We start from the raw sequence: 56533 nt of genomic DNA, 5'->3' as shown, positions 1-56533 counted from the left end.
CAGGCCTGCGACCTGGAGCATGCCGAGCCTCTGGAGGCGTTGCAGCGCCTGATCAAGGAACACCTCACCCACCGCGAGCTGCTGGTATTCCTGGTATTCCAGTACCGCCCGGACTTCCTCGACCCGCACGGCGAAGGCGCACGCTGGCAGTCCTACCTGGAAGCGCTGGACGCCTTCTTCCTGCGCGGACAGCAGAAAGGCGTGTTTCGCATCGACATCACGGCAGCCGTGTTCACCGAACTGTTCATCACCCTGGTCTACGGCATGGTCGATGCGGAACGTCGCGGACGGGCGGCCAGCTCCAATTCCGCGCATACCCTGGAGCAGATGTTCCTCCACGGCGCCTCCAATCCGGCGCGCTCCTGACCCTCACGCCCGCGGCGGCGCCCCTCTCGTCGCCGCATGGCACGGTCCGATCCGCATGCCGTCGACTTCGGCCGCCCGGAGGCCTGCTCGACACACGGGAAGATCAGTCGTCACGGGCCCTGCGACAAAGTGCCTCGACAGCCGGAAAGGACCGTGACGCTCGTCGGCGATACTGGCACTTGGCCTTGCTTCCGGGCATCCTAACTGTCTACCGAATCACACCTCCCCCAGGAATTCCGGTCAGTGTCGACCCCCTCGCTAACCCCGTCGCCGCCTCCCGCCGGCGACCCACTGACCGTACCCGACCGACCGGCAGCCAAGGCTGGCCTGCTGTTGCTGGTCCTGTTGATGCTCGGCCTGCTGCTCTGGCAGATGAGCCAGGAGCTGCGCCAGCAGGAACGCTTCGAACACGAGCGGGCCGCGGCCCAGCTCGATCGTCTCAACGACCGCCTGTCCCTGACCCTCGAACTCAAGGCGCGCACCGCCCTCGCCCTGCTCCCGGGCATGCCCCCCAGCGAGCGTGGCGAGATCCAGGGCAGGCTGTTGCCGCGCATCAGCGATGCGCTGCCGCAGGTCCGCCAGTTGCAATGGGTGGACAGCGCCCCGCAGACGGGCAGCCCGTCGCCGGAAACGACGCTGCCCGAGCAGTTGCGCCAGCACGCCGGCTCCGGCCTCTACCACTATTGCCTCGACCCGCGCGACGGCGAATCCCTCTACCTGACCCTGCGCGAACCCGGCAGCCGCCGCGACAGCGGCTTCTGGCTGTTGCACCTGGCCAGCGACAGCCTCGCCCAGTGGAGTCCCGACCTGCCCACCGGCAACCTGCTCTGGCGCCTGGAAGACCAATACGCCGGACGGGTGCTCTGGCATACCCCAGGGAGCACGGCGCTGCTCGACGACATGCAGACCCTCGGCGTGGAGCCGCTGCGCAACAGCGACTGGCAGCTTCGCGGGCTCTACGACAGCACGCGAGTGCGGCTCGGCCTGCTGCCGGGAATCGGCGGCGAGCTGGCGATCTTCCTCCTGCTGGTCGGCGTCACCGTGTACATGCTGCTGCGCCTGCACCGCGAGCAGCAAGGCCTGCGCGCCATGACCCTGGCCTCGCAGCGCAGCCTGCGCCAGGCGGCCACGGCACTGGCGGCGATCGACGAGCGGGTGCTGGTGACCCGCGCCGACGGCCGCCTCAGCTACCTCAATCCCCAGGCCGAACGCCTCTTCGGCATCAGTTCGGCCCAGGCCCGCCAGCATCACCTGCTGGGCCTGCTGCCGGACCTCGAGCCAGGCTGGCTGACGGACGCCGGTGGCGACGGCGAGACCCGTAGCGAGCTGCTGCCGCTGCGGGTGCGCGGCGAGCCGCGGACGTTCACCCTCAGCCGCCATCCGCTGGCCAGCTATCCGGCGCTCGCCGACCAGGCCTGGACCCTCCGCGAGCAGATCCTCCAGGGCGGGCAGGTCTGGGTGTTGCGCGACGTCACCGAGGAACAGCACGCCCTCGGCGTCCTGGAGGAAACCCGGCGGCGCTACCAGGACATCTTCGAAGGGGTCGGCGTGGCCCTCTGCGTGCTCGACCTCTCCGCCCTGCGCCAGGCTCTGGTGGAACAAGGCCTGGACAGCTGCGCCGCACTGCGCGCCTGGCTCGCCGGCGAACCCGGGCGGCAGCAGGCGCTGCTGGAGCGGATCCGCATCACCGAGATCAACGATGTCAGTCGCCGCCTGCTGCAGATCGAGTCCACCGAACAGGCCTGGCAGCGCTTGCTCGACCACGGCCCGCTACAACCGGACAGCCTGCGCCTGCAGGTGATCGAGGCGCTCATCGAACGCCGGCCGGTACTCGAACTGGAAGCCACGCTGCGCTGCGGCAAGAGCACGCCGCGGCACCTGTGGTTGCAACTGCGTCTGCCGGAAAACCCCGGCGAATGGCATGCGGTGACCCTCAGCCTGTCCGACGTCACCAGTCGCAAGGAAGTCGAACTGTCGCTGATCGAGCGCGAGAAGTTCTGGTCGGACGCGGTCCAGGCGGTGCCCGATACCCTCTACATCCACGACCTGCACGCGCGCCGGGTGATCTTCAGCAACCATCACCTGGGCCAGCAACTGGGCTACAACCAGGAAGAACTGGCGCGGATGGGCGAGAACTTCTGGGAAACCCTGCTGCACCCCGACGACCAGGAATACTACTGGCGCATCCGCAACTTGCAGCACGTGGTCGGCGACGGCCTGCTGCTCGACAGCCAGCTGCGCTGGCGCCACCGCGACGGCCGCTGGCACTGGTTCGACATCCGCGAGCAGGCCTTCAGCCGCGACCGCAGCGGTCGCGTGGCGCGCCTGATCGGCGTGGCCAAGGACATCACCTTCACCGTCGAGGCGAACAACGCGCTGCGCGAGAACGGCCGACGCTACCGCATGCTGGCGGAAAACATCAGCGACGTGATCTTCTCCACCGACGCCGAACTCAACGCCAGCTACGTCAGCCCCTCGGTACAGCACGTGTTCGGCTACAGCCCGGAATGGGCGCTGCTCAATGGCCTCCACCAGACCGCCACCAACCCGCGCCAGCTCGGCCGCCTGAACGGCCTGCTGCGCCGCGTGCGGCACGCCATCGGCGACCGCCAGAAGCTCGCCGAACTGCGGGAAAACCCTGGCCAGCATCTGTTCGCCCTCGACTGCCTGCGCGCCGACGGACGCAAGATTCCCATCGAACTGCGGATCGTCCTGATGTGGGACGAGCACGACCGCTTCGAAGGCCTGCTCGGCATCGCCCGCGACATCAGCCAGCAGCGCCGCGCCGAACGCGAGCTGCGGATGGCGGCGACGGTATTCGAACACTCCACGGCGGCGATCATGGTCACCGACCCGGCCGGCTACATCGTCCAGGTCAACGATTCCTTCTCGCGCCTGACCGGCTACAGCCCGGCCGACGTGCTCGACCAGCAGCCGCGCCTGCTCACCGCCGACCGCCAGGAAGCCAACCAGCTCAAGCACGTGCTCGCCAGCCTGCAGCACAGCGGCAGCTGGGAAGGCGAGATCCTGCAGAAGCGCAAGACCGGCGAACTCTATCCGTCCTGGGTCGGCATCACCGCGGTGCGCGACGAGGAAGGCGACCTGGTCAGCTTCGTCTGCTTCTTCAGCGACATCAGCGAGCGCAAGGCCAGCGAGCGGCGCATCCACCGCCTGGCCTACTACGACGCCCTCACCCACCTGCCCAACCGCACGCTGTTCCAGGACCGTCTGCATACCGCCCTGCAGCAGGCCGAACGCAACGGCCAGTGGGTGGTGCTGATGTTCCTCGACCTCGACCGCTTCAAGCCGATCAACGACTCCCTCGGCCACGCCGCCGGCGACCGCATGCTGCAGGAAGTGGCGACCCGCCTGAGCGCCTGCGTCAGCCAGGACGATACCGTGGCGCGCATGGGTGGCGACGAATTCACCCTGCTGCTGCCTTCCCAGGGCGACCGCGAGATCGCCCTGAAGCGGGCGATCCAGGTCGCCGAGCTGATCCTCGGCCGTCTGGCCCGGCCGTTCACCCTGGAAGGCCGTGAATTCTTCGTCACCGCCAGCATCGGCGTGGCCTTGTCGCCCCAGGACGGCGCCGAACTGAGCCTGCTGATGAAGAACGCCGACACGGCGATGTACCACGCCAAGGAGATGGGCAAGAACAACTTCCAGTTCTACCAGGCCGAGATGAACGCCCGCGCCCTGGAGCGCCTGGAACTGGAAAGCGACCTGCGCCGCGCCCTGGAACTGGGCGAGTTCGTCCTCCACTACCAGCCGCAGTTCACCGGCGACGGCCGCCGCCTGACCGGGGCCGAGGCCTTGTTGCGCTGGCTGCATCCCCGTCGCGGACTGGTCCCGCCGAGCGAATTCATTCCGGTGCTCGAAGAGATCGGCCTGGTCGCCCAGGTCGGCGACTGGCTGCTGGCCGAAGCCTGCAAGCAACTGCGCACCTGGCACAAGGCCAAGGTGCGGGTGCCGAAGGTCTCGGTGAACCTCTCGGCGCGGCAATTCGCCGATGGCCAGTTGGGCGAGCGGATCGCCGCGATCCTCTACGAGACAGGCATCCCGCCGGCCTGCCTGGAGCTGGAACTGACCGAAAGCATCCTGATGAGCGACGTCGCCGAGGCCATGCAGATCCTCTCCGGGCTCAAGCGCCTCGGCCTGGCCATCGCGGTGGACGACTTCGGCACCGGCTACTCGTCGCTGAACTACCTCAAGCAGTTCCCCATCGACGTGCTGAAGATCGACCGCAGCTTCGTCGACGGCCTGCCCCACGGCGAACAGGACGCGCAGATCGCCCGGGCGATCATTGCCATGGCCCACAGCCTGAACCTGATGGTGATCGCCGAGGGCGTGGAGAGCCAGGCCCAGCTGGATTTCCTCCGCGAGCACGGCTGCGACGAGGTGCAAGGCTACCTGTTTGGCCGGCCGATGCCCGCCGAGCAGTTCGGCATGCTCTACGCCAGCGACGTGCTGTTCATGTTCAACGAGGGCTGAGTCGCCGTGCGGCGCGCTTGAGCGCCGCTTGTCCGCGACATGATGGCCTTTCATGTGCCAGCACCCGCCGCATGGGTTAGAATGCGCGCCTTTTCCCAGCACCGATCCTTATGAGGACCGCCATGTTCAGCCGTGATTTGACCCTCGCCCGCTACGATGCCGAACTCTTTGCCGCGATGGAGCAGGAAGCCCAGCGCCAGGAAGAGCACATCGAGCTGATCGCCTCCGAGAACTACACCAGCCCGGCGGTGATGGAAGCCCAGGGTTCGGTGCTGACCAACAAGTACGCCGAAGGTTATCCGCACAAGCGCTACTACGGCGGCTGCGAGTACGTCGACATCGTCGAGCAACTGGCCATCGACCGCGCCAAGCAACTGTTCGGCGCCGATTACGCCAACGTCCAGCCGCACGCCGGCTCCCAGGCCAACGCCGCGGTCTACCTGGCCCTGCTGTCGGCCGGCGACACCATCCTCGGCATGAGCCTGGCCCATGGCGGCCACCTGACCCACGGCGCCAGCGTCTCCTCCTCCGGCAAGCTGTACAACGCCGTGCAGTACGGCATCGACGCCAATGGCCTGATCGACTACGACGAAGTCGAGCGCCTGGCCGTGGAGCACAAGCCGAAGATGATCGTCGCCGGCTTCTCCGCCTATTCCCAGGTCCTCGATTTCGCCCGCTTCCGCGCCATCGCCGACAAGGTCGGCGCCTACCTGTTCGTCGACATGGCCCACGTCGCCGGCCTGGTCGCCGCTGGCGTCTACCCGAACCCGGTGCCGTTCGCCGACGTGGTCACCACCACCACCCACAAGACCCTGCGCGGTCCGCGCGGTGGCCTGATCCTGGCGCGCGCCAACGAGGAGATCGAGAAGAAGCTCAACTCCGCGGTATTCCCCGGCGCCCAGGGCGGTCCGCTGGAGCACGTGATCGCGGCCAAGGCGGTGTGCTTCAAGGAAGCCCTGCAGCCGGAGTTCAAGACCTACCAGCAGCAGGTCCTGAAGAACGCCCAGAGCATGGCCCAGGTCTTCCTCGACCGCGGTTTCGACGTGGTTTCCGGCGGCACCCAGAACCACCTGTTCCTGCTCTCCCTGATCAAGCAGGACATCACCGGCAAAGACGCCGACGCCGCCCTCGGCCGCGCGTTCATCACCGTGAACAAGAACTCGGTCCCGAACGACCCGCGCTCGCCGTTCGTCACCTCCGGCCTGCGCATCGGTACCCCGGCCGTGACCACCCGCGGCTTCAAGGAAGCCGAGTGCCGCGAGCTGGCCGGCTGGATCTGCGACATCCTCGAGAACATGGGCGACGAGTCCGTGGTCGACGGCGTACGCGAGAAGGTCAAGGCGATCTGCGCCAAGTTCCCGGTCTACGGCAACTAAGCGACAAGGCAAGACGAAAGAGCCCGGCAAATGCCGGGCTTTTTCATTTCCTCCGAGAGAGGAGGCGCCGGGTAGCGTTATCGCCGGTCCTCGACATGGATCACCGCCAAGGCCTCGGCATCCTCGCCCCGCCGGGAGCGGCCGAGCATGCCGACGAGCAGTTCGCCGGCGTGCTGCCCCGTACCGCTCCCCACTCGGCCAGCAATGCCCGCGCCTGGGCCGTGAGGTCCGGCTCCGGCTGCGTGAGGATCACGCAAGTGCCCTGGGCGAACAGCACCCAGGATTTGTCCGCGCCACGGATGCACTCCCGCCAGGCGCCGATCAATGCGTTCCTGTCCATTTCCACGCTCCTTTGGCGTCGATGCGCCTCAGCGGCCTTCGACGATGCGTTCGAAGCCCTCGCGGATACTGTCCTCCGGCAGGTTGTCGCCGATGAACACGATCACGCTCTCGCGCGCCTCGTCGTCCCGCCACTCGCTATCCCAGTCGAAGCCGTAGAGTCGCAGCACGCCCTGGAACACCAGGCGACGCGGCTCGTCGGCGATGTTCAGCACGCCCTTGTAGCGCAGCAGGGAATTGCCATGCCACTGCAACAGGTCGTCCATGAACTCGCTCAGTCTTTCGAGATCGAGCGGCGTGTCGCTGCGCAGTACCAGGGTGCCGATGCGATCACGGCTGTCCTTGGCTGCCACCGCTCGCAGCGGGCGCAGGCCGATGCCCGGACCGAGGTCGGCGTTGAGGTTGAAGCCACGTACGTCGAGCAGGTGCGCCAGGTCGATGCGACCGTGCTCGACCACATGCACCAGCGCCCTCCGGTTGATCCGTTGCAGGCGCTGGCCCAGGGCCTCGAAGGTGGCGGCGTCGACCAGGTCGGTCTTGCTCACCAGGATGCGGTCGGCGAAGCCGACCTGGGCCTGGGCGATGGTTTCCTGCAGGTGACGCTCGGCGTTGGCGGCGTCCACCAGGGTGATGATGCCGTCCAGCACGTAGCGCTGGCAGAGTTCCTCGTCGGCGAAGAAGGTCTGCGCCACCGGCGCCGGATCGGCCAGGCCGGTGCACTCGATCACCAGGCGGTCGAAGTCGATCTCGCCGTTGTCGCGGCGCTCCAGCAGGAGGAACAGGGCCTTTTCCAGGTCGGTGTTGATCGAGCAGCAGACGCAGCCGTTGGACAGCGTCATCACCTGTACCGGCTCGACGCCGAGCAACTGGCCGTCGATCGGCGTCTCGCTGTACTCGTTCTCGATCACCGCGATCTTCATGCCGTGCTCGGCCTGCAGCAGGTACTTGAGCAGGGTGGTCTTGCCGGCGCCGAGGAAGCCGGTGAGCACGGTGACGGGGATCGGGGCGTGGTTGTCGTTGGCTACGTCGGACATGCGCAACTTCCAGAAAAGACGCGGGCCACGTCAGACGTGGCCCGCGGAAGGATGGGGATTCAGCAGCAGCGGATCGGCCGACCCTTGCCGCCACCGTAGCGCGCCTCCTGGCGCTCGCGGAAGAACTCCTCGTAGGTCATCACCGGCTTGTCCGGGTGCTTGTTGCGCATGTGCTCGACGTAAGTGTCGTAGTCGGGCATGCCGACCAGCATCCGGGCGGCCTGGCCCAGGTATTTGCCCATGCGGCTGAGGTCGTTGAACATGGCGAGTTCCTCGTTAAGGCTCCCCGGCGAACCGGGGAGCGCGGCCGGTCAGGCGTCGGGAATGGGCTCGAACGGGGTTTCCTTGTCGGTCCGCTCGCTCTTGCCCCAGGCCGCGATGCCGACCTTGATGGCGTAGAACAGTACGCTGAACACCACCAGCAGGAACAGCACGGTCAGACCGGCGTTGATGTAGGCGTTCAGCACCACGTGCTGCATCTGGCCGATATCCTTGGCCGGCGCCAGCACCTGGCCAGCATCCAGCGCGGTGGCGTACTTCTCGCCAAGGGCGACGAAGCCGACCGCCGGGTTGCTGTCGAAGATCTTGATCAGGCCCGCGGTGGTGGTGCAGATCAGCAGCCAGGCCGCCGGCAGGATGGTGACCCAGACATACTGCTGGCGCTTCATCTTGATCAGGACCACGGTGGCGAGCATCAGCGCGATGCCGGCGAGCATCTGGTTGGAAATGCCGAACAGCGGCCACAGGGTATTGATCCCGCCGAGCGGGTCGACCACGCCCTGGTACAGCAACCAGCCCCACAGCGCCACGCAGCCGCCGGTGCCGATGATGTTGGCGGTCCACGACTCGGTCTTCTTCAGCGCCGGCACGAAGTTGCCCAACAGGTCCTGCAGCATGAAGCGCCCGGCACGGGTGCCGGCGTCCACCGCGGTGAGGATGAACAAGGCCTCGAAGAGGATCGCGAAGTGGTACCAGAAGGCCATGGTGTTCTCGCCCGGCAGCACCTGGTGGAGGATGTGCGCGATCCCCACCGCCAGGGTCGGCGCGCCGCCGGCACGGGCCAGGATGGTGGTCTCGCCGATGTCCTGGGCGGTCTGGGTGAGTTGCTCCGGCGTGATGGCGAAGCCCCAGCTGCTGACGGTCGCGGCCACCGCGTTGACGTCGGCGCCGACCACCGCCGGCGGGCTGTTCATGGCGAAGTAGATGCCCGGCTCGATCACCGAGGCGGCGACCATCGCCATGATCGCCACGAAGGACTCCATCAGCATGCCGCCGTAGCCGATGTAGCGGGCGTCGGGCTCGCGGTTGAGCAGCTTCGGCGTGGTCCCCGAGGAGATCAGCGCGTGGAAGCCGGACACCGCGCCGCAGGCGATGGTGATGAACAGGAACGGGAACAGGCTGCCTTTCCAGACCGGGCCGGTGCCGTCGGTGAACTGGGTCAGGGCCGGCATCTTCAGTTCCGGCATGACGATCAGGATGCCGATCGCCAGGCCGATGATGGTGCCGATCTTGAGGAAGGTCGACAGGTAGTCGCGCGGCGCCAGCAGCAGCCACACCGGCAGTACCGAGGCGACGGCGCCGTAGCCGATCAGCATCCAGGTGATCTGGATTCCACTGAAGGTGAAATGCGGCGCCCATTCCGGACTGGCCGCGACCTGCCCGCCGAGCCAGATCGAACCGAGCAGGAGGAACACCCCGATGATCGAGATCTCGCCGATCCGGCCGGGGCGGATGAAGCGCATGTAGACGCCCATGAACAGCGCGATGGGAATGGTCGCGAGGACGGTGAACATGCCCCAGGGGCTGTCGGCCAGAGCCTTCACCACGATCAGCGCGAGCACCGCGAGGATGATGATCATGATCAGGAAGGCGCCGAACAGCGCGATGGTCCCGGCCACCTGGCCCATTTCCTCCCGCACCAGCTCGCCCAGCGAGCGGCCGTTGCGGCGGCTGGAGATGAACAGAACCATGAAGTCCTGCACCGCGCCGGCGAGGACTACGCCGGCGATCAGCCAGAGGGTGCCGGGCAGGTAGCCCATCTGCGCGGCAAGGACCGGACCGACCAGCGGACCGGCGCCGGCGATGGCGGCGAAGTGGTGGCCGAAGAGGATGTGCTTGTTGGTCGGGACGTAGTCCAGGCCATCGTTGTTGAGTACCGCGGGAGTGGCGCGGTTGGGGTCCAGTTGCATCACCTTGCTGGCGATGAACAGGCTGTAGTAACGGTAGGCAACCAGGTAGATGGCCACCGCCGCCACCACGATCCACAAGGCGTTGATCGCTTCGCCACGACGCAGGGCGACGACGCCCAGGGCCGCGGCGCCCACGATCGCCACCACCAGCCAGGCGAGGTGACGTAGCAGGCTATTGTTATTGTTCATAGTGTTTGGCTTCCGACAGATGGAGGGCGCAGTTCTGCAGCGAAAATTCTAGCCGCGAACCGACCAGGGGTCATACGACCTTAGTCTAGAGCGGTTACCGCACGATGGCGGTAGGCGCAATGTCGCAGGAATCCGCCGGAAAAGTCCATGGCCGACAACGGCCGGCCAGGCGAAAACACTTCGGCGCGGCCTTGCCCTCTCCGTAGGAAGCGCCCTGGGAAAACGCCGTATGCCCAAGCCGCTCGTCTGCCGTGGCAACGGAGGCGGCAACCTCCGGCGGGCAGGCCGCGCACACGAAAAAGCCCGCCGTAGCGGGCTCTTTCCTGGGCCTGAAATCTCAGGCCGGTTGCTTGGCGTAGCGCGCCAGGGTGCCGTCGCGACTCATCACCGCCAGGGTGTTGCTCAGGACCTGCTCGCCCGTCGCATCCTTGCTCGCGAATATCTCGCCGAAATGCTGCTGGGTGACCTGGGCGAAGTGCGCCCGGTCCTTGGCTTCCACGCCGAGCAGCACGGCATAGGCGTCGAGCGCTTCGCCCTGGCCCTTGGCCATGTCCTCGGCGATGTTGTCGAGCATCCCGTTCATGGCGAAGATCGAGCGGCCGCCGTAGCCCAGGCGAGCATTGGTGTTGCAACCGTTGGTCCCGGAGGTCATGCCGAAGGTGGCGTTGCCCGAGGTACCGTTGGTGGTGGTGGCCAGCAGGTGCGGGAACAGGCCGCGCTGGCCCTCGAACACCATGTTGCCCCAACCACAGCCATTACCGCCTGCCGCGTCGGCGTGTGCCGTCATGCTGCCCAGGCTCAGCAGCCCCAGAACCAACCCCTTGCTCAAAAGTCGCTTGTCCATGTCTGCGCTCCGCAGTTGTATTTTGGAGAAAAACGCTTTAGCAGCTTTGGCGAGACTTGACGAACTGTCAAACTCGGACACATGCCGCCGATCCAGCCGCACAGGCGAGGACGGACGGCACCGCCGATCGAATTCCGCCACTTCCCCGCCGGCATGGCTTGGCTATAGTGGTATCCAGCAGCGCGCACCGAGGGATCGCGACATGAGTGACCAGCACGACGAACGTCGACGTTTCCACCGGATCGCCTTCGACGCCGACAGCGAGATCCTCCAGGGCGAACGGCGCTGGGAGGTCTTGCTCCACGACGTCTCCCTGCACGGCATCCTGGTCGGCCAGCCGCAGGACTGGAACGGCGACCCGCAACGGCCCTTCGAGGCCCGCCTGTACCTGGGCCTGGATGTACTGATCCGCATGGAGATCAGCCTGGCCTGGGCTCGCGACGGCCTGCTCGGCTTCGAATGCCAGCACATCGACCTCGACTCCATCAGCCACCTGCGCCGCCTGGTGGAACTGAACCTGGGCGACGAGGAACTCCTCGAGCGCGAGCTGGCCCTGCTGGTCAGCGCCCACGACGACTGAGGCGGGTCACTCGAAGAGGGCGTCCAGGGCCTGCTCGAGGCGCGTCACGGCGATCACCTGCAATCCCGCCGGCGCCTCCTTCGGCGCGTTGCCGAGGGGTACGATGGCACGCTTGAAACCATGCTTGCCGGCTTCCTTCAGGCGCTCCTGGCCGCTCGGCACCGGACGCACCTCGCCGGACAGCCCGACCTCGCCGAACACCAGCAGGTCGTGCGGCAGCGGGCGGTTGCGCAGGCTGGACATCACCGCCGCCATCAACGCCAGGTCGGAGGCGGTTTCCAGCACCTTGACCCCACCCACCACGTTGAGGAACACGTCCTGGTCGTAGGTCGGGATCCCGCCGTGCCGGTGCAGCACCGCCAGCAGCATCGCCAGGCGGTTCTGGTCGAGGCCCAGGGTCACCCGCCGCGGATTCGCCAGGTGACTGGTGTCGACCAGCGCCTGGACCTCCACCAGCATCGGCCGCGAGCCTTCCCAGGTGGCCATCACCACGCTGCCGGGCACCGCTTCCTGGGCCCGCGTGAGGAAGATCGCCGAAGGGTTGCTCACTTCCTTCAGGCCTTTGTCGGTCATGCCGAACACTCCCAGTTCGTTGACCGCGCCGAAGCGGTTCTTCACTGCCCGCAGCAGGCGCAGGCGGCCGTCTGACTCGCCTTCGAAATACAGTACGGTGTCGACCATGTGTTCGAGCACCCGCGGGCCGGCCAGGGCGCCTTCCTTGGTCACGTGGCCGACCAGGAAGATCGCCGTGCCGCTCTGCTTGGCATAGCGCACCAGCATCGCGGCGCTCTCGCGGACCTGGGCGACGCCGCCCGGCGCCGATTGCAACTGCTCGGTGAAGATGGTCTGGATCGAGTCGATCACCATCACCCGCGGCTGCTCCTGGCGCGCGGTGGCGATGATGGTCTCGATGCTGGTCTCGGTCATCACCTTGAGCTTGTCTTCCGGCAACGACAGGCGCCGCGCGCGCATCGCCACCTGCTGCTGGGATTCCTCGCCGGTGACGTACAGCGCCGGGACGCGGCTGGCCAGGTTGCAAAGGGTCTGCAGGAGAATGGTCGACTTGCCGATGCCGGGATCGCCGCCGATCAGCACCACCGAACCGTCCACCAGGCCGCCGCCGAGAACCCGGTCCAGTTCGGTGGAACCGGTCGTGAAGCGCGGCATCTCCTCGACGCTGACCTCCGCCAGGGTCTTCAGGTTGGCCTGCTGGCCGGCCCAGCCGCCGCGCCCGGAGCCGCTCGGCGCGGCCTCGACGACGGTCTCCACCAGGGTGTTCCAGGCCCCGCAATCCGCACACTGGCCGGCCCATTTCGGGAAGGTCGCGCCACACTCGGTGCAGCCGTACATGCGCTTGGCCTTGGCCATGGGAACTCCTCTCGCGGGCAAAGCGCAGATGATAGCCGCTGGCTTGATTCCGATCAGCCTCGATCGACCGCGCTTCGCGCGACACTGATGGCCGGACAAGGAGACTTCCATGCGCACACTGCTGTTCCTGCACCTGCTGGGTGCCGCGATCTGGGTCGGCGGCCACCTGGTCCTGGCCCTCGGCATCCTCCCCCGCGCCCTGCGCCGCCGCGATCCCCAGGCGATCCGCGCCTTCGAGCAGGTCTACGAGCGGATCGGCATCCCCGCCCTGCTGCTGCAGGTGGTCAGCGGCCTGTGGCTGGCCAGCCTGTGGCTGCCGTTCGACCACTGGTTCGGCGCCACGCCGGTGGCCCGTGCCCTGCAGCTCAAGCTGCTGCTCCTGGCGGCGACCGCCGCCCTGGGCGTGCATGCGCGCCTGCGCCTGATCCCGAACCTGGACGCCGAGAGCCTGCCGAAGCTGGGCTGGCACATCGCCGCGATCACCCTGGTGGGCCTGTGTTTCGTCGCGGTCGGACAGAGTTTCCGTTTCGGCGGCGCCTTCTGAGCATGCCCACATGAAAGAGGGCGCCGGAGGCGCCCTCTTTCATACCGTTGTCGTGAATGAATCAATGGCCTTTTCCGTTGGCCTTCCTCAGCCTCTCGGCGATTTCGTCCTTGAGTTGCACCCGTTGCTGCTTCAACCCCTGCAGCGCCAGGTCGTCGAGGGGTTCGCGACCGCCCTCGACCTCGTAGATGCGCTTGTCGAGGCTCTCATAGTCCGTCGCCAGGCGAGTGAAGTGGGCGTCGTTGCCATGAAGTTGCTTCAGTTCGGCATGAAAATCCGGAAACTCCCGGGAAAGCGGATGTTGCTCGAGCGGCATGACGGACCTCCTCTGACGTTGTATACGACACCTCCAGACTAGCCCAGCAGGCCTCCTCCGAACATTGCCCCCGATCACTTCGCCGCCGCAGTGCCGTTCAGTTCGCCGCGTCGCAGGCTTTCCACGCTGTTGCCCAGCGCATCGCGGGCGCCAAGGTCGGCACCGCGCGCCGACAGCGCCTGGAGCAGCTCCTCGCGCTTGAACAGCGCCGCGTACATGGCCGCGGTCTGCCCTGCGCCGTTGCGCTGGTCGGGGCTGCATTGCGCGCCGATCAGGCGCCGGGCGATGCGGACCTCGCCCTTGAAGATGGCGCCCATCAGGGCGGTGTTGCCGCGCGCATCCTGGACGCAGGGGTCGGCACCGGCCTCCAGCAATTGTTCCACCGCTCCGCCATGGCCGTGGTAGGCGGCCAGGATCAGCGCGGTATAGCCCTTGGCATCCTGCACATCGAGGTCGAAGCCGGCCTCGACGAATTCCTTCAGCATGGCCTGGTCACCGCGTCGGGCGGCATCGAAGAAGTAGTCGCGCAACCGCGCTTCGACCTCGACCCCATGCACCTCGCCACCCTGCGCGGCCAGCGCCGCGAGCAGCAAGCCTGCCAGAATCCAACCTCGCATCGTCGTCATCTCCCGCCAAACCGATAGAGGAAGGGCGGCCTGGATGGCCGCCCCGGTTGCGATCAATCCTGGAGCTTCGCCGCCAGTTGCCGGACGCGCTGCAGATCGGCCCCAGCCACCTTGGCCAGGCCCGTACCGTAGTCGCTGTCAGCCTTGTAGAAGTAGGAAAGCATGATGTACTTGCTCTCGTCGTCGGTGATCGCCAACGCCCCGCCGAGACTGGCGATCAGGTCGGCCTGGTCCTTCTTGCCGTAGGAGCGGAACAGCTCGCCGGTCTGCTTGAAGTTCTGCTCGCGCTGGATCTTCGCCTGCTGGGTGGTGCCGCTCAGCGGGGTCCGCACGTAGCGGGCGCTGGCCTGCTCCTCGCGCGGATCGAGCCGGCTCGGCTGGTAGTTCACCCCGCTGGTACTGTGTCCGGCGTTCAGCGCGCCGTCCTGGTTGACGGTATTGACCTCGCTGCGCGGGCGGTTGACCGGCAGGCCCAGGCCGTTGGCGCCGACCCGGTACATCTGGGTGTCGGCGTAGGCGAACAGCCGTCCCTGGAGCAGGCGATCCTCGGAGGGCTCGATGCCCGGCACCAGGTTCGACGGCGCCATGGCGACCTGTTCGGTTTCCTGGAAGAAGTTGTCGACGTTGCGGTTCAGCACCATCTGGCCGATCTTGCGCTCGGGAATGCCCGGCCAGATCTTGGTCGCGTCCAGCGGATCGAAGTCGAATTTCGCCAGGTCCTCGGGCTTGAGCACCTGGATGTACAGGTCCCATTTCGGGAAGTCGCCCTTCCGGATCGCGCTCACCAGGTCATTGGTCATGTGGCTGTAGTCGCGACCCTGGACTTCCGCCACCTGTTTCGGATCGAGGTTCTTCTGGCCCTGCAGGCTCTTCCAGTGGAACTTCACGTAGTGCACTTCGCCCCTGGCGTTGACCAGCTTGTAGGCATGCACGCTGTTGCCGTCCATTTCCCGGTAGCTGGCCGGGGTGCCCTCGTTGGAATACAGCAGGGTCAGGGTGCGGGTCGCCTCCGGCACGTGGGAGAAGAAATCGAAGCGTCGCGAGTCGTCGTCGAGGTTGCTGCGCGGGTCCGGCTTGAAGGCATGGACCATGTCCGGGAACTTGATCGCATCGCGGATGAAGAAGGTCGGGAAGTTGTTGCCCACCAGGTCCCAATTGCCGTCGGCGGTATAGAACTTGGTGGCGAAACCGCGCGGATCGCGCAGGGTTTCCGGGGAGTGGTTGCCGTGCACCACCGCGGAGAAGCGCACGAATACCGGGGTCTTCTCGCCTTTGCGGAAGACCTTGGCCATGCTCAGGTCGCTGATATCGGCACTGGCGACGAACTCGCCATGGGCGCCGGTGCCGCGGGCATGCACCACGCGTTCGGGAATACGCTCGCGGTCGAAACGTTGCAGCTTCTGCAGCAGTTGCACGTCCTGCAGCAGCACCGAACCGTTGGGCCCGGCGGTCTGCGAGTTCTGGTTGTCGCCCACTGGCGCACCGTTGTCACGGGTCAGGGTCGCGGCCTGCACGGACAGCGACAGGAGGCTGACGGTCAGGCTTGCCGCCACCAGCAGGCGGCCGGGACGGAAGGCGTTCAGGGAAGGGTTCATGGAAGAGCTCCTAATGGCTTGTCAGGCGTCTTGTTGCGCCCGACCAAGGTAAGGAGCGCCGCCGGCGACGCTAAATTGAAAAACCTCACCGCGCCGATTAGGAATATCAATGCGCCCATGAATCGCAAAAAGAAATAAAAAAGACCGCCAGCCGAAGAACGCCCGCGCTGGTGCACCAGGTACTCCCAGTCCGCTCGCCGGTAAACGAGTTCACCTTCGTTATTTGCCTGCGAAGTTAGGTCGGAGAACCTCGCCACTCCAACTTCAACTTCCGGCATCTGCATGGCGCAGTTCCAAGTTGCCGAAGTTGCTTTGTCTTCTTTCTTGGCGAATTCCTGAAAATCGACATGAGTGTAATGTTTTTCCTCTAAACTTCGTTTCTCCCCACAAGACCCGACGCAAACGTATGCCTTGCGAATTTTCGCGTTGCCGGGGGGAACCAAAACACCAATCTTCCAGCCTGAGCAACTTGCCGAAGGCTGCATTAGACTGCCTTTACCTATTAGCGAAATACAGGGAGTGAACCCATGGGTCTTCTGAGTGAATTCAAAGCCTTTGCCGTCAAGGGCAATGTCGTGGATATGGCTGTCGGTATCATCATCGGCGCGGCCTTCGGCAAGATCGTCTCGTCCTTCGTGGGCGATGTGATCATGCCGCCGATCGGACTGCTGATCGGCGGAGTCGACTTCTCCGACCTGGCGATAACGTTGAAGGCCGCCGAAGGCGACGTGCCGGCGGTGGTGCTGGCCTATGGCAAGTTCATTCAGACCATACTCGACTTCGTCATCGTGGCCTTCGCCATCTTCATGGGGGTCAAGGCGATCAACCGCCTCAAGCGCGAAGAAGCCGTCGCGCCGTCCGAACCGCCAGTGCCGAGTGCCGAGGAAACCCTGCTGACCGAGATCCGCGATCTGCTGAAAGCCCAGCAGAACAAGTCGTGATCGCGTCGGCGGAACAATGAAAAAGGGCCCGAACGGGCCCTTTTTCATTGCCGGACAACAGGCCGGGCGGCGGCGCTATCCGCCGCTACTGCGCGGGCACGCACCTACCAGTAGTTCTCCACCGCCACCTGCCCCGGGCGCCGGGTCAGACTGAGGTTCATGCCGCGAGCCTTCAGCACGGCGCGGGTGTCCTCGATCATCTGCGGGTTGCCGCAGAGCATCACCCGCGAATGCTCCGGGGTCAGTTCCAGGTCGGCGGCACGCTCCAGATCGCCGTTCTCGATCAGCGTGGTGATACGTCCGTTCAGGCAACCGGGTACCTGCTCGCGGGTCACCACCGGGATGAACTGCAGCTTGTGGGCATGCTCGGCCAGGTATTCGCGCTCGGCGAGGCCGGCGATCAGCTCGCGGTAGGCCAGCTCCTTGCTCTCGCGCACGCTGTAGACCAGCTTGATGCTTTCGAAGCGCTCCCAGACCTCGAAGTCCTGCAGGATCGAGACGAACGGCGCCACACCGGTACCGGTGGCCAGCAGCCAAAGGTCACGACCATCCACGAAGCGGTCGAGGGTGAGGAAGCCGAAGGCCTGGCGATCGACCAGCAACTGGTCGCCCTCGCGCAGGCGGCTGAGTTCGCTGGTGAACTCGCCGTCCGGGACGACGATGGAAAAGAAGTCGAGGAATTCGTCATGAGGCGCCGAAACCATCGAGTAGGCGCGCCAGACGATGCTGCCGCTGGGCTTGTACACGCCGAGCCGGGCGAATTGCCCGGCGCGGAACCGGAATCCCGCGTCGCGGCTGGTACGCAGGGTGAACAGGTTGGGAGTCAGAGGCTGCACGTCGAGCAGCGTCTGGCGGGTGAATTTCTCTTCGCTGGCGGTCATGGTCCGCTCCGGATACCGATACTCCCCTAGTGTCCCGCAAAGCACCCGGCAGAAACACCCGCAAGGCTTGTGGCTATCCCCGCTGACGGGGATAGCCAGCGGCCGATCAGCGCTTGCGGTTGACCACCTGGGCCGCACGCAGCACGTCGCTGCCGATCTGCGCCTCGTAGTTCTTCCACAGCGGCTTCATGGCGTTGCGCCAAGCCTCGTGCTCTTCCGCGCTGAGGCTGACCAGGCGGCTCTTGCCGGCGGCCAGCAGGTGCTCGCGCTCCTTCTGGTTGAGCGCTTCGGCTTCCTTGTTCACCACCAGGGTGACCTCGTCGACGATGCTCTCCAGTTCGGTGCGGGTCTGGTAGGGGATGCTGGTCCAGAATGCCGAGCTGGTGATCAGCATGTAGCTGAGCGCGCCGTGATTGGTCTCGGTGATGTACGGCTGCACGCTGTCGATCTTCTGTCCGGCGAGGTTCGACCAGGTGTTCTCGGTGCCCTGCACGCTGCCGGCCTGCATGGCCTTGAGGGTCTCGGCGTAGGACAACTGCTTGGCGGTGGCGCCGAGCATGGCGAACTGCGCTTCCAGCACCGACGACGGCTGGATACGGAAGACCAGGCCCTTGGCATCGTCCGGCCGGTGCAGCTCGCGAGTGGCGGAAAGCTGCTTCATGCCGTTGTTCCAGTAGGCCAGGCCATAGATACCGTGCTTGGCCATGGAGCGCAGCAGTTCGCGGCTCTTGTCGCGCTTCTGGAAACGCTTCAGGGCCTCCAGGTCATCGAACAGGAACGGCAGGTCGAATACCTGGAGTTGCTTGGTATAGGGCTCGAACTTGGACAGTGAGGTGGCCAGCATCTGCACCTTGTTGGCGCGCAGGGCCTCGATCTCGTCGGCGTCGCCGAACAGCGTCGAGTTGGGGTAGACCTCGACCTTGACCTTGCCCGGCAGACGCTCCTCGGCAAGCTTCTTGAACAACAGCGCCCCCTTGCCCTTGGGCGTGTCGTCGGAGACCACATGGGAGAACTTGATCACGATCGGGCCGGCGTCCTCGGCATGGGCGACGGCGGAAACGGCGAACAGTGCGGCGAGCGCCACACCGACAAACGGCTTGAACATCGATGTACCTGTGCGATGGCAACGACGAGCCCCGCGACGGCTCGCACGGGTCTCGTTCGGAAAACGGGTTGGGTGACGGTCGCCGCTCGAAGTGGCGAAGGCGCCCGTCCAGGCGCTACCGGGTCATGACAGGCGCTATCGAAGCCCTAGCCCGGTTATTATTGGCGTGCCCGGCTGGATGACTCGTCGGTAAGGAAACGACTAACCAGAGCCGGGTAAAGAATTTTTCGGCATATCCGTGTGCCGCACAAGCTGGAGAACTCCAACCAGCTCTCAGTTTCGACAGATTGTTAATTGACGAGCGGGATTCGCCCCGCCGGGAACCCGATGCCTCTATTCGCCACCCCCTTCGCCCAGCTCGATCTGGTCCGCCAGCCCGAGCAGGACGGCGAGCCCCTCCAGGCGTTCGACGCCGCCGACGAATACCTGCTCAACCAGTTGCACGAACGGGGCGTGACGGCGCAATGCCGGGTGCTGGTCCTCAACGACGCCTTCGGCGCCCTCGCCGCGAGCCTGGCGCCGCACGTCCAGGTCACCAGCAGCGGCGATTCGCACCTGGGCTTCCTTGCCCTGCGCAAGAACCTCGCGCGCAACGGCCTCGACCTGGGCTCGGTGCGCTTCGTCCCGGCCAGCGAAACCGCCGTGGGGCCCTTCGATCACGTGTTGGTCAAGGTGCCGAAGACCCTCGCGTTGCTGGAGGAGCAACTGATCCGCCTGCACGGCCAACTGGCACCGGGCGCGCAGGTCGTCGCCGCGGGGATGGTCAAGCACTTGCCACGCGCCGCCGGCGACCTGCTGGAACGCTACATCGGCCCGATGCACGCTTCGCTGGCGGTGAAGAAGGCCCGCCTGCTGATCGCCGAGGCAGCGGAGCGCCCGCAACCGCGCTCGCCCTATCCGACCCGCTATCACCTGGAGCAGCCGCCGCTGACGCTGCTCAACCACGCCAACGTATTCTGCCGAGAAGGTCTCGACATCGGCACCCGCGCCTTCCTCCCGCACCTGCCGCGCAGCCTCGGCGCGCTACGCGCCGCCGACCTGGGCTGCGGCAACGGGGTGCTCGGCATCGCCTACGCGCTGCTCAACCCGCAGGCCGAGCTGACCCTGGTGGATGAGTCGTACATGGCCGTGCAGTCGGCACGGGAAAACTGGCAAGCAGCGCTGGGCGAGCGGCCGGCGACGTTCCGCGCCGACGATGGCCTGGCCGGCCAGGCGGCGGGCTCGCTGGACCTGGTCCTGTGCAACCCGCCGTTCCACCAGCAGCAGGTGGTCGGCGACTTCCTCGCCTGGCGCATGTTTCTCCAGGCTCGCGATGCCCTGGCGGCGGGCGGCGAACTGTGGATCGTCGGCAACCGCCACCTGGGCTACCACGCCAAGCTCAAGCGGCTGTTCCGCGGGGTCGAGCAGGTCGCGGCGAATCCGAAGTTCGTGATCCTGAAAGCGGGAAAATAGTCAGCCGAGCGCCGCCGGGGTGTCCACGTCGCGGAGTACGCCCGGATCGTCGCACGGTACCTCGCGCCAGGCCGGACGATGGGCCAGCAGCACGCGGCGCGCGCCCTGGTCGCCGTCCAGTTGCGCAAGCGCGTCCCAGAAAGCGCGGCCGAACAGCACCGGATGACCGCGCTGGCCGTCGTACAGGGGAAACACGATGGCTTCGGGAGTGGCCATCGCGGCCAGACGCTCGAGGGTATCGGCGGCGATCCAGGGCATGTCGCCGAGCAGGACGGCGATGGCCCGGGCCGGGCTGTTCCTCGCCGCCGCGACGCCGGCGGCCAGGCTGTGGCCCATGCCCGACGAGGCGTCGAGGCTGTGGACAAGCCGCTGTTGCGCCGGCAGGCCCAGGCTCGCCGGGGTCTCTCCGGCACGCACCACCACCCGCACCTCGGCGAACGCCTCGCGCGCCCGCGCCACGCTGGCCGCCAGCAGGGTCGTGCCATCAGCCAGCCGCGCCAGGCGCTTGTCGCTGCCGAAGCGGCGCCCCTGCCCGGCCGCCAGGACCAGGCACAGCACCTCGTCGGCGGCGACCATCAGAGCCGCTCGCGGGGAATGCCGTTGCGGATGCGAAGAATGTCCGCCAGCACCGCCAGGGCGATTTCCGCCGGCGTCTTGCTCCCCAGGTTGAGGCCGATCGGCGCGTGGATCCGCGCGAGTTCGGCGTCGCCCAGGCCGCCGATGCGCCGCAGGCGCTCGAAGCGTTTCTCCGAGGTCGCCCACGATCCCATCACGCCGATATAGAAGGCTTCGGTACGCACCGCCTCGAGCATCGCCAGGTCGTCGATCTTCGGATCGTGGGTCAACGCCACCACCGCCGTATCGGCGTGGCAACCGCCGTCGGCGATGAACAGCGAGGGCAGCTCGCGACGGATCTCGATGCCCTCCAGCAGCACGCCGCGCAAGGCTTCTTCGCGCGGGTCGCAGAGGATCACCTCGAAGCCCAGGCCCTTGCCGAACTCGGCGCAGGCATGGGCGACGCTGGAATAGCCGGCCAGCAACAGGCGCTGGGCGGCACCGACGCGCAGGCGCACGCGCTCGCCGTCGCGTTCCGCCCGTGGGCCGTGGCTGGAATCGTCGCGCAGGCTGCGCGCGCCGCTGCCCAGCTCGACCTCGCGGAGCAGGCGGCGCTGGCCGAGCAACGCCGACTCCAGCTCGCGCAGATGGGCCTGGACGTCGCAGTCCGGCGCCAGGTTTTCCACCAGTACGTCGAGGATGCCGCCGCAGGGCAGGCGCACGTTCGAGTTCGGGTCGTCACCCTCGCCGTAGCGCACGATCACCGCGGGATCGGGGAAACCGCCGGCGGCGACCCGTTCGAGGAAATCATCCTCGACGCAGCCGCCGGACAGCGAGCCGATCCAGTGGCCGTTGGCGTTCACCGCCAGCAGCGATCCCGGCGCACGGGGCGCCGAGCCGTAGGTCGTGAGCACGGTACAGAACCACACCCGTTCGCCGCCCACGGACCACTTCAGCGCCTGGCGGACCACCTGTAGATCGAGGTGTTGCACGATTCACTTCACCTTGACGGTATGCACCGAAGCGCTCTCCGTCTTCAATTGCGCGACCTGTTGGGGACCGAGGTCACCGGGCAATCCGCCCCAGGTCTGGCGCAGGTAGTTGAGCAGGTCCGTGAGTTGCTCGTCGTCGAGTTTCCCGGCGAAACCGGGCATCGGTTGCATGCGTTCGAAGCCGGTGAACTGCTGTTCGACGATGCCGTCTTCGATCACTCGCAACAGATTACGCGGGTCTTGCAGGCGCAGGGTAGTGTTGCCGTTCATCGCCACCGCGATATGCGGCTTGCCCTCGCCTTCGCCGCCGTGGCAGCCGGCGCAGACGTTGAGGTACTGCTGGCGACCGCGCTTGCCGCTGTCGTTCAGCTGCGCCTCGGGTAGCGCCTGGACCACCTTGGCCGGCGGCGGCTGGTCGCCGAGCAGGTAGGTGGCCATGGCCGCCAGGTCGCCGTCGTCGAGGTGCTGGGTGCTGTGGTGCACCACCGGGAACATCTCGTTGAACATGCTGCCCTGGGCGCTCATGCCGTGCTTGAGGAAGCTCGCCAGGTCCGGCTGGGTCCAACCGCGCGCGGCAAGGTCGCCGGGCAGCAGGCTGGGCGCCAGGTAGCCGTTGAGCAGGCCGCCGCTCAGGCGCTTGTCCTGCTCCAGGGCGCCGGCCAGGTTGCGCGGGGTATGGCACTCGCCGCAGTGGCCGAGCACCTCGACCATGTACTGCCCGCGTTTCCAGGCCTCGCTGCGCCCTTCCTCCGGCTGCAAGCGCACGCTCTTGCCGTAGAGCAGGTTCCAGCCGGCCAGGCCCATGCGCACGTTGAACGGGAAGCTCAGGCTGGTCTGCGGCGCCGGCCGGGCGATCGGTTCCTGGGCCATCAGGTAGGCGTAGATGGCGTCGGCATCCTCGCGCTCGATCAGGTGATAGGAGGTGTAGGGCATCGCCGGATAGAGGTAGGCGCCGTCCTTGCGCTTGCCCTCGGTAAGGGCGGCGAAGAACTCGTCGGCGCTGTAGGCGCCGATGCCGTGTTCCTTGTCCGGGGTGATGTTGGTGCCGTAGATGGTGCCGAACGGCGACTGGATCGGCAGTCCGCCGGCGAACGGCGCGCCGCCCTCGGCGGTATGGCAGGCCATGCAGTCGGCGGCGCGGGCGAGGTATTCGCCGCGCTTGATCAGCGCCGCGTCGGCGCCGGCGGCGGAGGCCAGGAACGGCGACAGCGCGGCCAGCGCCAGGGCGAGGCCGGAAAGGGTGCGCTTCATCCTCAAGCCTCCTTGACCAGGCCGAGTTCGTCGAGCACGTCGCGGGTGGCGCTGTAGTAGCGCACGTAGCCGGTGCAACGGCAGATGTGATGGCCGAGGCTGTCCTCGATCGCCTGCTCCAGCTCGCTGCGCTTGATCGGCTGGCGCTGGGCTTTTTCCACCAGCACGGTGGCGGCGTTGACGAAGCCCGGCGCGCAATAGCTGCACTGGAAGGCGAACTGGTCGACGAACTTCTGCTGGATCGGGCTCAGCTCGCGGATGTCGCCGTTCTCGTCGCGCTGGGCATGGCCCTCGATGGTGCGAACCTTCTTGCCGTCGAAGTAGTGCGCGCCGGTGATGCAGGTGCGCACTTCCTCGCTGGTGCCGTCCGGATTGTCGACGATCACCACGCAGGCATGGCAGATGCCCTGGCCACAGCCCAGGCGCGAGCCGGTGAGGTTCTGGTATTCGTGCAGGTAGTCGATCATCGGCAGGTCTTCGGCGACCTCCACCGGACCGACGGCTTGACCGTTGAGGGTCATCTGGAGCTTGCGGTTAGCCATGGAGGGCCTCCTTGATGCGGGCGGGAGTGATGGGCAGGTCGCGGACGCGCTTGCCGGTGGCGTGCGCCACGGCGTTGGCGATGGCGCCGACCACCGGGATCATCACCACCTCGGCGATGCCCTTGGCCGGATCGGTCGGTGACAGCGGCGGGAGGATCTCCGCCGTCTGGTTCCACACCGCCACGTCCTTCGCCCGCGGCAATCGGTAGCGGTTGAAGTTCCAGTCCCCTTCCGCGGGGCCGCCCTCGTAGAGCGGCATTTCCTCCAGCAGCGCATGGCCGATACCCATGGCGATGCCGCCCTCCAGCTGGCCCTTGACCAGCTCTGGCACCAGCACCCGGCCGCACTCGATCCAGGAATGGTGATCGAGCACCTGCACCTCGCCGCTGCCCTTGTTCACCTTCAGCTCGACCAGGGTCGCCACTGGGCTGTAGTAGGTGACCATCGCGTTGTTCAGCTGGGTCGCCGGATAAGCCGGATTCTGCCGGTCGAGCAGGTGGAAGCCGGCGCTGTTCATCATCGCCTTCTTCACTCCCGGCGCGCCGTCGCCGTACTTCACCGCCATGGCGTCGAGCGGCAGGCGTTCGCGCACGCCATCGATGACGAAGTCCGCCTCGGCCCAGCTCCAGCGGTTGAAGCCGTGGACGCTGACGCCGGTGACCAGGCCCATCTCGTGGGCCTTCTTCGCCAGCTCGGCGAAGGGAATCGGCGCCAGGCCGTTGCCGGTCAACTGGCCGTCGACCCATACCGCGTTTTCGCGGCGCACCACATAGGGATTGGCCTGGCCGCCGAACGGACCGCTGCGCCACAGCTCCAGGGCCGCCGGCCACAGGCCGTGGTTGAACAGCACGCGCGCGGCTTCGCGGGTGGCGTGGCTGAAATAGAACGCCGAGTTGGTCGCCGACGACGGCGAGGCCAGCTTGCCGACCCAGCGCGGATCGCGTAGCGCGGCGTCCTGCTCGGCCTGGCTCATCAGGTAGGGATTGCCCTTGGTGGTGAGCCGCAGCTCGGGCCATTCGGTCTCGGCGGTCTTCACCTCGTCCGCCGGACGGCCGAGGAAGTCGCCGACCACGAAGGCCTGCGAGGTGGACATCCCGGTACCGATCTCGGTGCCGATGTGGCGCAGGCTGATGCGCCCGTCGGCGCTGAACTCGATGCTCGCCATCGGCGCCTCGGCACCGGTGCCGAAGTCCTTCTGGCAAATGGCGAAGCCGACCCCATACCAGTTGTCCGGGTCCTCCGCGTCGTAGCGCTTCTTGCGTGCGTCGCGGTCCTTCCAGACCTCGTGGGCAGCGGCCTTGTCGAGGATCTCGTGCAGGCGCAGGGCACCGGCCGGGACCGCACCCTGGGTGTTCTTCATGCCCGAGCGCAGGGCGTTGCGACGACGCAGGTCGATGGCGTCGACGCCCAGCCGGCCAGCGATCTCGTCGACCATCATCTCGGTCGCGGCCATGGTCTGCAGGGTACCGTAGCCGCGCATCGAGCCGGCCTCCACGCCGCGCGAATGATAGGCGGTGACCGCCAGGTCGTTCTGCGGCATGTAGTAGATCGACTGCGCGGCGGTGGCGCCCACCGCCGCCACCGAGGCGCTGTAGTTGGCGCGCCCGCCGCCGTCGGCGCTCATGTCGGCGCGGAAGATGCGGAAGCCGAGGTCGTTCCTGTCTACCGCCAGTTGGTAGCGGATGTCGAACGGGTGGCGCTTGATGCCGCTCTGGAACTGCTCGTAGCGGTCGTTGGCCAGGCGCACCGGCACACCCTCGCCATACAGCGCGGCGAGCGCGGCATAGAAGACGAAGATGTTGTTGTCCTTGGAGCCGTAGCCGACGGTATAGCCCGGATGGATGTTGAGCTTCTCCAGGGCGAAGCGCGACGGCTTGATCATGTGCACGCTTTCGTAGGCGACTTCGAACGGGCACTGGGTGGCGACCACGAAGTGCAAGGTCTTGCTCGCCGCGTCGTACCAGCCGTTGCCGTTGTCCGGCTCCAATGCCGCCGGCTCGATCGATGGGGTCTTGTAGCGCTCGTCGAAGACCAGCCAGTCCTGCGGCGGGTTTTCCAGTTGCTCGGCCATGCGCTTGGCATGGAACAGCCCCTGCTCGGTGAGGTCGCCGTGCAGCTTCGGCTCGCGGGTCCATACCGGTTTGCGGTTGAGGATGGTGGGGAACAGCATCGAGTCCTTCAGGCTGGAGAACTCGTCGTCCTCGTAGGGCGTCTTGCCGCCGACCCGGACGAAGCGATAGCTGCCGTAGGGATCGCCCTGGTACAGCGGGGCCTGGGCGCCATAGCGGATCGCCTTGTCGTTGAACTTGAGCTTGAGCTTGGCCCGGCGGAAGCGCTCGAAGTCGTTCCAGATCAGGATCGCCACCGGATGGCCGATGAACATCGGCACCTTGCCCGGCGGCAGGAGCGGATCGGGCGAATGCGCCTCGGGGAAGACGATGCCGTCCTTCTCCAGGTCGGCGGCGGTGACGATACGGTCCGGCTGCAATTCGGCGCCCAGCCAGGAAAGGTCGTGGCCTTCGTAGATGCGGTCGGCGCGAACGGTCTTCAGCAACATGGCGTGGCCTTGCTGCTGCGGCCAGCCGGGCATGTCCCTGGCGCGGATATCGCGGGCGAACACCTTGTTGCCGCAGACCTTGGACAAGGCGTCGTTACGGAAACGGACCTGGCCGTTGCCCGCCATCCAGCGCTGGGCGGAAACGGTCACCTGGTTCTCGAACAAGGCAGCGAACGCCTGGCTGCCGAGCGGCGCCAGGGTGACACCCACGCCGGCGATCAACCCGCCCTGGAGAAAGGCGCGCCGGGATATATCACGGTTGGACATGCAAGTTCCTCTGGGTGGTACGGTTCCCACCCATGTCGTTATTCAGGCTTGAACAGCTCGTCCGGACGGACGAAGTGGAGCACGCAGGCGGAAAAACCTGACTCAGGAGTTAATTTTAGCGACAAGTCGCACCCGAGGAAAAGTCCCGTCTACCGCTGGAAGGCCCCATGGACACTCGACTTTGGTCGCCTGCCAGGCCGGCTCCAACCTTTTCGTGCGCTTCTCTGAATCTTCGATTTCGGCAATGGCAACAGCCAAGAGGTAACCACATGTTACTCTCCGCCCTCCTCTCGAAACGCCCGACCCCAGCATGTCCAGCCAACCCAGCTCCCTGCTCCGCCATCGTCCCTTCCTCGCCTTCTGGCTGGCCCGCGTCTGCACCGCCAGCGGCTTCCAGATGCTCACCGTGGCCATCGGCTGGCACATCTACGAACTGACCGGCAATGTCCTCGACCTGGGCCTGGTAGGCCTGGTCGAATTCCTCCCGCGGGTACTGTTCATGCTCCACACCGGGCACGTTGCCGACCGCTACGACCGACGCAGGATCGCCGCCCTCTGCCAGACCGGCCAGGCCCTGGTGGCGGTGGCGCTGGTGCTCGGCGCGGCTTCGGGAGAGATCACCCGCAACATGATCTTCGTCCTCGCCTTCGCCCTCGGTACCGCCCGCGCCTTCGAAATGCCGACCACCCAGGCGCTGCTGCCGAACCTGGTACCGGCCGGACTGTTCCCGCGCGCGGTGGCCGCTTCGGCTTCGGCGATGCAGGCGGCGACCATTGCCGCCCCGGCCCTCGGCGGCCTGCTCTATGCGTTCGGTGCCTCCTGGGTCTACGTGCCGACCGCGACTCTCTACGTCCTCGCCTGCGTCCTGACGCTCAGCCTGCCGGTACGCAACCAGCCGCTCACCCAGGGCAAGGCCACCCTCGACTCGCTGCTCGCCGGCATCCGTTTCATCCGCAGCCGACCGGACATCTTCGGCGCAATCTCCCTCGACCTGTTCGCCGTGCTCCTCGGCGGCGCCACCGCCCTGCTCCCGGTGTTCGCCAAGGACATCCTGCTCACCGGGCCCTGGGGCCTCGGCCTGCTGCGCTCGGCTCCAGCGGTGGGCGCCCTGGCGATGTCGTTCTGGCTGGCGCACTTCAGCATCGAACGCAACGTCGGGCGGATCATGTTCCTCTCCGTGGGCATCTTCGGCCTGGCAACCATCGCCTTCGGCCTGTCGAAATCGTTCTGGCTGTCCCTCGGCGTGCTGGTGGTACTCGGCGCCGCGGACATGGTCAGCATGGTCATCCGCGGCGCCTTCGTGCAGCTCGAGACCCCCGACGAGATGCGCGGCCGGGTCAGCGCGGTGAACGGCCTGTTCATCGGCGCCTCGAACCAGCTCGGCGAGTTCGAGTCCGGGCTCACCGCACACTGGTTCGGCACGGTACCGGCAGTGGTCCTCGGCGGGATCGGCACCCTGGTGGTCACCGGAGCATGGATGAAGCTGTTCCCTAGCCTGGCGCAACGCGACCGCCTGCACTGAGGCCAATGCCGTCGCGCGTCGCTGCCCCGACAGCGGCGTATCGGCGATAACGCCTGGGGCGTTATCCGTCCTCCCCATGGAACACCGCACCTTCTCGGCAATAAGAAAGCCCGGCATCGAGCCGGGCTTTTCTCGCACCTTGCGGCGTGATCCGCGGTGTCAGGCGGGGCGCCGCATCTCCCGATGCAGGCGGTCGACGGTGCGCTCGCTACCGTTGTCGGCCAGGCGCAGATCGACGCGCCCCATGTCCTTGTGCAGACGGTCGACGGTCTGTTCGCTGCCGTTCTCGGCCAGGCGCGCCTCGCGGCTGGTCATGTCGCGGTGCAAGCGATCGATGGTCTGCTCGCTGCCGCTTTCGGCGACCCGGCGTTCTTCCTGGACGCGCGGCGCCTGGGTCTTGCGCAGGCGCTCGAGGGTACGGTCGGAACCGTCGGAGGCGATCAGTTGTTGGGCACCGCGCAGGGCGATGGATTCGACCCGCGGTGCGGCGAAGGCGGCATTGGCGGTCAGGGTAGCAAGGGCGATGGCGAGGATCAGCGGGCGTTTCATGGCAGTGGCTCCAGGTATTCGTTACGTGGGGCCATTCTCTGTTCGGGAAACTCGATTGGAAAACGAAGCGCGCCAATAGTATTCATCGACGTTTGAAATAGTGTGAATAACCGCTCTAGCACAGCAGTTACAGCAAGAATACGCCTCTCCGACCGACCTCGACACGGATTGACGGCATCGATATGAAGAATCGAAGAAATCGAAAGTTTGAGAAAAACACTCGGAATTGAGCACGGACCTCCCTCTCCGCAGAACCGGAGAGGGGCTCCGTCAGCAGCCTCCGGAACGGAGGCCGGCAGGGTTCAGAAGCGCGCCACCACGTTGAACAGGACCCGCGTCTCGCGCTTCCCATCGCGCTGGTCGGCTGGCTCGCCGATGACCTGGCGGGCAATCTCCGGGTTGAACGACAACTGGTCGGTGAGGTTGAAGCGCACCCCGGCACCGATCGAGCCGAGCTTCTGCTGCTCGTCATCGTCCACGTCGAGGTTGTAGGTCTTGCCCCAGTCGTAGAAAGCGTAGGCCTGGTAGCTGCGCAGCCAGCTATAGCCCACCGCCTGGCCATAGCGCGGTTCGAGCTTCAGGGCGAAGCCACGGTCACCGGTGATGTTGCCCGGGGCGAAGCCGCGACCGATCCCGCTGCCGCCAACGCCGAAGCGCTCGCTCGGCAGCAACGGGTCGAAGCTGTACTGCCATTGCAACTCGCCATACACCGACCAGGGTCCGCCGAGCCCTTGCAGACGCCCGATGTTGCCGTTGAGATAGACGAAACGTCCGTCGGCCACTTCGCGGGAACGACGTTCATCGTCCTTCTTGGTCGCGCCCCACATGTCCAGGCCGATGTTGTTGCGCACCTCCGCCAGGTTGATGCCCATCCAGCGGTCGACCCAGTCATAGGTCAGGCGTTGCTGGAACACCCGCACATGGTCACGACCGGGGTTCGAGGCGTCGCTGGCGAAGTCGCGCAGGCGGGTCTCGGTATCCTTCCACTGCAACGCCAGGCCGCCGCTCAGGTTCTGCGAGCGCGAGCGGATGAAGGGATGGTTGTAGGAAATGCTGCCTTCGGTGCTCTTGCTGACGCTGTCGAAGGGGAATACCGAGTCCGGGATGTCCGGGTTGACCTTCGAATAGGAACCCATGATCTGCAGGGTATCGCCGGCGAACATGCCGCCCAGCGGCAACGTGCCGCGCAACTGGATGTAGCGGGTGGCATCGCTGAACGGCGAGATCGCACCGAGCACGTCGATCTGCTCGTAGAAGCCCAGGCGGGAGAACTCGGTGGCGCCGAAGGCCAGGGTGGTCGGGTCGGTGTAGTGCGAACCGCGGTTGTCGAGGCTGACGAAGCCTTCGTATCGCTGCTGCTGCAAGGCCACGTCGAGGTTCGACGAGCCCAGCGCCTGACCCGGGCTGAGCACGCTCTGCACGTTGACCCCCGGCAGGTCGCCGACCAGCAGCAGGCCGCGCTCCAGGGTATCGGCATCCAGCGGACGTTTTTCGGTCAGCGGTGCGAGCAGTTCCTCCACCCGCACCCGCGGCCCATCGACGGTTCCCTTGATCTGCACGTGTTCGAGGTAACCCTCGATCACCTGCAGGCGTACCTTGCCGCCCTCGATGCTCTGCTCCGGCACCACTACCTGGGTCAACAGGTAGCCGTCCTGGCGGTACTTGGCGGTGAGGCGGTTGGCCAGGTCGACCAGTTCGGCCAGGGACACCTGCTTGCCGAGCATATGCTGGTAATAGGACTCGAGCACCGCCTTGTCATAGCGGGTGTTGCCTTCGATGCGTATCTCGCGCAGTTCGAAGCGGATCTGTTCGCTGCCTTGCGGCGCGACCTGCTTGGGCACCACCAGCGGCGCCTCGGGCTTGGCCTGCGGCTCGCTGCGGGGCTTGAAGCGTTCATCGAGCTGGGATGGCTGTACAGTCCCTGGCAACTCCACGGCGGCGGCGGAAGCTGCCAGCATCCCGCAGCCACAGAGCGTCACCCAGCGAAGCGTCCATTGCGAAGGTTTCATCATTCACCTCGGGCAGATGACGCACTACCGCCCGGAGACGATAGTGCGCATTGCGAAAAGGGTTAGAAATTCAGAGGCTTGTTGAAGCAGCTCCAGTAGTCGGCCAGGTAGCTCTGGTTCGAGCAACCCGCCCCACTCTCGGCCTCTGCCCTGAGCGGACGATCGGTGAACTGCCCCACCCGCTTGGCGCTGGCGTCCTCCGCCGGACCCGCGGCGGTAGCCGGCAGCAGGTTAGGATCGCTGACGTCCATGCCCAGAGCGTAGGCGCGCAGGAACGGGTTTTCGAGGAACGGGTTTTCCAGCGTGGTGGTGCGGTAGACCGCATCCCCGGGGGTATCCGGATCGCGCCCCTTCTGCAGTTCGCGCAAGTCGGAGAGCGCTGCCAGTTGCCCCAGGTCGCCCGGCGTGACCGGCAGCGGCAGGATGCTCAGCAGGTTGCCCTGGTAGTTGAGCTGGTAGTTGCCGCTGGTGAGGGCAAGCCCACCCTGGAGGATGTCGTACTGGCCTACGGCTTCGCCGCCCACCCGACCGAGCCCGCCGGCGAGCACCTGACCGGCGCTATCGCCATTCTTCAGGCCGGAAACCTGATAGGTCAGCGCCGGGTCGGCGGTGCCGACCTGCTTGCTCTTGGCATCGGCGAATACGTTGAGCAGCGCCTTGGTGATGGTCAGGTCATTACCCTGGTAGGCCAGGTCATAGTTGCCACTGGTCAGCACCAGGCCGCCCTGGTTGATGCCATACACACCCACGTTCTCGCCTGCGTCGCGGTTCAGCCCGCCGGTCAGGATCGAGCCGGCGCTGTCACCGTTCTTCAGGCCGCTGACCTGGTAGGTCAGGCTCGGGTCGGCGTCGCCATAGACCTTGGTCTTGCCGTCGGCGATCACATTGAGCAGTGCCTTGGTGATGGTCAGGTTGTTGCCCTGGTAAGCCAGGTCATAGTTACCGCTGACCAGACCCAGGCCGCCCTGGTTGATGCCGTACACGCCGACATTCTCGCCAGCCACGCGGCTCAGGCTGCCACCGTTGAGCACCGCGCCAGCGGTATCACCGTTCTTCAGGCCGCTGACCTGATAGGTCAGGCTCGGATCGGCATCGCCATAGACCTTGGTCTTGGCGTCGGCGATCACATTCAGCAGCGCCTTGGTGATGGTCAGGTTATTGCCCTGGTAGCTCAGGTCGTAGTTACCGCTGTTCAATGCCAGGTCGCCCTGGTTGATGCCATACACACCCACGTTCTCGCCTGCGACGCGGTTCAGCCCACCGGTCAGGATCGAACCAGCGCTGTCACCGTTCTTCAGGCCGCTGACCTGGTAGGTCAGGCTCGGGTCGGCGTCGCCATAGACCTTGGTCTTGCCGTCGGCGATCACATTCAGCAGCGCCTTGGTAATGGTCAGGTTATTGCCCTGGTAGCTCAGATCGTAGTTGCCGCTGTTCAATGCCAGGCCGCCCTGATTGATGCCGTACACGCCGACATTCTCGCCAGCCACGCGGCTCAGGCTGCCACCGTTGAGCACCGCGCCAGCGGTATCACCGTTCTTCAGGCCGCTGACCTGATAGGTCAGGCTCGGATCGGCATCGCCATAGACCTTGGTCTTGGCATCGGCGATCACATTGAGCAGTGCCTTGGTGATGGTCAGGTTATTGCCCTGGTAGCTCAGGTCGTAGTTACCGCTGTTCAATGCCAGGTCGCCCTGGTTGATGCCATACACACCCACGTTCTCGCCTGCGACGCGGTTCAGCCCACCGGTCAGGATCGAACCAGCGCTGTCACCGTTCTTCAGGCCGCTGACCTGGTAGGTCAGGCTCGGGTCGGCGTCGCCATAGACCTTGGTCTTGCCGTCGGCGATCACATTCAGCAGCGCCTTGGTAATGGTCAGGTTATTGCCCTGGTAGCTCAGATCGTAGTTGCCGCTGTTCAATGCCAGGCCGCCCTGGTTGATGCCGTACACGCCGACATTCTCGCCAGCCACGCGGCTCAGGCTGCCGCCGTTGAGCACGGCACCGGCGGTATCGCCGTTCTTCAGCCCGGACACCTGGTAGGTCAGTGCCGGATCGGCATCGCCATAGACCTTGGTCTTGGCATCGGCGATCACGTTCAGCAGTGCCTTGGTGATGGTCAGGTTATTGCCTTGGTAGCTCAGGTCGTAGTTACCACTGTTCAATGCCAGGTCGCCCTGGTTGATGCCATACACACCCACGTTCTCGCCTGCGGCACGGTTCAACCCACCGGTCAGGATCGAACCGGCGCTATCGCCGTTCTTCAGGCCGCTGACCTGGTAGGTCAGGCTCGGATCGGCATCGCCGTAGACCTTGGTCTTGGCGTCGGCGATCACATTCAGCAATGCCTTGGTGATGGTGAGGTTGTTGCCCTGGTAAGCCAGGTCATAGTTACCGCTGACCAGACCCAGGCCACCCTGCTGAATCGCATAGTTGCCTACGTTTTCGCCGGAGACACGAACCAGGCCGCCGCCATTGAGCACCGCGCCAGCGGTATCGCCATTCTTCAGGCCGCTGACCTGGTAGGTCAGGCTCGGGTCGGCATCGCCATAGACCTTGGTCTTGGCATCGGCGATCACATTCAGCAGAGCCTTGGTGATGGTCAGGTTATTGCCCTGGTAGTTCAGGTCGTAGTTCGCGCTGACCAGGCCCAGGCCGCCCTGGTTGATGCCATACACGCCGACATTCTCGCCAGCCACGCGGCTCAGGCTGCCACCGTTGAGCACCGCGCCAGCGGTATCACCGTTCTTCAGGCCGCTGACCTGATAGGTCAGGCTCGGGTCAGCGTCGCCATAGACCTTGGTCTTGGCATCGGCGATCACATTGAGCAGTGCCTTGGTGATGGTTAGGTTATTGCCCTGGTAGCTCAGGTCGTAGTTACCGCTGTTCAATGCCAGGTCGCCCTGGTTGATGCCATACACACCCACGTTCTCGCCTGCGGCGCGGTTCAACCCACCGGTCAGGATCGAACCGGCGGTATCACCGTTCTTCAGGCCGCTGACCTGGTAGGTCAGGCTCGGGTCGGCATCGCCATAGACCTTGGTCTTGGCGTCGGCGATCACATTCAGCAGCGCCTTGGTGATGGTCAGGTTGTTGCCCTGGTAAGCCAGGTCATAGTTACCGCTGACCAGACCCAGGCCACCCTGCTGAATCGCATAGTTGCCTACGTTTTCGCCGGATACACGAACCAGGCCGCCGCCATTGAGCACCGCGCCAGCGGTATCGCCGTTCTTCAGGCCACTGACTTGGTAGGTCAGGCTCGGATCGGCATCGCCATAGACCTTGGTCTTGGCATCGGCGATCACATTGAGCAGCGCCTTGGTGATGGTCAGGTTATTGCCCTGGTAGCTCAGGTCGTAGTTCGCGCTGACCAGACCCAGGCCGCCCTGGTTGATGCCATACACACCCACGTTCTCGCCAGCCACGCGACTCAGGCTGCCACCGTTAAGCACCGCGCCAGCGGTATCGCCGTTCTTCAGGCCACTGACTTGGTAGGTCAGGCTCGGATCGGCATCGCCATAGACCTTGGTCTTGGCATCGGCGATCACATTCAGCAGTGCCTTGGTGATGGTCAGGTTATTGCCCTGGTAGTTCAGGGTGTAATTGCTGCTGACCAGGCCCAGTCCACCCTGGTTGATGCCGTACACGCCGACGTTCTCGCCAGCCACGCGGTTCAGGCTGCCGCCGTTGAGGACCGCACCGGCGGTATCGCCGCGCTTGAGACCGGAGACCTGATAGGTCAGCGCCGGATCGAGGTCGCCGTAGACCTTGGTCTTGGCATCGGCGATCACGTTCAGTTGCGCCGGGGTGATGCGCAGGTCGTTGCCGACGTAGCTGAGGGTGTAATTGGCCGTGTTGAGGCCCAGCCCGCCCTGAAGTATCCCGTAGTTGCCGACGTTCTCCCCGGCCACCCGGCCGAGGTTGCCGCTCAGCACGCCGGCGGCGGTATCGCTGTTCTTCAGGCCACTGACCTGGTAGGTGAGGGTCGGATCGGCGTCGCCATAGACCTTGGTCTTGGCGTCGGCGCTGACGATCAATTGCGCCGGCGTGACGGTCAGCTTGCCGTCCTGGCGCACCAGTTGGTAACGCTGGCTGAAATACTCGCTGCCATTGGCGTTACCGGTGATCGCGTACTGCCCGACGTTCGACGCCTGGGTCGCCGTGGTGCTGGCGGTCGCCTGGTAGAGGTCGTTGAACTGGCTGTTGACGTAGGCGTCGATGGCGTTGATGCCGGACATCGTGGCCGTCAGAGTCGGATTCACATCACCGTAGACGCGGGTAGCGTCATTGGCGGTCAGGGTGGCGGTCTGCTGGCGGGAAAGGATGTCGCCGGCAGTGGTGGTGGTCTTGAACATCTCCACCTGGGCGCGCTCGGCGAAGCTGTTGAACGCTCCCTCGCGCATGAACAGGTCCAGGCGGGTATCGACGCGGCTGGTCTTGCCGCCGAGGCCGAAGATCAGTTCCTCGGTCAGGCCGGTGCCGACGTCGTACTGCAGTTCGTCGGTCACGCCGATCACGCCGCCGAAGCCCTTGACGCCCCAACTGGTGCCCCAGTTTCCGGTCCAGGTGGTGACGCTGCCGTTGCCGGCGGCGACGGTGAACCCGCTGGGCGCACCGCCGTTCGGGGTGGCGGTGACGTTGCTGCCGTTGACCTGGTAGCGCAGGTTGGTCACCAGGTAGTCCGACGAATCGTTGGTCGGGAAACTGGCGGAACCGCTGACCCGCCGATAGGGCAGCGCGGTGAACACCAGGCGGTCGAACTCGCTGTTGCCGTCGGCGGTCAGCGTGTAGTTGCCGGTGGTGCCGACGCTGTTGGCCTCGAGAATCCGCGTGCCGACGCTGGAGACGATGTTCTGCGCGGTGCCGGTCATGCTCTGGTTGATGAACGGATCGAACACCGTGCCGCTCGTGGTCACGCCGGTGGCGTTGCTCTGCCGGTACTTGAGCGTACCGTTGAAGGTCTGCAGCGCCAGGTTGCCGGCGTAGTTGTCCCAGGAAGCCAGGTCGATGCTACCGGCGCGGCCGGCGAGGTTGGCGGCGATCAGCGCGGTACCGGCCTGCTGGCTGATCTTGCCGGCGGTGCTGGTCTGCATCCACAGGGTGCCGCTGCCCAAGTCGACGATGCCGCTGGTCTGCGGCGTGCCGCCGCTGAGGAAGTTGATGTTGCCGCCGGCGCGGATTGCCAGGCTGCCGTTGCGGAACAGGATCGGCGCAGAGATATCCACCGCACCGGCAGGTCCGGTGGCGATCAGCTCCAGGCCGCGACTGGCGCCGCCCAGGTTGCTGGTGATCAGCGGCGCTTCCACCGACAGCCGGTCGCTGGCGCTGAGGGTCACCTTGCCGCCTGCCAGCGCCCCGGTAACCACCGAGGCATTCACCGTCGCGTCGCCGCTGGCGCCGTTGGCGCCCCCCACCGAACCTGAGGTGCCGCCGGAGGCGACGATGCGCAGGGTGGTCGGGTCGAGCAGCCAGGTGCCACCGTTGCCGTAGGGTGCGGCGACGCTGACGTAGGCGCTGTCGGCGATGCTCAGGTTGACCTTGCCGGAGGTCTCCACCAGGCCGCCGTTGCCGCCCTGGGCGCCGCCGCGCGCGAGGATCCGCCCGTCCATGCGGGTATTGCCGTCGGACCAGACCACCGCCAGGCCGCCATTGCCCTTGCCGGTAGCCGAGACGTCGATGCTGGCGCCCTTGGCCAGCGTAGCGTTCTTCGCTCGTGGCAGCTCGCCGCGGCCCTGGAAGTCGCCGCCGATGCGCACGCTGCCGCCCTGTGCGGCGCCGCGGGCGTCGATGCTGGCGGTGCTCGCCAGGGCCACCTGCTGCCCGCTGACCAGCACGTCGCCGCCGTTCTTCGGACCGCTGACGTCGATCTTGCCGGCGATCTGGATGTCCCCGGACTTGCTTACCAGCGCCACGCTGCCCTCGCGCACCTCGGTGCCGCGGGCAAGGATCACGCCGGACAGGTTGACCGCGTTGTCGACCACCCGGGAAGCCTGCTCGGCGGTGATCAGCACGCTACCGCCGTCGGCCTGGATCGCGCCGCCGTTGCTGACCAGCGCCTGGGCATCCTGCGGCTTGCGGGTAACCGGGTCGGTCACGGCGATCGACACCAGGCCATCGCCGTAGAGGTCGATGGTCGCGGCGTTGCCGGCGGCCATCGCCACGGTGCCGAGGCGGGCGTTGATCACGCCGTTGTTGGCCACGGACGGCGCGACGAAGGCCGCCAGGCCTTTCTCCGCGACGCTGATGCTGCCGTCGTTGACGATCCGCGCGTCGGGGTTTCCGGGCTGGTCGAAGATCAGCTTGCCCTGGCGGAAGTGTTCGTCGCTGATGTTCGCCGTGGTGGTGATCAGGGAGCCCACGTCGACCTTGGCCGAGCCGCTGAAGACCACGCCGTTGGAGTTGTAGATGATCACCTGGCCGGGCGCGGAGATGCGCCCGGCGATCACGCTTTCCTGGCCTGCGGTGACCCGGTTCAGGGTCGACGAGGTCACACCGGGCTGGTTGAAGCGCACCGCCTCGTCGGCGGAGACGTCGAAGCCCTTCCAGTTGATGATCGCGCGCTGGGTGCTCTGGTCGATCAGCGTGGTCTTGCCCTGCTGGCTAATCTTGATCTCGTTGGGGTTGAACTGGGCACCGGTAGGTGCCGCCATGGCCGCGTTGATGCTGGCGATGGCGAACATGAGGGTGCTGCTGGCGGCAAGGACGAAACGCCCTTCCCTACCAGCTTTCGAAGAGGTGCGCTTGCCGCGCTGGCTATCCGGACGGACCATGAAAATCTCCCTATCTGCGTGGCGCACGTCAGTTTTCCAGCACTGCATTTCGTCAGTTAAATGACGAAAATCTGAGAAGCAATTCACATTGCGCCTTGTGTGCCAAAAAAATGCCTTTCAGATCAAAAATTGTCCACTTGAAAGGGCGACCGTTCGTCGGAGTGACTCAAAAATGACACTACCGAGGTTAAATATGTAATACCGTCAAAAAACCGACAATACTTTCGGGATAATCACTGTCAAGAAAACCGGAAGACCTCCCTGGCACGCGGGTTTGCTAGGCTAGGCAGCCCCCGTCCGCTGCCGCCAAGGAACCCCTTCCATGAGCCATGCCCTGCGCGCCGTTTTCCTCGACCATGCCTCCCTCGACCTCGGCGACCTGGACATGCGCCCCCTGCGCGCCGCCTTCGACGAGCTGCAACTGCATGCCGCCAGCCAACCGCAGGAAGTCGCCGCGCGGCTGCACGGTGCGCGGGTCGCGATCAGCAACAAGGCGCCGATCGACGCGCAATGCATCGCCGCCTGCCCAGAGCTGGAACTGATCCTGGTCAGCGCTACCGGCACCAACAACATCGATCTCGCTGCCGCTCGCGAGCGCGGTATCGTCGTCGCCAACTGCCATGGCTACGGCACGCCCTCGGTAGCCCAGCACACCCTCGCGCTGCTACTGGCCCTGGCTACGCGCCTGCCGGACTACCAGCAGGCGGTACGCAGCGGCCGCTGGCAGCAATCCAGCCAGTTCTGCCTGCTGGACTTCCCCATCGTCGAACTGGAAGGCAAGACCCTCGGCCTGCTCGGCCATGGCGAACTGGGCGGGGCGGTGGCGCGGCTGGCGGAGGCGTTCGGCATGCGCGTGCTGCTCGGTCAGTTGCCAGGACGGCCCGCCCGGGCGGACCGCCTGCCGCTTGGCGAACTCCTGCCACGGGTCGACGCCCTGACCCTGCACTGCCCGCTGACCGAGGACACCCGCGGGATGCTCGGCGCCGCCGAACTGGCGCTGATGAAGCCTGGCGCCTTCCTGGTCAATACCGCCCGTGGCGGCCTGGTCGACGAACAGGCGCTGGCCGACGCCCTGCGCGGCGGCCACCTGGGCGGCGCCGCCACCGACGTGCTCAGCGTCGAGCCGCCGAGAAACGGCAATCCGCTGCTGGCCCCCGACATCCCGCGCCTGATCGTCACCCCCCATAACGCCTGGGGCAGTCGCGAGGCGCGGCAGCGCATCGTCGGCCAACTGGCGGAAAACGCAGAGGCATGGAAGGCCGGGCGCGCCCTGCGGGTAGTCAACGCCGGCTGATACGTCGCTGCGGGCACCGCGCACGGATGAACGGCGATCCTCGCCGACAATCCATGCGGGTATGCCAGGCCCAAGCCTGTTAAGATTTCCCATTTTTTCCGGAGCCCGCATGGACCCTCGCAGTGAAGTGCTGCTGCGCCAGCGCCACCTCTTCGCGACCCCGCTGCTGCTGGCCGGCCTGCCCGCCGACGACCTGCTCGCCGAGCTACCGCAGGCCCAGGGCTGGAGCTGGCACGCCGGCGAGCAGGCGCAGCTGGACGCCCGCTTCCCCGACCGTAGCCGTTTCGACACGCGGGCGCCGACCGGCGCCTGGACTTCGGCCGTTCTGTTCCTGCCCAAGTCCCGCGAACTGACCGACTACCTGCTGGCCAGCCTGGCCGCCCGCCTGCCCGGCGGCGAACTCTTCCTGGTCGGCGAAAAGCGCGGCGGGATCGAGCGCGCGAGCAAGCAGTTGGCCGCCTACGGCAAGCCCCGCAAACTGGATAGCGCGCGGCATTGCCAGCTCTGGCAGGTGCGTATCGAACAGGCGCCGGCCGAGCCCGACCTGCACGCCCTGGCCCAGCGCTACAGCCTGCCGCTGGCCGATGGCGAGCTGCAGGTGGTGAGCCTGCCGGGGGTGTTCAGCCATGGCCGCCTGGATCGCGGCAGCGCGCTGCTGCTGGGGCAACTGCAAGCCCTGCCCGGCGGCCATCTGCTGGACTTCGGCTGCGGTGCCGGCGTACTCGGGGCGGTCCTCAAGCGTCGCTACCCCGCCAGTCGCCTGACTCTGCTCGACGTCGACGCCTTCGCTGTCGAGAGCAGCCGACTGACCCTCGCCGCCAACGGCCTGGACGGCGAAGTGATCGCCGCCGACGGCATCGACGGCGCGCCGCGCGAACTCGCCGCGATCGTCAGCAACCCGCCCTTCCACCAGGGCGTGCACACCGACTACCAGGCCTCCGAGCGCCTGCTGCAACGCGCCGCCGAGCACCTGGCGCCGGGCGGCGAACTGCGCCTGGTCGCCAACAGCTTCCTGAAGTACCCGCCGTTGATCGAACGCCACCTCGGCCCCTGCCGGACACTCGCCGAAGGCGACGGTTTCCGCATCTACTCCGCCCGTCGCTCCTGATTTCTGCCTGGAACCCTGTGAATGAAGCTTTTCCTCTCCCTGCCCGCACGCCCGCAGCCAGCCCCTTCCGTGACCATCCGCCGGGAGGCCGCCGATGACTGACCTGAACACCAGCCAGGGCCAGCAACTGCGGCGGGTGCTCAAGCCGCGCCACCTGAACATGATCGCCATCGGCGGCTCCATCGGCACCGGGCTGTTCGTCGCCTCCGGGGCCACCGTGGCCACCGCCGGGCCCGGCGGTGCGCTGCTTTCCTACGCCCTGATCGGGCTGATGGTGTACTTCCTCATGACCAGTCTCGGCGAGATGGCCGCCTACATGCCCGTTTCCGGCTCGTTCTGCACCTATGGCAGCCGGTTCGTCGAAGATGGCTTCGGTTTCGCCCTCGGCTGGAACTACTGGTACAACTGGGCGGTGACCATTGCCGCGGAACTGGTGGCGGCGCAACTGGTGATGAGTTTCTGGTTCCCCGAGGTGCCGGGCATCTACTGGAGCGCGATCTTCCTGGGCATCATGTTCGGCCTCAACGTGATTTCCGCGCGTGGCTTCGGCGAGAGCGAATTCTGGTTCGCCCTGATCAAGGTAGTCACGGTGGTGATCTTCATCGGCGTCGGCCTGGCGACCATCTTCGGCATCATGCATGGCGTGGAGTCGCCCGGCTTCAGCAACTTCACCATGGGCGACGCGCCCTTCGTCGGCGGCTTCCAGGCGATGGTCGGGGTGGCGATGATCGCCGGCTTCTCGTTCCAGGGCACCGAGTTGATCGGCATCGCCGCCGGTGAATCGGAAAATCCGCGGAAGAACATCCCGATCGCCATTCGCCAGGTGTTCTGGCGCATCCTGATGTTCTACATCCTGGCGATCTTCGTGATCGGCATGCTGATTCCCTACACCGACCCGAACCTGCTGAAGAACGATGCCAGCGACATCAGCGTGTCGCCCTTCACCCTGCTCTTCGAGCGCGCCGGCTTCGCCGCGGCGGCCGGGGTGATGAACGCGGTGATCCTCTCGGCGATCCTCTCCGCCGGCAACTCCGGCATGTACGCCTCGACCCGGATGCTCTACAACCTCGCCCTCGAGGGCAAGGCACCGCGCCTGTTCTCCCGTGTCTCGCGCAGCGGCGTGCCACGCAATGCGCTGTACGCCACTACCCTGGTCGGCGCCCTGTGCTTCCTCACTTCGGCCTTCGGCGACAGCACCGTCTACACATGGCTGCTGAACACCTCGGGCATGTGCGGCTTCATCGCCTGGCTGGGCATCGCCATCTCCCATTATCGCTTCCGCAAGGGCTACCTGGCCCAGGGCGGCCGCCTGGAAGACCTGCCCTACCGGGCCAAGCTGTTCCCCTTCGGCCCGCTGTTCGCCTTCGCCCTGTGCATGGTCATCACCCTCGGGCAGAACTACCAGGCGCTGGTGGGCGAACGCATCGACTGGATCGGCCTCCTCGCCACCTACATCAGCCTGCCGCTGTTCCTGGCGATCTGGCTGGGATACCGCTGGAAGAAGCGCGCGCGCTTCGTTCGCTACCACGAAATGGACGTCAGCCCGACCAATACCTGATTCACCCTGCCGCCCAGCGATTCCTCGCGGATCGCTGCGGATGCCGGCACGTTTCCTTGCGATCAGGCTCCCTCGCCGCCCTCCCGGACGAAAGTTTCCGTCCCGGGCTTGCCCAAGCCGCCCGGCTTGGGCAGAATGCGCCCCGTCCTAGGGGAGTAGTCTCCCGCGAGCGCCGCACCGGCCTCGCCCGGCACGCGTCAACACACTTGGTCCGCAGACCATGGCGCGCGCGACCCAAGCCTGCCCAGACAGGCCAAGGGTTTGACAAGACCTATGACACGCACGATCTGACCCGGGGCGGGCAGATGGCGCGTGTCATGGTGATTGGTCGACCCGCCCCTTAGGAAGCCTGATGGAATCGCTGTTCGTCCCCACCCTGATCGTTGCCCTCGCGGAAATCGGCGACAAGACCCAGTTGCTGGCACTCCTGCTCGCGGCGCGTTTCCGCAAGCCGTGGCCGATCATCGCCGGCATCGTCGCCGCCACCCTGGCCAACCATTTCGCTGCCGGCGCGGTGGGCGCCTGGGTCGCCAGCTTCTTCTCGGAAGCCACCCTCAGCTGGATCCTCGCCGCCTCCTTCATCGCCGTCGCCCTGTGGACGCTGGTACCGGACAAGCTCGACGACGAAGAGTCCGGACTGAAGAAATACGGCCCCTTCCTCACCACCCTGATCGCGTTCTTCCTCGCCGAGATGGGCGACAAGACCCAGGTCGCCACGGTCATGCTGGCCGCCCAGTATCCGCATTTCTGGCTGGTGGTGATCGGCACCACCCTGGGCATGCTGATCGCCAACGTACCGGTGGTACTGATCGGCAACCTGGCCGCCGATAAGCTGCCGCTGACCCTGATCCGCCGCCTGGCCGCGGCCGCCTTCGCCGCACTTGGCCTGTACGCCGCCTGGCACGCCGCGCAATTGACCGGCTGGCTCTGAAGGACTGCGCCGCCGGGCCCGGGATGGCTGGGCGGCCAATGCAAAATGCATAGGAACGGCTACAGTTCAGGCAGGCACCGGATGCCTGCCCCACCACTCGCCCACGAGAGCCGGAGATGCCCTCACACGACCTGAAACGACTCGCCCGCCATCACATCGAGCTGTCCTGGAACAAGGGCCGCATGGCGTTGGTGGAGCAGTTGCACAGCAAGGATTTCCTCTACAAAAGCTCGTTCATCGGCCATCCCCTGGATACCGCCGGCTATATCCGCCTGCTGCAGGACATCCGCACGGCGATGCCGGACCTGGAGGTCGTGGTCGAAGACTGCATCGGCGAGGAACGCAAGGTGTTCACCTGGAGCACGCTGATCGGCACCATCGTCCGGCCGACCCTGGGCTATCCGGCCAGCGACAAGGTGCTGAGCATTTCCGCGATGGGCTTCTGGGTGTTCAACCCGCAGGGCCAGTTGCAGGAGCTGTGCACCATGTTCGACATGGAGAGCTTTCGCGCTCAGCTGGGACTGCAGACCCGGCCCTTTGCGGAAAAAGCGCTGCCCTAGCCAACCGTCCTAGGCGTTGAAATAGCCGTTGTCGCGGAACCAGTCGATGGCGCGCAGCAGGGTGTCGTCGAGGGCGGTGGTGGAGAAGAAGCCGAGTTCCTCGCGGGCCTTGCGTCCATCGAGGAACTGCCCGCCAGCCATCACCTCGATGGCGGTTTCGTCGAGCAGCGGCAACTGGCCGCTGACCCGGTAGCGCAAGCGGCCCAGGGTGGCCAGCGCGCGAGCCATGGCCATCGACATCGGCTGCGGCGCAGGCTGGCCGAGCAGCTCGGCGATGCGCCGGGTCAGGTCGGCCATTTCCAGGTTGTGCCCGGTCAGCAGGTAGCGCTCGCCGATACGCCCGCGCTCAAGGGCCATCAGCAGGCCGCGCCCGGCTTCGGCGGCATCGATGACGTTACGCTGGCCGGCGACGTAGTGGGTCATCTCGCCATTGCCGATGGCGGTGATCACGCGTCCGGTGGTCGGGCCGATGTCCAGTTCGCCGAGTACCATGCCGGGGATCCCGATCACCACCGGCAGGCCGTTGCGCGCCTGCTCCCGGGCCTGCTCGTCGAGCGCCCATTTGCACAGCACGTAGGAACTCTTGCCGCTCGGCAGGCTGTCGTAGAACAACCCCTCGTGCCCCGGTAGTCCCTGGGGATGCCGGGGCATGGCATATGCCGAACCGACGTAGAGGATGCGCGGCACCCTGGCCTGCAGGCAGGCGGCATAGAACGGGTTGGTCTGGCCCAGCGCGCTGGCCACTTCCTCCTGCCAGCGGCGCGGCCGCGAAGGATAGTAGCCGGCGCTGAAGATCACCCCGTCGAGGCCGCGCAGGGCGCGTTCCAGGCCGGCGTGGTCGAGCATCTCGGCGACCCGGCACTCGGGCTCCAGATAGGCGAGACGCTGGATCTGCGAAGAAGGACGGTGGATCAGCACCAGATCGTGACCGGCGGCCCTGATGGCGCGCGCGGCGTGATGTCCCAGCAGGCCGGTGGCTCCGAGTACGGCGTATTTCACATGAGCTCCAGGGCGTGAGAGTGGCTGTTCGTCCACGGGTCCCGCAAGCGGGTCGGCCAGCAGTCTAGGCCGAACGCCGGCGAGATACCAAACAGCAGGTTACGGAAATACACAACAGGCGTTTCCGATGGTAAGCCTGTCGGCGCGCCGGCCGCCCCCCGCGACCGCGCGCCCTGGCCTCACTTGCCGCGCCTGGCCTGCTGGTACAGCGGCATCACCTTGGGAATCGCGGCCTGGAGATTGGCCATCCGCGAACTGTCGGAGGGGTGGGTGCTGGTGAACTCGGGCTGGCTGGCACCGCCGCTGGCCTTGCCCATCTTCTGCCAGAGGGTGATCGCCGCTTCCGGGTTGTAGCCGGCGCGGGCGGCCAGCTCGAGACCGATCAGGTCGGCTTCGTTCTCGTTGGCACGACTGTTGGGCAGGGTCATCAGGTAGTCGACGCCGGTATTGGCCAGTTGCAGGCTTTCCTGGCCGAGGCCGGCCAGGGCGCCGATCTGGCTGGCGACCTGCACGCCGTAGGCCTTGGACATGGCCTCGCGCCCATGCTCGCGCAGGGCGTGAGCGATCTCGTGGCCCATCACCGCGGCGATCTCGTCGTCGGTGAGCTTCAGCTTGTCGATCAGCCCGGTGTAGAAAATGATCTTGCCGCCGGGACCGCAGTTGGCGTTGAGTTCGTCGCTCTTCACCACGTTGACTTCCCAGTTCCAGCTGGTGGCGTCCGGGCGGAAGGCGGCGGTCTGCGGGATCAGCCGCTGGGCGATCGCCTTGACTCGCCGCGCGTCGGCACTGCTGGTATCGAGCACGCCGGCGCTTTTCGCCTCGCCGAGAGTCTTCTGGTACGACTGGGCGTACATCTGGTCGACTTCCTGGCTGGACAACATGCTGAACATGTATTGCTTGCGGTCGACGCCGACGGCGCCGCCGCTGGTGGTGTTCACTGCCTGGCAACCGGCGAGCAGCAGCGCGCCGGCGAGGGTGGCGAATCGGAAGGGATGAGCCATGGTCCTTTGTTCTCCTCTGAAGGCCGAGCGCATGGTAGGCCGCGCCTCGAGCGCCGGCAACAGCCGTTGGCGAGGAAATCTCCATCGGCCGATTAAGGATTTGCCGCCCTCTTGCCGATAACCTCGCCAGAGACAATTCCAACAAGGGTCGGAAGTCCCATCATGAAGCTCAAGTCGATCCAGTTTTCTGTCGCCGCCCTCGCCGGCGCCAGCGTTCTAAGCGTCGTCGTGGTGTTGGTGCTGTATGCCCTGTTCGCCGGCGCGCGAACCCAGGAACTGGTGCAGCAACGCACCCAGGGCCTGCTGGAGAAGGTCATCAACGAGCGCCTGGTGGCCCTGGCCCGCGCCCAGGTCAGCCAGATCCAGCGCGAGCTGGAGTATCCGCTGACGGTGGTCCACGGCCTGGCCAACAGCACCCGCCTGCTCGGCGAGCCGGGCGCCGACGGCATGCCGCAGCTGAACGCCAGCCGCGACGAAATCTCCGCGCTGCTGCGTAGCACCGTGCAGAACAACCCCAAGCTGCTCGACACCTTCATGGCCTGGGAAGCCAATGCCTTCGATACCGACGCCGCCTTCGCCGGGCAACCCGGCAAGGGCTACGGCCCGGATGGTCGCTACCTGCCCTGGTGGTATCGCGGCGCCGACGGCAAGCCGATCGTCGAGGCCATGACCGACAGTATCGATAGCGAAAAGCTGCTGCCCACCGGGGTGCGCGAGAACGAATTCTACGCCTGTCCGAAAGAGAACAAGCGTCCCTGCATCATCGACCCGGCCCCCTACGAAATGGGCGGCAAGACCGTGATGATGTCGTCCTTCAACGTGCCGATCATGGTCGGCGACCAGTTCCGCGGCGCAGTCGGCGCCGACCTCTCGCTGGCCTTCATCCAGGACCTGCTCAAGCGCGCCGACCAGCAGCTCTACGATGGCGCCGGGGAAATGGCGCTGATCGCCAGCAACGGCCGCCTGGTGGCCTACACCCGCGACGACAGCAAGCTCGGCGAGCCCGCCGGCAGCGTCCTCGACGGCAACGAAGTGGACAACCTGAAGAACCTCACGATCGACCAGCCGCTCTACGACATCGACGCCGAGCACGGTCACATCGAGCTGTTCCTGCCTTTCACCATCGCCGACAGCGGCGTGCGCTGGACCCTCATGCTGCAGATTCCCCAGGCGGCGGTATTCGGCGAACTGCAGCAACTCCAGGGCGAGCTGAGCGACCAGCGCCAGCAGGATATCCTCGGCATGAGCCTGGCCGGCCTGGTGGTAGCGGCCCTCGGCCTGCTGGTGGTCTGGCTGGTCGGCTACGGCATCGCCCGGCCGCTGCGCCAACTGGTCGGTATGCTCGACGACATCGCCCAGGGCGAAGGCGACCTCACCCGCCGCCTGAGCAGCGAGCGCGCCGACGAGCTGGGCTCCATCGCCAAGGGCTTCAACACCTTCCTCGGCAAGCTGCAGAACATGATCGGCCAGGTGGTGCAATCGGTGCAGAAGGTCAGCGACTCCTCGGAGCACACCGCCGACATCGCCATCCGTACCAACCAGGGCGTGCAGCAGCAACTGGCGGAGATCGAACTGGTGGCCACCGCGGTCCACGAGATGACCGCCACCGCCCAGGACGTGGCGCGCAACGCCACCCACGCCGCCGAGGCAGCCAACCACGCGGACCAGGCCGCGCACCAGGGCAAGCAAATCGTCGAAAGCAGCTCGGCGGCGATCCAGGCCCTGGCCAGCGAGATCGGCCGCGCGGTCGGCGTGGTGCAGAACCTGGCCAAGGACAGCGAAAACATCAACGCGATCCTGGTGGCGATCCGCGGTATCGCCGAGCAGACCAACCTGCTCGCCCTCAACGCCGCCATCGAGGCCGCCCGCGCCGGCGAGCAGGGTCGCGGTTTCGCGGTGGTGGCCGACGAGGTACGCAACCTGGCGCAGAAGACCCAGCAGGCCACCGAAGAAATCCAGAGCATGATCCAGCAGTTGCAGCAGGGCACCCGCGACGTGGTGAAGGTCATGCAGGACAGCCAGGACCGCACCGACGACAGCGTGCGCCATGCGCGCCAGGCGGCCGAGGCGCTGGAGTCGATCACCCAGGCGGTATCGGTGATCAACGACATGAACACCCAGATCGCCAGCGCCGCCGAGGAGCAGAGCGCGGTGGCCGAGGACATCAACCGCAACGTCGCCAACATCGGCCAGGTCGCCAACCAGGTGGCCGGCGGCGCCGACGAGGCCTCGCAGGCCAGCGCCGAGCTGACCCGCCTGGCCGAGCAGCAGCGGCGCCTGGTGAATCAGTTCAGGGTCTAGCGTCAGGCCGGGGTCAGGCACTCCGGCCCGTCGGTTTCAGGCTTGTTGACGAAGCCGGCCAGGGCCACGCTGCGCAGATTCGGCTGGGGCTTGGCGAGCAGGTTGATCAGCGCCGGCAGCGGCGTGTCCGGAGCCAGCCAGGTATCCTGCTCGGCCTCGTCGAGCAGCAGTGGCCGGCGGAACTCGGCGGCCGCCTGGGATACCTGGGCCACGCTGAGCCAGGTCTGTCCCTGCACCGGATAGGCCTCCCAGATGCCGGCGAAGAACAACAGGCGCTCGCCGGTGGAGACCCAGTACGGACGCTTGCGCACCCCGCGCCATTCATAGAAGCCGTTGGCCGGCAGCAGGCAGCGGCGCTGCTGGAACGCCTCGCGGAACATCGGTTGCTCGGCGAGGGTTTCCGCCCGCGCGTGGCTGGGCGTACGCGACAGGTCGGTGAGCCAGGCCGGGGTCAGCCCCCAGCGCGCCAGGTCGGCGCGGCGCGCACCGGCGTCCTCGCGAACCATCAGCACCTGGTTCGCCGGAGAAATGTTCCAGTGCGCCCGCCAATCCGCCGGAAAGCCCGGCAGGGCCGCCAGCGACGGATTCCAGCGGAACAGGGCGTAACGACCACTCATGCTTGGCACTGCCTGGTGAGGGAAAGCCGCACAGTGTAACCCGAAGCGCTACGCCGGCCTTGCCGAACGCAAGCTGAATGAAACCCAATCTTAACTTGACGCGCCTATCCTCCAGGCTTATGGTGCCGCCCGCATTCTGTAACCCACACAGGAGTCCTGCATTGGACAACAGCCCTAGTCGATTGCGACAGGTCCATCCGGCGAGCTAGTCCAGCAGAACCCTCTGCCACTGCCTCGCCGAACATGGCGGACAGTGGCGATCCGCATCCCGTCCGGGATGACGCATCCCCATTTTCCCTTCGTGTCCCTTCCCTCGCGCCAACGCGCAGCGGGAAGCCGCGGTCCTGCGCAATCCATCGTCCTTTATCCGCGCGGACCGACGGCCCGCGCCAGCTCCGGCCGTCGGCCGGCAACGAGGTGAAACATGGATTGGAAAGTATTTCTCCTGCGCGTCGCGGTCGCGCTGGTCCTGGGCGCCCTGATCGGCGCCGAACGCCAACTGCGCCAACGCCTCACCGGCCTGCGCACCAATGCGCTGGTCAGCACTGGCGCCTGCCTGTTCGTGCTGATGACCCAGGGCGTGCCCGGCCTGGCCGGCGACGCTTCGCGGATCGCCGCCTACGTGGTCTCCGGGATCGGCTTCCTCGGCGGCGGCGTGATCATGCGCGACGGCCTCAACGTGCGCGGCCTGAACACCGCAGCCACCCTCTGGTGCACCGCCGCCATCGGCGTGCTGTGCAGCATGGGCCTGCTGCTGGAGGCCACGCTCGGCAGCCTGGTGGTGCTCTGCGCCAACATCCTGTTGCGCGACATCGCCCAACGCCTGAACCGCCAGGACGTGTTGCCGGCCAGCGAGGCCGAGCAACGCTACGAAGTGCAGATCGTCTGCCGCGCCGAGGACGAGATCCAGGTACGCAGCCTGATGCTGCACAGCCTCGGCAGCAGCGACCTGCGCCTGCAATCGCTGCACAGCGAGGATCTGGACAACCCGGCCAAGCTGGAAGTCCGCGCCGAACTGCTCGGCACTCCCGAGGCGCCGGCGCAGCTGGAACGCCTGGTCAGCCGGGTCAGCCTGGAGAAGGGCGTCAGCTCGGTGCGCTGGCAGGTCTTCGAACTGGCGGCCGACTGAGCGGCGGCCGCCTCAACACAACAGGCTGCCGGGGCCGCAGGGCTCCGGCGGCTCCTCGGCCAGCGGGGCGGCGGCGTTGTAGGCGAGGATCAGTTCTCGCGCCCGCTCCGTCTGCTCGTCCGCCACCAACAACGCCAGCAGTCCGCCAGGCGGCAGTTCGCCGATGGCGCCGACCAGGTGGCGGCCGCTGACATGGGCGGCGATCCCTTCGCTGGCGAGCATTCCCACCAGCATCTCGGCCTCCAGCAGGTCGGCCGGCTCATATACGCGCTGCATCAGTCATCCTCCCGGCGGACGTTCAGTGACCAGTCCTGCCCATCGGTGCGCAGGTCGAACAGGATCGGCCGGCAGCACACCGGGCAGTCCTCGTAGTACTGCTGGTCGCCGGCACTCAGGTCGAGCAGCGCCTCGGCCGGTTCCCCGCAGTAAGGGCAGCTATAGGCCTGGCTTTCGAGCATCGCTGCACCCCCTATGAGTTCCGTTTATAATCGCGCGGTTCAATTTTCGGCCACCCCCTGGGCGGCCTTCGCAGCATCCATATGGAACCAGAAAGCATGATGGGCGAGTTCGAAGCCATCCGACCCTACAGTGACGCCGAAGTCCCCGCGGTATTGCAACGCCTCCTGAGCGACGACGCCTTCCTCGGCGCCCTGGTCCGCTACCGCTTCCCGCGCCTGGCCGGTCCCCTCGGTTGGCTGCTCAAACCTCTTATAGCCCATCGGCTGGCCCGCGAGGTCACCGGCATCCGCAGCGTCGCCACGCTGCAGGACAAGTTCGAGCCCTACGTCGACCACACCATCGAGAAGGCCACCGATGGCGTCACCTACTCCGGGGTCAATCGCCTCAAGCCAGGCTGCGCCTACCTGTTCATCGCCAACCACCGCGATATCGTGATGGACCCGGCCTTCGTCAACTACGCCGTGTACCACGCCGGCCTGCCGACCCCGCGCATCGCCATCGGCGACAACCTGCTGCAGAAATCCTTCGTCAGCGACCTGATGCGCCTGAACAAGAGCTTCATCGTGCACCGTTCGCTGAGCGGCCGGCGCGAGAAGCTCGCCGCCTACCAGACGCTCTCCGCCTACATCAACCACTCGATCCGCGAGGACCGCCAGTCGGTGTGGATCGCCCAGGCCGAAGGGCGGGCCAAGGACGGCGACGACCGTACCGACTCGGCGATCCTCAAGATGTTCCACATGAGCCGCAAGGACGAACCCTTCGCCGAAATGGTGCGCGCCCTGCATTTCATCCCGGTGTCGATCAGCTACGAATACGACCCCTGCGACCTGGCCAAGGCCCGCGAGTTGCACACCCGCGCCAGCACCGGCGAATACCGCAAGGCGCCGGGCGAGGACGATGCCAGCATCGCCCTGGGCATCACCGGCTACAAGGGCCGCGTGCACATCAACTTCGGCGCCGAACTGGAGGGCGAGTTCAGCGACGCCAAGCAGTTGGCCGCCGAACTGGACCGGCAGATCCTCGGCAACTACCGTCTGTTCCCGGTGCACTACCTGGCCTACGAGATGAGCGAGAACCGCGACCCGGGCCTCGCTGTCCCCACGGCCGAGAGCCTGTTCGGCAGCGAAGAACTGGAGAAGGCGCGCAAGGAATGGAACCGCCGCCTGGAGCAATGCCCGGCCGAGCAGCGCCCCTGGCTGGTGCTGCAATACGCCAACCCGGTACTCAACCAATACCGGATCAAGCAGCAATCCTGAAGACGAAAGCCCGGCGCCGCCGGGCTTCTCCATCGGGCAACGGCTTCGAACCCGCAGACGGTTATCCGCGTGCGGTTCGGCTCGCCGAGGCAGGCCCTCTCAGAACCGCGTGCTGGCCCAGCTGACCAGCAGCGCCAGGCCCAGGCAGGCGGCGCCGAATCGGTAGAAGAACAGGTTGATCCGCAGGGTCGCCTCGTCCATCGGCAATGCCTCCTCCCCCGCCTCGCCCTCCGCGGCCCAGCGCGCCAGGGCGCGACGCTCGCGTGCGCGGGTGGCCAGCAGCAGCCAGGCGCCGGCGACACCGAAGAACAGCGCAAGGCCGTTCACGGCCTGCGCGGGATGGGCGAGAAACAGCGCCCACAAGGCTTGCAAGGACATCGATAACCTCCGCAACAGGACAACACGCCGGGGCTACCGAGTAACGCCTTGGGTGAGCTGATGACAGGACGGACCGTCGGGGACGGCGGGGAAGGACTGGTCGAATTCTATCCAGAATGCATGAGCGACGGCCAGCGACGACCGGGTTGTCGCGACGAAGCGCAGCGGTTAGCAGCAATCCGTCTAAAAAAGGCGCGGCCTCACCAGCGTGACCGGCTAGTCTGAAAGTGCTTTGCCGGTCACAGAACCCCACCCAGGCAAACGACAACACAGGAGAGTCGTCATGCTGGAAACCGCACCCCACGAACATAACTATCTGATCGACCACCTGGACGAGATCGAGGCCGTGATCGTCGATCTTTCCTTCAATGTCCAGGACGACCGCTGGCTGGTGTACTGCACCGCCTGCGGCCATGAACACCTCGACCTGCCTGAGACCGACGAACGCATCAGCATCGGCGAGCCGGACCCGTTCCACCAGGCCGCCTGAGTTTCCCGAGCGCATGAAAAAGCCCGGCATCCGCCGGGCTTTCTCGTTACCGCCGGCTCATTGCTGGCCGAGGGTCTGGGCGATGGTCGGGTCCTTGAACACGCGGGTCAGGGCGTCGCTGAGCACCTCGCTGACCAGCTTGCTGTTGGTCGCCTGGTTCGGCGCCATGCCGAAGCGCTGGTTCAGGGAGGCGCCGTAGCGACCGGTGTAGCGCCGGCTGCTGTTCTGCACGTCGGCGCGGAAGGTCGCGGTGATGTCGGCCTGGGTGACGTAGACGCCGTCCTTCGGCGACTGGTACTTCAGCTCGGCCAGGGTCAGGGTCAGTTGCGGCGCGTTGTAGGCGTTGGCCGAAGGCGTGTAGCCGAGCAGGCGCACGGCGGTCTCGGCCTGGGCCTGGAGCTTGGGCACCACGTCCTCGCTACGGACGGTCAGGGTGCTGGTATCGGCGTAGAGGCCGCCGCGGGTGCCCAGGGACGGGCCGGGACGGCCATCGACCACCTTGACCACCACCGGCTGGCCATGGCCGACGGCGGTCAACGGTCCTTTAAGGACCGGTTGCGGGTCCAGTTGTTGCGGGCTCAGGGCGCAGCCGCCGAGAACCAGGGCGCTTGCGGTCATCAGGCTGAGCAACAGGCGATGCAGCATGCTCATCTCTCCATGGGTTGGGCACGAATGGCCGGCAGTATAACGGCGCCGCGAAGGCACCGCAGCATTGCCTTGGACGTTCGCCACGGGGCGCGGTTCCTCGCCTGTGGCAGGTGGCGCAGGGCACGCATGCCCGGCGTTTGGCAGATACGGCGCGGCGGATTGTCCCAGGGGGCTTTCGCCGGCGGGCACTTCGTGACCGGGAATGGGAAAAAAGTCTAAGGAGCGGGGTATTTTTTGATTTTCACCGTTATAATCGCCCCCCGATTATAAGGACGCCTCCTGATCGGGTTCCGGCCCCCGCGCCATCCCCCCACAGAGAGCCGCCAGTAGAGCGCTGCCCCATGAGGCAGACGCCCTGAAACGCCTGTAGCGAGTTTTTCGGCAAGGAATGCCGCATGACCCCGCACGATTCTGCGAAGGCATGCCCGCGACAGACGAGCCCTTCCGGCCCATGTCTCCAAAAGAGCGTGGATCGAAGGTATTTCACTACTTCACGAGAGTGTGGCGAGCAATGAAGAGTTTTGCGTCGGTAAGTGCGCCATTAGCGCTTGAAACAGCCCCCCGCAGACGCGACCGCAGCGGATACCTCATGACCAGAGCCTGACGGCCCGTTCCGTCGCGAATGTGCTTGCACGACCGGATGCCCGCATGGGCCAGCCAGGCTGCCAGATCGCCAGCCCCGCGCCCGGCATCCATAGGCGATGACGCCCGGCGTCCCGCCGTTGTTGCGAAGAATCGGACATGACGGCTCCCTCCGCCGCTGCCTGCCGGCCCGTACCGGCCTCGGCCCCGCCCCGTCTGTCGTCAATTTGGTGCTGAAGATTTTGGAGAAGCGTTAATGGCGCAAAACGATCACGAAACAGTCGACATGCTGCTGGTAGGCGCCGGCATCATGAGCGCGACCCTGGCGGTCCTGCTCAAGGAACTCGACCCCAACCTGAAGATGGAAGTCGTCGAACTCCAGGAGTCCGGCGCGATCGAAAGCTCCAACCCGTGGAACAACGCGGGCACCGGCCACGCCGGCCTGTGCGAGCTGAACTACACCCCGCAGTCGGCCGACGGCAGCATCGACATCAAGAAGGCCGTGGGCATCAACACCATGTTCGAGGTGTCGAAGCAGTTCTGGTCGCACCTGGTCGCCAAGGGCACCTTCGGCTCGCCGAAGACCTTCATCAACCCGGTGCCGCACCTGAGCTTCGTGCGCGGCAGCGAAGGCATCGCCTACCTGAAGAAGCGCTTCGAATCGCTGACCAGGCACCACGCCTTCGAGACCATGGTCTACTCCGAGGACAAGGCCACCCTCGCCGAGTGGATGCCGCTGATGATGCCGGGTCGTCCGGCCGACGAAGCGATCGCCGCGACCCGCGTCGAGGGCGGTACCGACGTCAACTTCGGCGCCCTGACCAACCAGCTCCTGCAACACCTGGCGCAACAGCCGGGCGCGCAGATCCGCTACAACCAGAAGGTCACCCACCTGCGCCGCGCCGATAACGGCTGGCGGGTCACCGTCAAGGACACCCGCAACGGCGGCGACCGCGAGATCCAGGCACGCTTCGTCTTCCTCGGCGCCGGCGGCGGCGCCCTGCCGCTCCTGCAACTTTCCGGCATCCCGGAAGGCAAGGGCTTCGGTGGTTTCCCGGTGAGCGGCCAGTGGCTGCGCTGCGACAACCCGGAAATCGTCAAGCAGCACCAGGCCAAGGTCTACAGCCAGGCCGAGGTCGGCTCGCCGCCGATGTCCGTGCCGCACCTGGACACCCGCGTGGTGGACGGCAAGAAATCCCTGCTGTTCGGCCCCTATGCCGGTTTCTCCACCAAGTTCCTGCGCCATGGCTCGTTCCTCGACCTGCCGCTGTCGGTACGCCCGGGCAACATCCTGCCGATGCTCTCGGTGGCCCGCGACAACATGGACCTGACCCGCTACCTGATCGGCCAGGTCATGCAGTCGCCGGAACAGCGCCTGGAAGCCCTGCGTAAGTTCTACCCCGAAGCCAGGGCCGAGGACTGGCGCCTGGAAGTCGCCGGCCAGCGCGTGCAGATCATCAAGAAAGATCCGAAGAAAGGCGGCATCCTGCAGTTCGGCACCGAGCTGGTGGCCGCCCACGACGGCTCCATCGCCGCCCTGCTGGGCGCCTCGCCGGGCGCCTCGGTGACCGTCTCGATCATGCTCGGCCTGATCGAGCGCTGCTTCCCGGAGCAGGCCCGCTCGCCGGAGTGGAGCGCCAAGCTGAAGGAAATCTTCCCGGCTCGCGAGAAAGAGCTGGAGAGCGACGCCGAGCTGTACCGCAGCGTCAGCAGCCGTTGCAGCGAGGTGCTGGAACTGACCGCGAAGAACGACGTACAGGCCCCGGTCAACGCCGAGTGAGCCGCGCGCTACGGAACAAGCCGCCTTCGGGCGGCTTTTTCATTTGCGGAGTCAGGCGCCGGCCTCGCAATTGATCAGCCAGGACACCCCGAAACGGTCCACCAGGGTACCGAAACAGGGCGACCAGAAGGTCTTGCCCAACTCCAGCTCGACCCGCCCGCCGTCCTCCAGCAAGGCGTCATAGCAGCGCCGCGCCTGCTGCGGGTCGCGGGTATTCAGCGAAAGGGAAATCCCGGAGATCGGCTGCAACGCCGGCCCGTGCCCGTCCGAGGCCATGATCTGGCTGTCGCCGATCTGCAGGTTGGCGTGCATCACCTTGTCGCACCAGCCTTCCGGCACCACCACCGGACCGGGCGCCTCGTCGAAACGGAACAGGAAGCTCACCCTGGCACCGATGGCGTGTTCATAGAAGCGCAGGGCCTCTTCGCAACGGCCGTTGAAGCAGACGTAGGGCTGGACGTACATGGGAACCTCGGCAGGCTGTTTTTCCTGTGAGTGTAGAAAAGCAGCAGCCGACAGGCACCGTCTCGCAGAGCGAATAACGCAGCCCTGACCATTCGCCCCTCCCTGTCTCCCTGGCGCTCCGCAATGCGAGAAGGCCCGTATGCCTATCGTCCCTTGCCACCGCCAGCCGTCATTCGGGTGCTGGCGTTCGCCGACGGGTGGGATTCGGCGGGCCGCGCAACGAAAAAGCCCGCCGAAGGGCGGGCTCTTCACCGCATGGCTGGCTCAAGCGCCCTTGGCCGCCTGCAGCGCTTCGATGTAGGGCGCGGCCTGGCGCTGGTCGGCGACCAGGGCGACGAAGTCGTTGCCCTTGGCGTCGCGCGCGTCGAGATCGTAGCCGGCCTCGCGGAAGAAGGTGAGGAAGCGCTCGAAGTCGTCGATGCGCAGGCCGCGATAGGCCTTGATCAGCTTGTGCAGCGAGGGGGGCGTGTCGTCGGCCGGCTCGACGCCGAGGAACAGCTTGATCGACTCGTCACTGATCTCTTCGCCAATGATCTGTTTCTTGTCTTTGCGCATCGCTTTCTCTCAACGGCTCTGGGGCCGGGCTCGCCCGGCGCGGGATAAGGCCAGGCAGTTTACTCCCGGCGCGCGGCGAGGCTCAACGCGCGCGTACCGCGCCGGTGTGCAGGTCGGCCCAGACATGGCCGTTGGGATAGGCGAGGAACTGGCAATAGACCGTCTGGTTGCGCAGCAGGTCGAGCAACGCCGGGTACTGCGCCAGCGGGTAGTTGAGCGTGAGGGTGCGGGTCCCGGCATCGTAGACCGGCTTCTTCAGGCTCTTGCCTTCGCTGTCGAACTGGATTAGCACCTGGGCCAGGGTCGCGCCCTTGCTCAGCGGCTTGCCCTTCAGGCGCAGCAGGGTCGGCGTGGTGATCGGGATCGGCTGCTGGTTGGACTGCCGCTGGTTGCCCAGCACCACGCTGTACTCGGTGATCTGGATCAGTTGCTGCTGCTCCGGCGCCTCCTGGCGCAACTGGCCGTCGTCGGGCGGCAGGAAGCGCGCGTGCATCGGGGGACTCTCGGCGGCCAGGCCGGCCAGACTGACGAACAGGAGCAGGGAGCCGCACAGGCTACGGGCGAACATCGGGACCTCCGGACAGGGCGAGCCGGCACTCTAGCATGGCTGCCGACCCGCCGCCGAAGCGCTCAGGCGAACTGGGCGCGCATCCAGTCCCGGTAGGCCGGCGCATCGGCGCTGCCTTCGGCAGGCGCCCAACTGGCGAACTCGCCTTCGCCGAGCGGGCGGTAAGGCCCGGCCTTGCATTCGAACAGGATGCTGTCCGGCTCCAGCACCACCAGGGCATGGAACACCCCGGGCGGCAGGTCGACACCGGGGCAGTCCCCAGCGGCGCTCAACTCGCGCTTGTCGAGGAGTTCCCCGTCTTCGGCGAAGACCAGCAGGCCGAGACGGCCCTTGAGCACGATCAGCGCCTCGGCCTTGCCCGCATCCAGGTGCCGGTGCGGCGGGATGTAGGTATTCGGCTGGAGGCCCACCGCCATGCGGTGGCAGGGCTCCTCCATACGGTGGAAGTTGTGATGCTGGCGACCACGCGGCGCGTTACCCGCCCCGCTCGCCAGTTCGGCGAACAATTGCTGGTCGAGGTAGCGCGGTCCGGCCATCTCAGAGCCCCTTGACCGCGAAGATGCCCGCGGCGTTGCGCCAGTAGCCCTTGTAGTCCATGCCGTAGCCG

The 56533-nt window shown here is 66.2% G+C and carries 49 protein-coding genes, 1 pseudogene and 1 riboswitch (2 of these 51 running past the window's edge); of the genes and pseudogenes, 18 read left to right on the top strand and 32 right to left on the bottom strand.

Translation table 11 applies throughout. The features are described 5' to 3' along the window. The 3 genes from nfxB to glyA form a co-directional block, all read left to right on the top strand. Positions 1–366 carry the 3' portion of an efflux pump transcriptional repressor NfxB gene (gene nfxB / locus FOC67_RS01445; RefSeq protein ID WP_009316251.1) on the top strand. It extends 198 nt beyond the left edge of the window, so 366 of the gene's 564 nt are visible here — the last part of the coding sequence; its start codon lies off the left edge, out of view; its stop codon occupies positions 364–366. Between the two features lie 243 nt (positions 367–609). Continuing rightward, entirely contained in the window at positions 610–4857 is a 4248-nt protein-coding gene (morA, locus tag FOC67_RS01440) for a cyclic di-GMP receptor MorA (protein WP_009316250.1), read from the top strand. 122 nt (positions 4858–4979) lie between these two features. Continuing rightward, positions 4980–6233 (top strand): serine hydroxymethyltransferase, encoded by a 1254-nt coding sequence (glyA, locus tag FOC67_RS01435; RefSeq protein WP_003094846.1) that lies wholly within the window; start codon positions 4980–4982, stop codon positions 6231–6233. A gap of 77 nt (positions 6234–6310) precedes the next feature. Here glyA and FOC67_RS01430 read toward each other — a convergent pair. The 5 genes and pseudogenes from FOC67_RS01430 to FOC67_RS01410 all read right to left on the bottom strand — a co-directional run bounded on the left by FOC67_RS01430 (position 6311) and on the right by FOC67_RS01410 (position 10828). Then, positions 6311–6579 (bottom strand): annotated as a pseudogene (locus FOC67_RS01430) (hypothetical protein). 22 nt (positions 6580–6601) lie between these two features. Continuing rightward, positions 6602–7606 carry a GTPase gene (gene yjiA, locus FOC67_RS01425; RefSeq protein ID WP_009316248.1) on the bottom strand — a complete coding sequence of 335 codons (1005 nt, stop codon included), beginning with the start codon at positions 7604–7606 and terminating at the stop codon, positions 6602–6604. Between the two features lie 59 nt (positions 7607–7665). Further along, positions 7666–7869, bottom strand: a complete 204-nt coding sequence (locus FOC67_RS01420; RefSeq protein ID WP_003094856.1) for a YbdD/YjiX family protein — start codon at positions 7867–7869, stop codon at positions 7666–7668. A gap of 48 nt (positions 7870–7917) precedes the next feature. Then, a complete protein-coding gene (locus FOC67_RS01415) occupies positions 7918–9984 on the bottom strand; it encodes a carbon starvation CstA family protein (protein ID WP_003094859.1) in 2067 nt (688 codons plus the stop codon). 337 nt (positions 9985–10321) lie between these two features. Next, on the bottom strand, positions 10322–10828 hold the full coding sequence (locus tag FOC67_RS01410) for a DUF3015 domain-containing protein (protein WP_003094862.1): 507 nt from the start codon (positions 10826–10828) through the stop codon (positions 10322–10324). Between the two features lie 202 nt (positions 10829–11030). On the opposite strand from FOC67_RS01410, the gene mapZ reads away from it, so the two are divergent. After that, the gene (gene mapZ, locus FOC67_RS01405) at positions 11031–11408 is read left to right on the top strand and encodes a cyclic di-GMP-binding protein MapZ (RefSeq protein WP_003094864.1); all 378 of its coding nucleotides are present in this window, start codon (positions 11031–11033) and stop codon (positions 11406–11408) included. A 6-nt stretch (positions 11409–11414) separates the two neighbouring features. Here the strand turns inward: mapZ and radA are convergent, their stop codons facing one another. Beyond that, positions 11415–12776, bottom strand: a complete 1362-nt coding sequence (gene radA, locus FOC67_RS01400) for a DNA repair protein RadA (protein ID WP_003094867.1) — start codon at positions 12774–12776, stop codon at positions 11415–11417. A gap of 109 nt (positions 12777–12885) precedes the next feature. Between radA and FOC67_RS01395 the strand changes: the two genes are divergently transcribed. Then, positions 12886–13320, top strand: a complete 435-nt coding sequence (locus FOC67_RS01395) for a CopD family protein (RefSeq protein ID WP_009316247.1) — start codon at positions 12886–12888, stop codon at positions 13318–13320. Positions 13321–13381: 61 nt separating this feature from the next. Here FOC67_RS01395 and FOC67_RS01390 read toward each other — a convergent pair whose 3' ends face one another. The 4 genes from FOC67_RS01390 to FOC67_RS01375 all read right to left on the bottom strand — a co-directional run bounded on the left by FOC67_RS01390 (position 13382) and on the right by FOC67_RS01375 (position 16342). Then, positions 13382–13636, bottom strand: coding sequence for a YdcH family protein (locus FOC67_RS01390; RefSeq protein ID WP_003094873.1), 255 nt, complete (start codon positions 13634–13636; stop codon positions 13382–13384). A 74-nt stretch (positions 13637–13710) separates the two neighbouring features. Beyond that, entirely contained in the window at positions 13711–14262 is a 552-nt protein-coding gene (locus FOC67_RS01385) for an ankyrin repeat domain-containing protein (RefSeq protein ID WP_016562360.1), read from the bottom strand. Positions 14263–14315: 53 nt separating this feature from the next. After that, positions 14316–15857 (bottom strand): catalase KatB, encoded by a 1542-nt coding sequence (katB, locus tag FOC67_RS01380; RefSeq protein ID WP_009316245.1) that lies wholly within the window; start codon positions 15855–15857, stop codon positions 14316–14318. Continuing rightward, positions 15854–16342 carry a hypothetical protein gene (locus FOC67_RS01375; protein ID WP_174490861.1) on the bottom strand — a complete coding sequence of 163 codons (489 nt, stop codon included), beginning with the start codon at positions 16340–16342 and terminating at the stop codon, positions 15854–15856. Before FOC67_RS01375 ends, katB begins: the two co-directional genes overlap by 4 nt. Positions 16343–16384: 42 nt before the next feature. Here FOC67_RS01375 and mscL point away from each other — a divergent pair, with 42 nt between their 5' ends. Continuing rightward, entirely contained in the window at positions 16385–16798 is a 414-nt protein-coding gene (mscL, locus tag FOC67_RS01370) for a large-conductance mechanosensitive channel protein MscL (RefSeq protein WP_003094890.1), read from the top strand. A gap of 104 nt (positions 16799–16902) precedes the next feature. Here mscL and FOC67_RS01365 read toward each other — a convergent pair whose 3' ends face one another. Next, positions 16903–17679, bottom strand: coding sequence for a ferredoxin--NADP reductase (locus FOC67_RS01365; RefSeq protein WP_003110878.1), 777 nt, complete (start codon positions 17677–17679; stop codon positions 16903–16905). Between the two features lie 106 nt (positions 17680–17785). Then, the gene (locus FOC67_RS01360; RefSeq protein ID WP_003094894.1) at positions 17786–18784 is read right to left on the bottom strand and encodes a DctP family TRAP transporter solute-binding subunit; all 999 of its coding nucleotides are present in this window, start codon (positions 18782–18784) and stop codon (positions 17786–17788) included. Positions 18785–19111: 327 nt separating this feature from the next. Between FOC67_RS01360 and FOC67_RS01355 the strand changes: the two genes are divergently transcribed. Then, the gene (locus tag FOC67_RS01355; RefSeq protein ID WP_003135023.1) at positions 19112–20236 is read left to right on the top strand and encodes a class I SAM-dependent methyltransferase; all 1125 of its coding nucleotides are present in this window, start codon (positions 19112–19114) and stop codon (positions 20234–20236) included. On the opposite strand, the gene FOC67_RS01350 is transcribed toward FOC67_RS01355, so the two are convergent. The 5 genes from FOC67_RS01350 to FOC67_RS01330 are packed head-to-tail and all read right to left on the bottom strand — an operon-like array spanning position 20237 to position 26400. Continuing rightward, a complete protein-coding gene (locus FOC67_RS01350; protein WP_009316244.1) occupies positions 20237–20812 on the bottom strand; it encodes an NTP transferase domain-containing protein in 576 nt (191 codons plus the stop codon). After that, positions 20812–21783 (bottom strand): XdhC family protein, encoded by a 972-nt coding sequence (locus tag FOC67_RS01345; protein WP_009316243.1) that lies wholly within the window; start codon positions 21781–21783, stop codon positions 20812–20814. The genes FOC67_RS01350 and FOC67_RS01345 overlap by 1 nt, the downstream gene beginning before the upstream one ends. Positions 21784–21786: 3 nt before the next feature. Next, positions 21787–23034 carry a cytochrome c gene (locus FOC67_RS01340; protein WP_009316242.1) on the bottom strand — a complete coding sequence of 416 codons (1248 nt, stop codon included), beginning with the start codon at positions 23032–23034 and terminating at the stop codon, positions 21787–21789. A gap of 2 nt (positions 23035–23036) precedes the next feature. Beyond that, entirely contained in the window at positions 23037–23576 is a 540-nt protein-coding gene (locus FOC67_RS01335) for a (2Fe-2S)-binding protein (protein ID WP_003110882.1), read from the bottom strand. Next, complete coding sequence (locus tag FOC67_RS01330) at positions 23569–26400, bottom strand: xanthine dehydrogenase family protein molybdopterin-binding subunit (RefSeq protein ID WP_009316241.1); 2832 nt, start codon at positions 26398–26400, stop codon at positions 23569–23571. Before FOC67_RS01330 ends, FOC67_RS01335 begins: the two co-directional genes overlap by 8 nt. Positions 26401–26710: 310 nt before the next feature. On the opposite strand from FOC67_RS01330, the gene FOC67_RS01325 reads away from it, so the two are divergent. Further along, entirely contained in the window at positions 26711–27922 is a 1212-nt protein-coding gene (locus tag FOC67_RS01325; protein WP_003110884.1) for an MFS transporter, read from the top strand. Between the two features lie 159 nt (positions 27923–28081). On the opposite strand, the gene FOC67_RS01320 is transcribed toward FOC67_RS01325, so the two are convergent. From FOC67_RS01320 to cdrA, 3 genes are all read right to left on the bottom strand, one after another. Next, on the bottom strand, positions 28082–28471 hold the full coding sequence (locus tag FOC67_RS01320) for a hypothetical protein (protein ID WP_003106768.1): 390 nt from the start codon (positions 28469–28471) through the stop codon (positions 28082–28084). 302 nt (positions 28472–28773) lie between these two features. Further along, the gene (gene cdrB / locus FOC67_RS01315) at positions 28774–30480 is read right to left on the bottom strand and encodes a two-partner secretion system transporter CdrB (RefSeq protein WP_003094915.1); all 1707 of its coding nucleotides are present in this window, start codon (positions 30478–30480) and stop codon (positions 28774–28776) included. A 62-nt stretch (positions 30481–30542) separates the two neighbouring features. Next, positions 30543–37247, bottom strand: a complete 6705-nt coding sequence (cdrA, locus tag FOC67_RS01310; RefSeq protein WP_174707701.1) for a two-partner secretion system adhesin CdrA — start codon at positions 37245–37247, stop codon at positions 30543–30545. Positions 37248–37569: 322 nt separating this feature from the next. On the opposite strand from cdrA, the gene FOC67_RS01305 reads away from it, so the two are divergent. The 5 genes from FOC67_RS01305 to FOC67_RS01285 all read left to right on the top strand — a co-directional run bounded on the left by FOC67_RS01305 (position 37570) and on the right by FOC67_RS01285 (position 42698). Then, the gene (locus tag FOC67_RS01305) at positions 37570–38541 is read left to right on the top strand and encodes a 2-hydroxyacid dehydrogenase (RefSeq protein ID WP_003094919.1); all 972 of its coding nucleotides are present in this window, start codon (positions 37570–37572) and stop codon (positions 38539–38541) included. A gap of 109 nt (positions 38542–38650) precedes the next feature. Then, positions 38651–39649 carry a class I SAM-dependent methyltransferase gene (locus FOC67_RS01300; RefSeq protein WP_003141607.1) on the top strand — a complete coding sequence of 333 codons (999 nt, stop codon included), beginning with the start codon at positions 38651–38653 and terminating at the stop codon, positions 39647–39649. A gap of 94 nt (positions 39650–39743) precedes the next feature. Next, positions 39744–41207 carry an amino acid permease gene (locus tag FOC67_RS01295; RefSeq protein ID WP_003114709.1) on the top strand — a complete coding sequence of 488 codons (1464 nt, stop codon included), beginning with the start codon at positions 39744–39746 and terminating at the stop codon, positions 41205–41207. A gap of 138 nt (positions 41208–41345) precedes the next feature. Next, a riboswitch (yybP-ykoY riboswitch) is annotated at positions 41346–41469 on the top strand. 90 nt (positions 41470–41559) lie between these two features. Further along, entirely contained in the window at positions 41560–42138 is a 579-nt protein-coding gene (locus tag FOC67_RS01290) for a TMEM165/GDT1 family protein (RefSeq protein WP_003094926.1), read from the top strand. Between the two features lie 116 nt (positions 42139–42254). Beyond that, on the top strand, positions 42255–42698 hold the full coding sequence (locus FOC67_RS01285; protein ID WP_003094928.1) for a nuclear transport factor 2 family protein: 444 nt from the start codon (positions 42255–42257) through the stop codon (positions 42696–42698). A gap of 9 nt (positions 42699–42707) precedes the next feature. On the opposite strand, the gene FOC67_RS01280 is transcribed toward FOC67_RS01285, so the two are convergent. Next, positions 42708–43733 carry an NAD-dependent epimerase/dehydratase family protein gene (locus tag FOC67_RS01280; protein WP_003121034.1) on the bottom strand — a complete coding sequence of 342 codons (1026 nt, stop codon included), beginning with the start codon at positions 43731–43733 and terminating at the stop codon, positions 42708–42710. Positions 43734–43876: 143 nt separating this feature from the next. After that, positions 43877–44698, bottom strand: coding sequence for a M48 family metallopeptidase (locus FOC67_RS01275; RefSeq protein ID WP_003094932.1), 822 nt, complete (start codon positions 44696–44698; stop codon positions 43877–43879). Positions 44699–44860: 162 nt separating this feature from the next. On the opposite strand from FOC67_RS01275, the gene FOC67_RS01270 reads away from it, so the two are divergent. Continuing rightward, entirely contained in the window at positions 44861–46999 is a 2139-nt protein-coding gene (locus FOC67_RS01270) for a methyl-accepting chemotaxis protein (RefSeq protein ID WP_003135079.1), read from the top strand. 2 nt (positions 47000–47001) lie between these two features. Here FOC67_RS01270 and FOC67_RS01265 read toward each other — a convergent pair whose 3' ends face one another. Beyond that, the gene (locus tag FOC67_RS01265; RefSeq protein ID WP_009316237.1) at positions 47002–47616 is read right to left on the bottom strand and encodes an SOS response-associated peptidase; all 615 of its coding nucleotides are present in this window, start codon (positions 47614–47616) and stop codon (positions 47002–47004) included. 424 nt (positions 47617–48040) lie between these two features. Here FOC67_RS01265 and FOC67_RS01260 point away from each other — a divergent pair, with 424 nt between their 5' ends. Beyond that, on the top strand, positions 48041–48745 hold the full coding sequence (locus FOC67_RS01260; RefSeq protein WP_003094941.1) for an MgtC/SapB family protein: 705 nt from the start codon (positions 48041–48043) through the stop codon (positions 48743–48745). Between the two features lie 12 nt (positions 48746–48757). Here the strand turns inward: FOC67_RS01260 and FOC67_RS01255 are convergent, their stop codons facing one another. Both FOC67_RS01255 and FOC67_RS01250 read right to left on the bottom strand, forming a co-directional pair. Continuing rightward, positions 48758–49021 carry a putative signal transducing protein gene (locus FOC67_RS01255; protein WP_003094943.1) on the bottom strand — a complete coding sequence of 88 codons (264 nt, stop codon included), beginning with the start codon at positions 49019–49021 and terminating at the stop codon, positions 48758–48760. Then, positions 49021–49203, bottom strand: coding sequence for a CPXCG motif-containing cysteine-rich protein (locus tag FOC67_RS01250; protein ID WP_003094945.1), 183 nt, complete (start codon positions 49201–49203; stop codon positions 49021–49023). Before FOC67_RS01250 ends, FOC67_RS01255 begins: the two co-directional genes overlap by 1 nt. A gap of 96 nt (positions 49204–49299) precedes the next feature. On the opposite strand from FOC67_RS01250, the gene FOC67_RS01245 reads away from it, so the two are divergent. Beyond that, a complete protein-coding gene (locus tag FOC67_RS01245) occupies positions 49300–50460 on the top strand; it encodes a 1-acyl-sn-glycerol-3-phosphate acyltransferase (protein WP_003099351.1) in 1161 nt (386 codons plus the stop codon). A 99-nt stretch (positions 50461–50559) separates the two neighbouring features. Here the strand turns inward: FOC67_RS01245 and FOC67_RS01240 are convergent, their stop codons facing one another. Continuing rightward, complete coding sequence (locus FOC67_RS01240) at positions 50560–50838, bottom strand: hypothetical protein (RefSeq protein ID WP_003094948.1); 279 nt, start codon at positions 50836–50838, stop codon at positions 50560–50562. Positions 50839–51121: 283 nt separating this feature from the next. On the opposite strand from FOC67_RS01240, the gene FOC67_RS29795 reads away from it, so the two are divergent. Continuing rightward, a complete protein-coding gene (locus FOC67_RS29795) occupies positions 51122–51328 on the top strand; it encodes a hypothetical protein (RefSeq protein WP_003094951.1) in 207 nt (68 codons plus the stop codon). A gap of 57 nt (positions 51329–51385) precedes the next feature. Here FOC67_RS29795 and FOC67_RS01230 read toward each other — a convergent pair whose 3' ends face one another. Next, a complete protein-coding gene (locus FOC67_RS01230) occupies positions 51386–51973 on the bottom strand; it encodes a YajG family lipoprotein (protein ID WP_003094953.1) in 588 nt (195 codons plus the stop codon). Positions 51974–52814: 841 nt separating this feature from the next. On the opposite strand from FOC67_RS01230, the gene mqo reads away from it, so the two are divergent. Continuing rightward, positions 52815–54338 (top strand): malate dehydrogenase (quinone), encoded by a 1524-nt coding sequence (gene mqo / locus FOC67_RS01225; protein WP_003141615.1) that lies wholly within the window; start codon positions 52815–52817, stop codon positions 54336–54338. Positions 54339–54389: 51 nt separating this feature from the next. Here the strand turns inward: mqo and FOC67_RS01220 are convergent, their stop codons facing one another. The 5 genes from FOC67_RS01220 to FOC67_RS01200 form a co-directional block, all read right to left on the bottom strand. After that, the gene (locus FOC67_RS01220) at positions 54390–54803 is read right to left on the bottom strand and encodes a VOC family protein (RefSeq protein ID WP_009316231.1); all 414 of its coding nucleotides are present in this window, start codon (positions 54801–54803) and stop codon (positions 54390–54392) included. A 264-nt stretch (positions 54804–55067) separates the two neighbouring features. Further along, positions 55068–55358, bottom strand: coding sequence for a PA4642 family protein (locus FOC67_RS01215; RefSeq protein WP_003094960.1), 291 nt, complete (start codon positions 55356–55358; stop codon positions 55068–55070). 82 nt (positions 55359–55440) lie between these two features. After that, the gene (locus FOC67_RS01210) at positions 55441–55926 is read right to left on the bottom strand and encodes a hypothetical protein (RefSeq protein WP_009316228.1); all 486 of its coding nucleotides are present in this window, start codon (positions 55924–55926) and stop codon (positions 55441–55443) included. A 62-nt stretch (positions 55927–55988) separates the two neighbouring features. Further along, positions 55989–56462, bottom strand: coding sequence for a WbuC family cupin fold metalloprotein (locus FOC67_RS01205; protein ID WP_003094965.1), 474 nt, complete (start codon positions 56460–56462; stop codon positions 55989–55991). A 1-nt stretch (position 56463) separates the two neighbouring features. Then, positions 56464–56533: the 3' end of a hypoxanthine-guanine phosphoribosyltransferase gene (locus FOC67_RS01200; RefSeq protein ID WP_003094967.1), read on the bottom strand. 488 nt of this gene lie beyond the right edge of the window; only the last 70 of its 558 coding nucleotides appear in the window; the start codon falls outside the window, past its right edge; its stop codon occupies positions 56464–56466.

The organism is Pseudomonas sp. FDAARGOS_761 (assembly GCF_013343155.1).
Taxonomy (GTDB): domain Bacteria; phylum Pseudomonadota; class Gammaproteobacteria; order Pseudomonadales; family Pseudomonadaceae; genus Pseudomonas; species Pseudomonas aeruginosa.
Note: the sequence above shows the minus strand (reverse complement) of the source record. Positions and strands in the feature narration are given on the sequence as shown.

Bases quoted from the DNA above. Each gene is read 5' to 3' on its own strand.
- FOC67_RS01205 (WP_003094965.1), bottom strand. From the start codon at position 56,462: ATGGCCGGACCGCGCTACCTCGACCAGCAATTGTTCGCCGAACTGGCG.
- FOC67_RS01420 (WP_003094856.1), bottom strand. From the start codon at position 7,869: ATGTTCAACGACCTCAGCCGCATGGGCAAATACCTGGGCCAGGCCGCC.
- FOC67_RS01245 (WP_003099351.1), top strand. From the start codon at position 49,300: ATGATGGGCGAGTTCGAAGCCATCCGACCCTACAGTGACGCCGAAGTC.
- FOC67_RS01300 (WP_003141607.1), top strand. From the start codon at position 38,651: ATGGACCCTCGCAGTGAAGTGCTGCTGCGCCAGCGCCACCTCTTCGCG.
- mqo (WP_003141615.1), top strand. From the start codon at position 52,815: ATGGCGCAAAACGATCACGAAACAGTCGACATGCTGCTGGTAGGCGCC.
- FOC67_RS01390 (WP_003094873.1), bottom strand. From the start codon at position 13,636: ATGCCGCTCGAGCAACATCCGCTTTCCCGGGAGTTTCCGGATTTTCAT.
- FOC67_RS01355 (WP_003135023.1), top strand. From the start codon at position 19,112: ATGCCTCTATTCGCCACCCCCTTCGCCCAGCTCGATCTGGTCCGCCAG.
- FOC67_RS01365 (WP_003110878.1), bottom strand. From the start codon at position 17,679: ATGACCGCCAGCGAAGAGAAATTCACCCGCCAGACGCTGCTCGACGTG.
- FOC67_RS01260 (WP_003094941.1), top strand. From the start codon at position 48,041: ATGGATTGGAAAGTATTTCTCCTGCGCGTCGCGGTCGCGCTGGTCCTG.
- radA (WP_003094867.1), bottom strand. From the start codon at position 12,776: ATGGCCAAGGCCAAGCGCATGTACGGCTGCACCGAGTGTGGCGCGACC.
- FOC67_RS01305 (WP_003094919.1), top strand. From the start codon at position 37,570: ATGAGCCATGCCCTGCGCGCCGTTTTCCTCGACCATGCCTCCCTCGAC.
- FOC67_RS01410 (WP_003094862.1), bottom strand. From the start codon at position 10,828: ATGGACAAGCGACTTTTGAGCAAGGGGTTGGTTCTGGGGCTGCTGAGC.
- FOC67_RS01230 (WP_003094953.1), bottom strand. From the start codon at position 51,973: ATGCTGCATCGCCTGTTGCTCAGCCTGATGACCGCAAGCGCCCTGGTT.
- FOC67_RS01240 (WP_003094948.1), bottom strand. From the start codon at position 50,838: ATGTCCTTGCAAGCCTTGTGGGCGCTGTTTCTCGCCCATCCCGCGCAG.
- FOC67_RS01395 (WP_009316247.1), top strand. From the start codon at position 12,886: ATGCGCACACTGCTGTTCCTGCACCTGCTGGGTGCCGCGATCTGGGTC.
- cdrB (WP_003094915.1), bottom strand. From the start codon at position 30,480: ATGAAACCTTCGCAATGGACGCTTCGCTGGGTGACGCTCTGTGGCTGC.
- cdrA (WP_174707701.1), bottom strand. From the start codon at position 37,247: ATGGTCCGTCCGGATAGCCAGCGCGGCAAGCGCACCTCTTCGAAAGCT.
- FOC67_RS29795 (WP_003094951.1), top strand. From the start codon at position 51,122: ATGCTGGAAACCGCACCCCACGAACATAACTATCTGATCGACCACCTG.
- FOC67_RS01270 (WP_003135079.1), top strand. From the start codon at position 44,861: ATGAAGCTCAAGTCGATCCAGTTTTCTGTCGCCGCCCTCGCCGGCGCC.
- FOC67_RS01210 (WP_009316228.1), bottom strand. From the start codon at position 55,926: ATGTTCGCCCGTAGCCTGTGCGGCTCCCTGCTCCTGTTCGTCAGTCTG.
- FOC67_RS01215 (WP_003094960.1), bottom strand. From the start codon at position 55,358: ATGCGCAAAGACAAGAAACAGATCATTGGCGAAGAGATCAGTGACGAG.
- FOC67_RS01415 (WP_003094859.1), bottom strand. From the start codon at position 9,984: ATGAACAATAACAATAGCCTGCTACGTCACCTCGCCTGGCTGGTGGTG.
- FOC67_RS01385 (WP_016562360.1), bottom strand. From the start codon at position 14,262: ATGACGACGATGCGAGGTTGGATTCTGGCAGGCTTGCTGCTCGCGGCG.
- yjiA (WP_009316248.1), bottom strand. From the start codon at position 7,606: ATGTCCGACGTAGCCAACGACAACCACGCCCCGATCCCCGTCACCGTG.
- FOC67_RS01275 (WP_003094932.1), bottom strand. From the start codon at position 44,698: ATGGCTCATCCCTTCCGATTCGCCACCCTCGCCGGCGCGCTGCTGCTC.
- FOC67_RS01325 (WP_003110884.1), top strand. From the start codon at position 26,711: ATGTCCAGCCAACCCAGCTCCCTGCTCCGCCATCGTCCCTTCCTCGCC.
- FOC67_RS01320 (WP_003106768.1), bottom strand. From the start codon at position 28,471: ATGAAACGCCCGCTGATCCTCGCCATCGCCCTTGCTACCCTGACCGCC.
- FOC67_RS01290 (WP_003094926.1), top strand. From the start codon at position 41,560: ATGGAATCGCTGTTCGTCCCCACCCTGATCGTTGCCCTCGCGGAAATC.
- FOC67_RS01255 (WP_003094943.1), bottom strand. From the start codon at position 49,021: ATGCAGCGCGTATATGAGCCGGCCGACCTGCTGGAGGCCGAGATGCTG.
- katB (WP_009316245.1), bottom strand. From the start codon at position 15,857: ATGAACCCTTCCCTGAACGCCTTCCGTCCCGGCCGCCTGCTGGTGGCG.
- FOC67_RS01285 (WP_003094928.1), top strand. From the start codon at position 42,255: ATGCCCTCACACGACCTGAAACGACTCGCCCGCCATCACATCGAGCTG.
- mscL (WP_003094890.1), top strand. From the start codon at position 16,385: ATGGGTCTTCTGAGTGAATTCAAAGCCTTTGCCGTCAAGGGCAATGTC.
- FOC67_RS01340 (WP_009316242.1), bottom strand. From the start codon at position 23,034: ATGAAGCGCACCCTTTCCGGCCTCGCCCTGGCGCTGGCCGCGCTGTCG.
- FOC67_RS01375 (WP_174490861.1), bottom strand. From the start codon at position 16,342: ATGCAGCCTTCGGCAAGTTGCTCAGGCTGGAAGATTGGTGTTTTGGTT.
- FOC67_RS01350 (WP_009316244.1), bottom strand. From the start codon at position 20,812: ATGGTCGCCGCCGACGAGGTGCTGTGCCTGGTCCTGGCGGCCGGGCAG.
- glyA (WP_003094846.1), top strand. From the start codon at position 4,980: ATGTTCAGCCGTGATTTGACCCTCGCCCGCTACGATGCCGAACTCTTT.
- mapZ (WP_003094864.1), top strand. From the start codon at position 11,031: ATGAGTGACCAGCACGACGAACGTCGACGTTTCCACCGGATCGCCTTC.
- FOC67_RS01360 (WP_003094894.1), bottom strand. From the start codon at position 18,784: ATGTTCAAGCCGTTTGTCGGTGTGGCGCTCGCCGCACTGTTCGCCGTT.
- FOC67_RS01330 (WP_009316241.1), bottom strand. From the start codon at position 26,400: ATGTCCAACCGTGATATATCCCGGCGCGCCTTTCTCCAGGGCGGGTTG.
- FOC67_RS01220 (WP_009316231.1), bottom strand. From the start codon at position 54,803: ATGTACGTCCAGCCCTACGTCTGCTTCAACGGCCGTTGCGAAGAGGCC.
- FOC67_RS01295 (WP_003114709.1), top strand. From the start codon at position 39,744: ATGACTGACCTGAACACCAGCCAGGGCCAGCAACTGCGGCGGGTGCTC.
- FOC67_RS01265 (WP_009316237.1), bottom strand. From the start codon at position 47,616: ATGAGTGGTCGTTACGCCCTGTTCCGCTGGAATCCGTCGCTGGCGGCC.
- FOC67_RS01250 (WP_003094945.1), bottom strand. From the start codon at position 49,203: ATGCTCGAAAGCCAGGCCTATAGCTGCCCTTACTGCGGGGAACCGGCC.
- FOC67_RS01335 (WP_003110882.1), bottom strand. From the start codon at position 23,576: ATGGCTAACCGCAAGCTCCAGATGACCCTCAACGGTCAAGCCGTCGGT.